Origin of the sequence: Streptomyces sp. URMC 124, from assembly GCF_051386455.1 — a bacterium.
Lineage (GTDB): Bacteria > Actinomycetota > Actinomycetes > Streptomycetales > Streptomycetaceae > Streptomyces.
Genome location: NZ_JBPQTS010000019.1, coordinates 1 through 55,939 on the forward strand (window position 1 = coordinate 1; position 55,939 = coordinate 55,939).

Annotated in this window: 51 protein-coding genes and 1 pseudogene (1 of these 52 cut by a window edge); 27 read left to right on the top strand and 25 right to left on the bottom strand. The window is 73.1% G+C overall.

The features are described from left to right. Positions 1-135: 135 nt before the first annotated feature. Entirely contained in the window at positions 136-1,047 is a 912-nt protein-coding gene (locus ACSNOG_RS06080; protein ID WP_436751493.1) for a LysR family transcriptional regulator, read from the top strand. A gap of 17 nt (positions 1,048-1,064) precedes the next feature. Here the strand turns inward: ACSNOG_RS06080 and ACSNOG_RS06085 are convergent, their stop codons facing one another. After that, the gene (locus ACSNOG_RS06085; RefSeq protein ID WP_436751494.1) at positions 1,065-1,535 is read right to left on the bottom strand and encodes a pyridoxamine 5'-phosphate oxidase family protein; all 471 of its coding nucleotides are present in this window, start codon (positions 1,533-1,535) and stop codon (positions 1,065-1,067) included. 139 nt (positions 1,536-1,674) lie between these two features. Between ACSNOG_RS06085 and ACSNOG_RS06090 the strand changes: the two genes are divergently transcribed. Next, positions 1,675-2,319, top strand: coding sequence for a cysteine hydrolase (locus tag ACSNOG_RS06090; RefSeq protein WP_436751495.1), 645 nt, complete (start codon positions 1,675-1,677; stop codon positions 2,317-2,319). 9 nt (positions 2,320-2,328) lie between these two features. Here the strand turns inward: ACSNOG_RS06090 and ACSNOG_RS06095 are convergent, their stop codons facing one another. Further along, positions 2,329-2,844 carry a Rieske (2Fe-2S) protein gene (locus ACSNOG_RS06095; RefSeq protein ID WP_436751496.1) on the bottom strand — a complete coding sequence of 172 codons (516 nt, stop codon included), beginning with the start codon at positions 2,842-2,844 and terminating at the stop codon, positions 2,329-2,331. A gap of 95 nt (positions 2,845-2,939) precedes the next feature. Here ACSNOG_RS06095 and ACSNOG_RS06100 point away from each other — a divergent pair, with 95 nt between their 5' ends. From ACSNOG_RS06100 to ACSNOG_RS06120, 5 genes are all read left to right on the top strand, one after another. Beyond that, positions 2,940-3,764 carry a HipA family kinase gene (locus ACSNOG_RS06100; RefSeq protein WP_436751497.1) on the top strand — a complete coding sequence of 275 codons (825 nt, stop codon included), beginning with the start codon at positions 2,940-2,942 and terminating at the stop codon, positions 3,762-3,764. Then, the gene (locus tag ACSNOG_RS06105; RefSeq protein WP_436751498.1) at positions 3,761-4,156 is read left to right on the top strand and encodes a DUF3037 domain-containing protein; all 396 of its coding nucleotides are present in this window, start codon (positions 3,761-3,763) and stop codon (positions 4,154-4,156) included. Before ACSNOG_RS06100 ends, ACSNOG_RS06105 begins: the two co-directional genes overlap by 4 nt. Positions 4,157-4,295: 139 nt before the next feature. Beyond that, positions 4,296-5,057 (top strand): 3-oxoacyl-ACP reductase FabG, encoded by a 762-nt coding sequence (gene fabG / locus ACSNOG_RS06110; protein WP_436751499.1) that lies wholly within the window; start codon positions 4,296-4,298, stop codon positions 5,055-5,057. A gap of 14 nt (positions 5,058-5,071) precedes the next feature. After that, positions 5,072-5,857, top strand: a complete 786-nt coding sequence (locus ACSNOG_RS06115; protein ID WP_436751500.1) for an SDR family oxidoreductase — start codon at positions 5,072-5,074, stop codon at positions 5,855-5,857. A gap of 99 nt (positions 5,858-5,956) precedes the next feature. Beyond that, the gene (locus tag ACSNOG_RS06120) at positions 5,957-6,655 is read left to right on the top strand and encodes a uracil-DNA glycosylase (RefSeq protein ID WP_436751501.1); all 699 of its coding nucleotides are present in this window, start codon (positions 5,957-5,959) and stop codon (positions 6,653-6,655) included. 290 nt (positions 6,656-6,945) lie between these two features. On the opposite strand, the gene ACSNOG_RS06125 is transcribed toward ACSNOG_RS06120, so the two are convergent. Together ACSNOG_RS06125 and ACSNOG_RS06130 are read right to left on the bottom strand one after the other, a co-directional pair. Further along, positions 6,946-7,437, bottom strand: a complete 492-nt coding sequence (locus tag ACSNOG_RS06125; protein WP_436751502.1) for a hypothetical protein — start codon at positions 7,435-7,437, stop codon at positions 6,946-6,948. A 78-nt stretch (positions 7,438-7,515) separates the two neighbouring features. Further along, positions 7,516-8,025 (bottom strand): DinB family protein, encoded by a 510-nt coding sequence (locus ACSNOG_RS06130; protein ID WP_436751503.1) that lies wholly within the window; start codon positions 8,023-8,025, stop codon positions 7,516-7,518. Positions 8,026-8,207: 182 nt separating this feature from the next. Between ACSNOG_RS06130 and ACSNOG_RS06135 the strand changes: the two genes are divergently transcribed. Beyond that, entirely contained in the window at positions 8,208-9,113 is a 906-nt protein-coding gene (locus ACSNOG_RS06135; protein WP_436751504.1) for a Gfo/Idh/MocA family protein, read from the top strand. On the opposite strand, the gene lnt is transcribed toward ACSNOG_RS06135, so the two are convergent. Beyond that, a complete protein-coding gene (gene lnt, locus ACSNOG_RS06140; RefSeq protein WP_436751505.1) occupies positions 9,085-10,653 on the bottom strand; it encodes an apolipoprotein N-acyltransferase in 1,569 nt (522 codons plus the stop codon). The genes ACSNOG_RS06135 and lnt overlap by 29 nt on opposite strands. A 538-nt stretch (positions 10,654-11,191) precedes the next feature. On the opposite strand from lnt, the pseudogene ACSNOG_RS06145 reads away from it, so the two are divergent. Next, positions 11,192-11,800: pseudogene (locus ACSNOG_RS06145) on the top strand (terpene synthase family protein); the annotation flags it as partial. A gap of 263 nt (positions 11,801-12,063) precedes the next feature. Here the strand turns inward: ACSNOG_RS06145 and ACSNOG_RS06150 are convergent. The 5 genes from ACSNOG_RS06150 to ACSNOG_RS06170 are packed head-to-tail and all read right to left on the bottom strand — an operon-like array spanning position 12,064 to position 16,416. Beyond that, entirely contained in the window at positions 12,064-13,512 is a 1,449-nt protein-coding gene (locus tag ACSNOG_RS06150) for a cytochrome P450 (protein WP_436751506.1), read from the bottom strand. Then, positions 13,509-14,147 (bottom strand): GTP-binding protein, encoded by a 639-nt coding sequence (locus tag ACSNOG_RS06155; protein WP_436751507.1) that lies wholly within the window; start codon positions 14,145-14,147, stop codon positions 13,509-13,511. The genes ACSNOG_RS06150 and ACSNOG_RS06155 overlap by 4 nt, the downstream gene beginning before the upstream one ends. Then, on the bottom strand, positions 14,128-14,493 hold the full coding sequence (locus tag ACSNOG_RS06160; protein ID WP_436751508.1) for a DUF742 domain-containing protein: 366 nt from the start codon (positions 14,491-14,493) through the stop codon (positions 14,128-14,130). Before ACSNOG_RS06160 ends, ACSNOG_RS06155 begins: the two co-directional genes overlap by 20 nt. Beyond that, positions 14,490-14,876, bottom strand: coding sequence for a roadblock/LC7 domain-containing protein (locus tag ACSNOG_RS06165; protein WP_206329087.1), 387 nt, complete (start codon positions 14,874-14,876; stop codon positions 14,490-14,492). Before ACSNOG_RS06165 ends, ACSNOG_RS06160 begins: the two co-directional genes overlap by 4 nt. Before the next feature lie 25 nt (positions 14,877-14,901). Continuing rightward, entirely contained in the window at positions 14,902-16,416 is a 1,515-nt protein-coding gene (locus tag ACSNOG_RS06170) for a sensor histidine kinase (protein WP_436751509.1), read from the bottom strand. Positions 16,417-16,844: 428 nt separating this feature from the next. On the opposite strand from ACSNOG_RS06170, the gene ACSNOG_RS06175 reads away from it, so the two are divergent. Beyond that, positions 16,845-19,559: an ATP-binding protein gene (locus ACSNOG_RS06175; RefSeq protein ID WP_436751510.1), complete on the top strand. Its 2,715-nt coding sequence runs from the start codon at positions 16,845-16,847 to the stop codon at positions 19,557-19,559. Between the two features lie 17 nt (positions 19,560-19,576). Here ACSNOG_RS06175 and ACSNOG_RS06180 read toward each other — a convergent pair whose 3' ends face one another. Then, positions 19,577-20,617, bottom strand: a complete 1,041-nt coding sequence (locus ACSNOG_RS06180; protein WP_436751511.1) for a Ku protein — start codon at positions 20,615-20,617, stop codon at positions 19,577-19,579. A 41-nt stretch (positions 20,618-20,658) separates the two neighbouring features. Between ACSNOG_RS06180 and ligD (ACSNOG_RS06185) the strand changes: the two genes are divergently transcribed. Next, positions 20,659-21,564: a non-homologous end-joining DNA ligase gene (gene ligD, locus ACSNOG_RS06185; RefSeq protein ID WP_436751512.1), complete on the top strand. Its 906-nt coding sequence runs from the start codon at positions 20,659-20,661 to the stop codon at positions 21,562-21,564. Positions 21,565-21,580: 16 nt separating this feature from the next. Here the strand turns inward: ligD (ACSNOG_RS06185) and ligD (ACSNOG_RS06190) are convergent, their stop codons facing one another. Both ligD (ACSNOG_RS06190) and ACSNOG_RS06195 read right to left on the bottom strand, forming a co-directional pair. Next, entirely contained in the window at positions 21,581-22,555 is a 975-nt protein-coding gene (gene ligD / locus ACSNOG_RS06190) for a non-homologous end-joining DNA ligase (protein WP_436751513.1), read from the bottom strand. A 9-nt stretch (positions 22,556-22,564) separates the two neighbouring features. Continuing rightward, positions 22,565-23,581 (bottom strand): PHP domain-containing protein, encoded by a 1,017-nt coding sequence (locus ACSNOG_RS06195; protein ID WP_436751514.1) that lies wholly within the window; start codon positions 23,579-23,581, stop codon positions 22,565-22,567. 127 nt (positions 23,582-23,708) lie between these two features. On the opposite strand from ACSNOG_RS06195, the gene ACSNOG_RS06200 reads away from it, so the two are divergent. Continuing rightward, on the top strand, positions 23,709-25,115 hold the full coding sequence (locus ACSNOG_RS06200) for an FAD-dependent oxidoreductase (protein WP_436751515.1): 1,407 nt from the start codon (positions 23,709-23,711) through the stop codon (positions 25,113-25,115). Positions 25,116-25,167: 52 nt separating this feature from the next. Here ACSNOG_RS06200 and ACSNOG_RS06205 read toward each other — a convergent pair whose 3' ends face one another. Continuing rightward, positions 25,168-26,598 (bottom strand): lipase maturation factor family protein, encoded by a 1,431-nt coding sequence (locus ACSNOG_RS06205; RefSeq protein ID WP_436751516.1) that lies wholly within the window; start codon positions 26,596-26,598, stop codon positions 25,168-25,170. A 70-nt stretch (positions 26,599-26,668) separates the two neighbouring features. Here ACSNOG_RS06205 and ACSNOG_RS06210 point away from each other — a divergent pair, with 70 nt between their 5' ends. The 5 genes from ACSNOG_RS06210 (at position 26,669) to meaB (ending at position 35,108) form a co-directional block, all read left to right on the top strand. Further along, positions 26,669-28,780 (top strand): SpoIIE family protein phosphatase, encoded by a 2,112-nt coding sequence (locus ACSNOG_RS06210; RefSeq protein ID WP_436751517.1) that lies wholly within the window; start codon positions 26,669-26,671, stop codon positions 28,778-28,780. Positions 28,781-28,886: 106 nt separating this feature from the next. Continuing rightward, entirely contained in the window at positions 28,887-29,912 is a 1,026-nt protein-coding gene (locus ACSNOG_RS06215) for a CinY protein (RefSeq protein ID WP_436751518.1), read from the top strand. A gap of 99 nt (positions 29,913-30,011) precedes the next feature. Continuing rightward, a complete protein-coding gene (mutA, locus tag ACSNOG_RS06220) occupies positions 30,012-31,901 on the top strand; it encodes a methylmalonyl-CoA mutase small subunit (RefSeq protein ID WP_436751519.1) in 1,890 nt (629 codons plus the stop codon). Next, entirely contained in the window at positions 31,901-34,105 is a 2,205-nt protein-coding gene (gene scpA / locus ACSNOG_RS06225; protein ID WP_436751520.1) for a methylmalonyl-CoA mutase, read from the top strand. Before mutA ends, scpA begins: the two co-directional genes overlap by 1 nt. A gap of 13 nt (positions 34,106-34,118) precedes the next feature. Continuing rightward, entirely contained in the window at positions 34,119-35,108 is a 990-nt protein-coding gene (gene meaB, locus ACSNOG_RS06230; RefSeq protein WP_436751521.1) for a methylmalonyl Co-A mutase-associated GTPase MeaB, read from the top strand. Between the two features lie 29 nt (positions 35,109-35,137). Here meaB and ACSNOG_RS06235 read toward each other — a convergent pair whose 3' ends face one another. Beyond that, positions 35,138-35,875 (bottom strand): SDR family oxidoreductase, encoded by a 738-nt coding sequence (locus ACSNOG_RS06235; RefSeq protein WP_436751522.1) that lies wholly within the window; start codon positions 35,873-35,875, stop codon positions 35,138-35,140. A 132-nt stretch (positions 35,876-36,007) separates the two neighbouring features. Between ACSNOG_RS06235 and ACSNOG_RS06240 the strand changes: the two genes are divergently transcribed. Beyond that, entirely contained in the window at positions 36,008-36,820 is an 813-nt protein-coding gene (locus ACSNOG_RS06240; protein WP_436751523.1) for a helix-turn-helix transcriptional regulator, read from the top strand. A gap of 104 nt (positions 36,821-36,924) precedes the next feature. Beyond that, positions 36,925-38,241, top strand: coding sequence for a CAP domain-containing protein (locus ACSNOG_RS06245; RefSeq protein ID WP_436751524.1), 1,317 nt, complete (start codon positions 36,925-36,927; stop codon positions 38,239-38,241). Between the two features lie 12 nt (positions 38,242-38,253). Here ACSNOG_RS06245 and ACSNOG_RS06250 read toward each other — a convergent pair whose 3' ends face one another. The 7 genes from ACSNOG_RS06250 to ACSNOG_RS06280 form a co-directional block, all read right to left on the bottom strand. After that, positions 38,254-39,300 (bottom strand): enoyl-CoA hydratase/isomerase family protein, encoded by a 1,047-nt coding sequence (locus ACSNOG_RS06250; RefSeq protein WP_436751525.1) that lies wholly within the window; start codon positions 39,298-39,300, stop codon positions 38,254-38,256. Positions 39,301-39,368: 68 nt separating this feature from the next. After that, entirely contained in the window at positions 39,369-39,791 is a 423-nt protein-coding gene (locus tag ACSNOG_RS06255) for a type II toxin-antitoxin system VapC family toxin (RefSeq protein ID WP_436751526.1), read from the bottom strand. A 722-nt stretch (positions 39,792-40,513) separates the two neighbouring features. Further along, complete coding sequence (locus ACSNOG_RS06260; RefSeq protein ID WP_436751527.1) at positions 40,514-41,041, bottom strand: hypothetical protein; 528 nt, start codon at positions 41,039-41,041, stop codon at positions 40,514-40,516. 144 nt (positions 41,042-41,185) lie between these two features. Beyond that, positions 41,186-41,776: a hypothetical protein gene (locus tag ACSNOG_RS06265; protein WP_436751528.1), complete on the bottom strand. Its 591-nt coding sequence runs from the start codon at positions 41,774-41,776 to the stop codon at positions 41,186-41,188. Positions 41,777-41,958: 182 nt separating this feature from the next. After that, entirely contained in the window at positions 41,959-42,831 is an 873-nt protein-coding gene (locus tag ACSNOG_RS06270; RefSeq protein WP_436751529.1) for an undecaprenyl-diphosphate phosphatase, read from the bottom strand. A 236-nt stretch (positions 42,832-43,067) separates the two neighbouring features. Further along, positions 43,068-43,388: a nuclear transport factor 2 family protein gene (locus ACSNOG_RS06275; protein ID WP_436751530.1), complete on the bottom strand. Its 321-nt coding sequence runs from the start codon at positions 43,386-43,388 to the stop codon at positions 43,068-43,070. A gap of 143 nt (positions 43,389-43,531) precedes the next feature. Next, on the bottom strand, positions 43,532-44,239 hold the full coding sequence (locus tag ACSNOG_RS06280; RefSeq protein ID WP_436751531.1) for a TVP38/TMEM64 family protein: 708 nt from the start codon (positions 44,237-44,239) through the stop codon (positions 43,532-43,534). A 169-nt stretch (positions 44,240-44,408) separates the two neighbouring features. On the opposite strand from ACSNOG_RS06280, the gene ACSNOG_RS06285 reads away from it, so the two are divergent. Beyond that, a complete protein-coding gene (locus ACSNOG_RS06285; protein ID WP_436751532.1) occupies positions 44,409-45,572 on the top strand; it encodes a GTP-binding protein in 1,164 nt (387 codons plus the stop codon). A gap of 15 nt (positions 45,573-45,587) precedes the next feature. Continuing rightward, the gene (locus tag ACSNOG_RS06290; protein WP_436751533.1) at positions 45,588-46,433 is read left to right on the top strand and encodes a spermidine synthase; all 846 of its coding nucleotides are present in this window, start codon (positions 45,588-45,590) and stop codon (positions 46,431-46,433) included. A gap of 63 nt (positions 46,434-46,496) precedes the next feature. Here the strand turns inward: ACSNOG_RS06290 and ACSNOG_RS06295 are convergent, their stop codons facing one another. Further along, a complete protein-coding gene (locus ACSNOG_RS06295) occupies positions 46,497-47,567 on the bottom strand; it encodes a hypothetical protein (RefSeq protein WP_436751534.1) in 1,071 nt (356 codons plus the stop codon). 81 nt (positions 47,568-47,648) lie between these two features. On the opposite strand from ACSNOG_RS06295, the gene ACSNOG_RS06300 reads away from it, so the two are divergent. After that, positions 47,649-48,104, top strand: a complete 456-nt coding sequence (locus ACSNOG_RS06300) for a DUF4442 domain-containing protein (RefSeq protein WP_436751535.1) — start codon at positions 47,649-47,651, stop codon at positions 48,102-48,104. Between the two features lie 113 nt (positions 48,105-48,217). Continuing rightward, entirely contained in the window at positions 48,218-48,877 is a 660-nt protein-coding gene (locus ACSNOG_RS06305) for a DedA family protein (RefSeq protein ID WP_436751536.1), read from the top strand. A gap of 145 nt (positions 48,878-49,022) precedes the next feature. On the opposite strand, the gene ACSNOG_RS06310 is transcribed toward ACSNOG_RS06305, so the two are convergent. After that, the gene (locus tag ACSNOG_RS06310; protein WP_436751537.1) at positions 49,023-49,910 is read right to left on the bottom strand and encodes an NAD(P)-dependent oxidoreductase; all 888 of its coding nucleotides are present in this window, start codon (positions 49,908-49,910) and stop codon (positions 49,023-49,025) included. 51 nt (positions 49,911-49,961) lie between these two features. Here ACSNOG_RS06310 and ACSNOG_RS06315 point away from each other — a divergent pair, with 51 nt between their 5' ends. Next, positions 49,962-50,312 carry a winged helix-turn-helix transcriptional regulator gene (locus ACSNOG_RS06315; protein ID WP_436751538.1) on the top strand — a complete coding sequence of 117 codons (351 nt, stop codon included), beginning with the start codon at positions 49,962-49,964 and terminating at the stop codon, positions 50,310-50,312. Positions 50,313-50,491: 179 nt separating this feature from the next. Here ACSNOG_RS06315 and ACSNOG_RS06320 read toward each other — a convergent pair whose 3' ends face one another. Then, positions 50,492-50,713, bottom strand: a complete 222-nt coding sequence (locus tag ACSNOG_RS06320; protein ID WP_436751539.1) for a response regulator transcription factor — start codon at positions 50,711-50,713, stop codon at positions 50,492-50,494. A 288-nt stretch (positions 50,714-51,001) separates the two neighbouring features. On the opposite strand from ACSNOG_RS06320, the gene ACSNOG_RS06325 reads away from it, so the two are divergent. The 3 genes from ACSNOG_RS06325 to ACSNOG_RS06335 all read left to right on the top strand — a co-directional run. Next, entirely contained in the window at positions 51,002-52,381 is a 1,380-nt protein-coding gene (locus tag ACSNOG_RS06325) for an MFS transporter (RefSeq protein ID WP_436751540.1), read from the top strand. Beyond that, positions 52,378-55,869, top strand: a complete 3,492-nt coding sequence (locus ACSNOG_RS06330; protein WP_436751541.1) for a type I polyketide synthase — start codon at positions 52,378-52,380, stop codon at positions 55,867-55,869. The genes ACSNOG_RS06325 and ACSNOG_RS06330 overlap by 4 nt, the downstream gene beginning before the upstream one ends. Before the next feature lie 47 nt (positions 55,870-55,916). Further along, positions 55,917-55,939 carry part of the coding region annotated (locus ACSNOG_RS06335; protein WP_436751542.1) for a MupA/Atu3671 family FMN-dependent luciferase-like monooxygenase on the top strand (this coding region is incomplete at its 3' end). The annotated region continues 3,123 nt past the right edge of the window, so 23 of the 3,146 annotated nt are shown.

Sequence of the window (55,939 nt, forward strand, 5' to 3'; positions counted from 1 at the left end):
GGCGGAGGGGGCTGAGGGGGCCGGGGAACCGGAGGAGCCGGAGCTTGCAGTGGTGCGCATGACCATAAGAATGGCCGCCGATCCATCTTTAGAACAAGTAAATATAAGTGCAGGCCATCGCGTAGAGTTGCTTATATGTTGAACCTGGAGCGTCTGCGCACCCTCAATGCCGTCGCCCGTCACGGCTCCGTCAGTGCCGCGGCGGACGGGCTGCACGTGACGACGTCCGCGGTGTCGCAGCAGCTCGCCAAGCTGGAGCGGGAGACCGGCCAGCAGCTGCTCGCCAAGCACGGCCGCGGCGTGCGGCTCACCGACGCCGGCCGGCTGCTCGCCGACCACGCCTCACGGATCCTCTCGCAGGTGGAGCTCGCCCAGGCCGACCTGGAGGCGCAGCGCGGGCAGGCCGTCGGCGAGCTGCTCCTCGGCGCCTTCCCCACGGCCGCCCGCGGCCTCTTCCCGGCCGCCCTCGCCGGGCTGCGCGGCGCCCACCCCCAGCTGCGGGCCCGGCTGGAGGAGATGGAGCCCGAGGAGGCCGTGCCCCGGGTGGTCCGCGGCGACATCGACGTCGCGGTCGTCCTCGACTGGTACAACAAGCCGCTGCCCATGCCGGACGGGCTGGCCAAGGCCCCGATCCTCGACGACATCGCCGACGTGGCGATGCCGGTGGACCACCCGCTGGCCGGCCGGGAGCTGGTCGACCTGGAGGAGTTCGCGGACGACGACTGGGTCTCCTGGCCCCGTGGCGAGTTCTGCCACGACTGGCTGATGCTCACCCTGCGCGGGAAGGGCATCGAGCCCCGCATCTCCCACATGGCCGAGGAGCACCACACCCAGCTCGCCCTGATCGCCGCCGGGCTGGGCGTCGCCGTCGCCCCGCGGCTCGGGCGTGGTCCGGTCCCGGAAGGCGTGCGTGTGGTGCCGGTGCGGCACACCGTGCGCCGCCACGTCTACGCGATCTGGCGCGCGGACGCCGACCGGCGGCCCTCCATCCGCGCCGCGGTCGAGGCGCTGCGGACGGCGGGGGAGGAGATGGCGGGCTCCGCCTAGCCGCCCACGACCTGCCGCTAGCGGCCCGGCAGCTTGCGGAAGTCCCAGGACACGATCGCCTCGGGGGTCAACCGGAGCCAGGCGTGGCGCCCGTCGTGCGGCATCGCGGGCAGGCCGCCGAAGTACTTGGCGGCGAACAGCGCCTCCGGCGCGGCGAGCTCCGGGCAGGGCTCGCCCGTGCGCGGGGCCTCGCCGACGAAGGCGGCCGTGCCCGACAGTTCCGCCCCGCGCAGCTCCCCGTACTCCCGCCCGTCGTCCACGAGCACCGCGATCCGTGCGTCGCGCCGCAGCTCCGCCCACCGGCGGCTGCGGACGATCGAGTACAGCCACACCGCGGATCCGTCCCAGACGAACCACAGCGCGCTGAGGTGCGGACGCCCGTCCCGCCCGACCGTGGCCACCCGGCAGGTGCGCTGCCCGGCGAGGAACGCGTCCAGCTCCGGCCGCGTCATCATGATCCGGCGGCCCCGCCGCTGGGTGGTGACCATCCCCGCGCCCTCCCCGCACACCTCTGCCTGACTATGCGTCAGAAAGTGTGGGGCCCTTTCCCCGCCGGCGCAATGCCCGCTACCCTCACGCGGCCCGGCCCTCACCGCCGGACACCGGCCCCAGGAGGGAGCGACCGGCATGGCGCCGCCGGACCCGTCCGCCGAGCGGCTCGACCCCGCGACGACCGTGCTGCTCACCGTCGAGTGCCAGCGCGGCGTCGTCGGCCCCGAGAGCGCCCTGCCCGAGCTCGCCGCCGCCGCCCGCGCCTCCGGCGCCCTCGTGAACGTCGCCCGCCTGGTCGCGGGCGCGCACGACGCGGGCGTCCAGGTCGTGCACGCCATCGCCGAACGCCGCCCCGACGGCCGCGGCGCCAGCCGCAACGCCCGCCTGTTCCGCGCGGCCGAGCGGCTGCCCGTGCAGCAGCTGACCGGCACCCGCGCGGTCCGCGTCGCCGACCCGATCCCGGTCGGCGACGCGGACCTCGTCGTCCGGCGGCTGCACGGACTCTCGCCCCTGGCGGGCACGGGCGTGGACGCCCTCCTGCGCAACCTCGGCTGCCGCACCCTCGTCGTCACCGGCGTCTCGGCCAACGTGGCCGTCCCCAACACCGTCTTCGACGCCGTCAACCTCGGCTACACGGCCGTCGTCCCCGCCGACGCCATCGCCGGTGTGCCCGCCGACTACACCGCCGCCATGGTCAGCCACACCCTGGCGCTCGTCGCCACCATCACCACGACCGAGTCCCTCCTGCGCGGCTGGCGGAGCACGCCCCGCAGCGACTGAGGCCCGGCCTCACCCCAGGTGCAGCGAGCCGTCCCGCACCGAGACCTGCTCCTCGGGGAGCGGCCGCTGCGCCGGACCGGCCTGCACGCTCCCGTCCGCGATGCGGAACCTGCTGTTGTGGCACGGGCAGTTGATGGTGCCCCCGGAGACCTCCTTGACCACGCACCCCTGGTGGGTGCAGACCGCCGAGAAGGCCTTGAACTCGCCCTTCGCCGGCTGGGTCACCACGACCTTCCTGTCCGGGAAGACCTTGCCGCCGCCCTCCGGGATGTCCGCGGCCTTCGCGAGCTCGCCCTCGGCCTCCCCCTTCCCGTCCCCGCCCTTACCGCTGTCGTCCCCTCCGCCGCACGCGGCGAGGACGGTGACGAGACCGGCGGCTCCGGCCGCCGCGACGACGCCGCGGCGGGTCGAGCCGCGCGCGGCGCGGGTCGCGGCCGGTCCCGAGACCCCGGAGGGCCCGGAAGGTCCGTCGGTCTCGGTGGAAGCCGCCAATCCGGTGGAAGCGGCCCGTGACGTGTGGTTCATGTTCGCTCCTCTGAACGTGCAGGTTCGGGGAGTCGTACGGAGCCGGCGCCGCCCGCGTTCAAAGGGCGGCCGAAGACCCGCAGTAGCCTGGGGCAATGCTCCCCGAAGTCACAGCCACCCGATACGTCACGCCCTTGCGTGAGGGCGGCTCGCTCCCCGGCATCGTCGAGGCCGACGATCTCGGTACGTACGTCATGAAATTCACCGGCGCGGGACAGGGCCGCAAGACGCTGGTCGCCGAGGTGATCTGCGGGCAGCTCGGCCGCGCCCTCGGCCTGCGCGTCCCGGACCTGGCCCGCATCCAGCTCGACCCGGTCATCGGCCGGGGCGAGCCGGACCAGGAGGTGCAAGGGCTGCTCAAGGCCAGCGGCGGGCTCAACCTCGCCATGGACTTCCTGCCCGGCGCGCTCGGCTTCGACCCGCTCGCCTTCGAGGTCGCGGCGGCCGAGGCCGGCCGCGTGATCTGGTTCGACGCCCTCATCAACAACGTCGACCGCTCCTGGCGCAACCCCAACCTGCTCGTGTGGCACGGCGAGCTGTGGCTCATCGACCACGGCGCCACCATGATCTGGCACCACAACTGGCCGGGCGCCGCCGCGGCCGCCGGCAAGGCCTACGACGCCTCCGACCACGTCCTCGCCACCTTCGGCCCCGACCTCGCCGCGGCCGCGGCCGGGCTCGCGCCGCTCGTCACCGAGGAACTGCTGACCGAGGTCGCCGCCGACGTGCCCGACGAGTGGCTCGCGGACGAGCCGGGCTTCGACGGCCCCGACGCGGTGCGCCGGGCCTACGTCGAAGTGCTGCTGGAGCGGGCACGGAGCATCGGCGACCGGATCACGGTCGGGGAACGCAGCAAGGACAAGCCCTCGCAGGCGCCGGAGTGGGTGCGTGTCAGGCTCGACGGAAGGGCCGGGAAGTGACCGGGCGCCACAACGGACGCGAAGTTTTCGAGTACGCGCTGCTGCGGGTCGTCCCGCGCGTGGAGCGTGGTGAGCAGATCAACGCCGGCGTCGTCGTCTACTGCCAGGCCAAGGGCTACGTCGCCGCCCGCGTCCATCTGGACGAGGCGCGGCTGCTGGCCCTCGACCCCACGGCGGACGTGGCCGGCGTGCGGGCCGCGCTGTGTGCCGTCGAGGGCGTCTGCCTGGGCGGGGAGCGCGCCGGGCAGGCCGCCGGGGACGACCCGGGCCGCCGCTTCCGCTGGCTGATCGCCCCCCGCAGCACGGTCGTGCAGCCCGGCCCCGTGCACACGGGTCTGACGGCGGATCCTGAGAGCGAGCCCGAGCGGCTGCTGGACCTGCTGGTGAGGTGAGGGGCAAGGGCGGGCCGGAAGGCGTTGACAGCGGGTGGCGGGGCTTCTAGCGTCTGATCCGCCGAAGCTACTAAGCGGTTGCTCACCTGCCCGGCCGGCGCCGGGCGGGGGGCCGCCTTCGAGGTGAGGAGATCCCCGTATGCCCAAGCCCGAGCAGCGCGTGGCCGTCGTCACGGGCGCGGCCCGCGGCATCGGTGCCGCGACCGCCGTACGCCTGGCCCGCGAGGGCCGTGCGGTCGCCGTCCTCGACCTCGACGAGGAGGCCTGCGCGGGCACCGTCGAGCAGATCACCGCGGCGGGCGGCCGGGCCCTCGCCGTCGGCTGCGACGTCTCCGACGCCGACCGGGTGGACGCCGCCGTCACCCGGATCGCCGCCGAGCTGGGCGCGCCGCTCATCCTCGTCAACAACGCGGGCGTGACCCGTGACAACCTGCTGTTCAAGATGAGCGAGAGCGACTGGGACACCGTCATGAGCGTGCACCTGCGGGGCGCGTTCCTGATGTCGCGCGCCTGCCAGAAGCACATGGTGGACGCGGGCTTCGGCCGCATAGTCAACCTCTCCAGCAGCTCCGCCCTCGGCAACCGCGGCCAGGCCAACTACGCCGCCGCCAAGGCCGGCGTGCAGGGGCTGACCAAGTCGCTCGCCAAGGAGCTGGGCAAGTTCGGCATCACCGCCAACTCCGTCGCCCCCGGCTTCATCGCCACCGACATGACGGCCGCCACCGCGGCCCGCCTCGGGATGGGCTTCGAGGACTTCAAGGCCGCCGCGGCGACCCAGATCCCGGTGGCGCGCGTGGGCGAGCCCGAGGACATCGCCAACGCCGTCGCCTTCTTCACCGGCGAGGAGGCGGGCTTCGTCTCCGGACAGGTCCTGTACGTGGCCGGCGGACCGCTCAACTGACAGGAAGCACCGAGATGACCGCACAGCAGCAGGAGCAGCAGGAGCAGGCCGGGCGGCAGGACACGGGCAAGGTCGCCCTCGTCACGGGCGCGAGCCGCGGCATCGGCTACGGCATCGCGCAGGCGCTCGTCGCCCGCGGCGACCGCGTCGTGATCACCGGGCGCAACGAGGACACCCTCAAGCAGGCCGTCGAGTCCCTCGGCGCCGGCCGGGCGATCGGCATCGCGGGCAAGGCCCACGACGAGGCCCACCAGGCCGCCGCCGTGCGGCACGCCATGGAGGAGTTCGGCCGCGTCGACTATCTGGTCAACAACGCCGGGACGAATCCGGTGTTCGGTCCCATGGCCGAGCTCGACCTGGGTGTCGCCCGCAAGGTCTTCGAGACCAATGTGATCTCCGCGCTGGGCTTCGCGCAGCAGACGTGGCGGGCGTGGCAGAAGGACAACGGCGGTGCGATCGTGAACATCGCGTCGGTCGCCGGGATCTCCGCCTCCCCCTTCGTCGGGGCGTACGGCATGAGCAAGGCCGCGATGGTCAACCTCACGCTGCAGCTCGCGCACGAATTCGCCCCGGCGGTGCGGGTCAACTCCATCGCACCGGCCGTCGTCAAGACGAAGTTCGCGGCCGCCCTGTACGAGGGGCGCGAGGAGGAGGTCGTGGCCTCGTACCCGCTCGGGCGCCTCGGCGTCCCCGAGGACATCGGGGGAGCGGCCGCGTTCCTGCTCTCGGACGCGGCCGGGTGGATCACCGGGCAGACCCTCGTGGTGGACGGCGGCATCTTCCTCAACGCGGGGTTCTGAGGCCGGGCGGCACCGGGGCCGGGGGCGGGCGTCGGCCGTTGTCAGTGGTCGCCGGTAAGTTCTCACCCGAGAACGGAACGAACCCCGGAGGTTGTTGACGTGACCGTCACCGACGTGCTGCCCCAGTCCTGGCACGGTGTCCTCGCCGAGGAGCTGGACAAGCCCTACTTCAAGGAGCTCACCGACTTCGTGGAGGAGGAGCGCACGAAGGCACCGGTGTACCCGCCGCGCGGGGAGGTCTTCGCAGCCCTGGAGGCCACTCCGTACGAGAAGGTCAAGGTCCTCATCCTCGGCCAGGACCCCTACCACGGCGCGGGCCAGGGCCACGGCCTGTGCTTCTCGGTCCGCCCCGGGGTGAAGACCCCGCCCTCCCTGCGCAACATCTACAAGGAGATGCGCGAGGAGCTCGGCTACGACGTCCCGGACAACGGCTATCTCCAGCCGTGGGCCGAGCAGGGCGTCCTGCTGCTCAACGCCGTGCTGACGGTCCGCGGCGGGGAGCCCAATTCCCACAAGGGCAAGGGCTGGGAGAAGTTCACCGACGCGGTCATCCGCGCCGTGGCCTCCCGTCCCGACCCGGCCGTCTTCGTCCTCTGGGGCAACTACGCCCAGAAGAAGCTGCCGCTGATCGACGAGAGCCGGCACGTCGTGGTCAAGGGCGCCCACCCCTCGCCGCTGTCGGCGAAGAAGTTCTTCGGCAGCCGCCCCTTCGGCCAGATCAACGAGGCGGTCGCCGCCCAGGGCCACGAGCCGATCGACTGGCGCATCCCGGACCTGGCGTCCGTGCCGGCCCTCTGACCCGGTCCCGGCCGGGGGCCGCGGGCGGGGTTCCCCGCCCGTAGGCCCCGGCTCCGTGCCCCGGGCTCCGTGCCCCGGGCTCCGTGCCCCGGGCTCCGTGCCCCTGTGTTCGTGTCCCGGGCTCCGTGCCCCGTGCTCCGTGCCCCGTGCTCCGTGCCCCTGTGTTCGTGCCCCGGGCTCCGGCCGCCGCGGTGGCGCGTCAGTGCCCGTAGACCGAGTCGCAGATCCGTGAGGCGTCGCCTCCCTGCTGCCAGCGGCCGTGCTCCCTGCCCAGCGCGCAGACGTTGTTGTTACGGGCACGGGGTGCGGGCGCGGGTGCCGGTGGTGGCGCCTGCGGGCCGGTCCGGTGAGGCCCAGGTGCGGCCGGCTCTGCGGGGCGGGTGCGAGAGCCGGGGCGAGCCGGAGGAGCGCGACGGCTCCGCTCCGTCGTCGGACGGTCCCGGGGCATCGCCGAAGTCGAAGGGGTCCGCTGGATCGGATCCGCCGCGGTGGTCGCGGCCGCCGGAGCGGCCGGAGGGGGTGAGCGCGCCCTCGGGCCCCGAGGCGCCGCCGACCGTGGCGGCTCTCGGGTCCTGCCCGGGGGCCGTGGGGGTGCGCGCCCCGTCGGGCCCGGTGGTGATCAGGTCCTCGCGGGCGGGGCCGGGCAGCAGCTCGCCCGTCCGGGAGTGGCCCGGCGGGTGGGGCGGGGAGTGGGAGGCGGGCGGCTGGGAGACGGACACACACCCGGCGGCCGCCAGCGCCACCGCCGCCGCCATGACCGTCACTGCAGGCAGTCGATGCACTCGCTCAACTCTGCTGTGCGGCCGTCCGCATTGGGAATTACCCGCACGGGTGACGCGCGATCATGCGTCCGGCCGCGCTCAGGACCCGGTCGCTCCGTCGATCCGCTCGCGGATGAGGTCGGCGTGGCCGTTGTGGCGCGCGTACTCCTCGATCATGTGGATGTAGATCCACCGCAGGTCGAACTCCTTGTTGCGGTGCGGGGCGAAGCCGCGGTCATCCAGCGAGCGTCCGCGCGCCGCCTCCCGGGCCGCGGCGATCTCCGCCTGCCAGGTGGCGTAGGCCTCCTCCCAGCTGTCCGCCTCCGTGACCTCGATGTCCCGGTCCGGCTCCTCGTCGGTGTAGTAGATCGGCCCGGCCTCCTCGCGGGCCAGGCACCGGCGGAACCAGTGGCGCTCGACCTCGGCCATGTGCCGGACGAGACCCATGAGGGACAACCCGGACGGCGGCGCGGAGGCCTCGCGCAGCTGCGCCTCGTCCAGGCCCTCGCACTTCATGGCCAGCGTGGCGCGGTGGAAGTCGAGCCAGCTCTCCAGGCTGGTGCGCTCGTCGGCGATGGTGGGGGGCTTGAGACGCTCGGAAGTAGTCATGGCGGCCATCCTCGCGCCCGCGATCAGCCCCGCGCCAGGGGTTTTCCCCGGCCCGCACACCCCTGCTTCCGCCGCCACCCCCTGCTTCTGCAGCCGCCGACCGGCGCCCTTCCGTACGGCCGTATGCTTCCCAAACGAAGGTACGCAACAGGTACGCATCAGGTACCCACCAGGGAGGCACTGTGAAGGTCGGCTGCATCGGGCTCGGGGACATCGCACAGAAGGCGTACCTTCCGGTGCTCGCCGCACTGCCCGGCCTCGACCTGCACCTCCACACCCGCACCTCCGCCACCCTCGCGCGCGTCGCCGAGGCCCACCGCATCCCGGCGGACCGGTGCCACACCGACCTCGACTCGCTCCTCGCGGCGGGCCTCGACGCGGCCTTCGTCCACGCGGCGACCGCGGCCCACCCCGAGCTCGTCACCCGCCTCCTCGAAGCGGGCGTGCCGGTCTACGTCGACAAGCCCCTCGCCTACGACCTCCCCACCAGCGAGCGGCTCGTCCGCCTCGCCCGGGAGCGGGGCGTCAGCCTGATGGTCGGCTTCAACCGCCGCTACGCGCCGTCCTACGCCCAGTGCCTGGACCACCCGCGCGACCTGATCCTGATGCAGAAGAACCGCATCGGGCTGGCGGAGGACCCGCGCACGCTCGTCCTCGACGACTTCATCCACGTCGTCGACACCCTGCGCTTCCTCGCTCCGGGACCCGTCGACCACGTGGACGTGCGCGCCCGGATCCGCGACGGCCTCATGCACCACGTCGTCCTCCAGCTCTCCGGCGACGGCTTCACGGCCATCGGCTCGATGAACCGGATGAGCGGCTCCACCGAGGAGGTCCTGGAGGTCTCCGGGCAGGACACCAAGCGGCAGGTCGTCAACCTCGCCGAGGTGATCGACCACAAGGGGCAGCCCAGCGTCCGCAGGCGCGGCGACTGGGTGCCCGTCTCCCGGCAGCGCGGTATCGAGCAGACCGTCCTCGCCTTCCTCGACGCGGTGCGGGCGGGCAAGCTGCTGGACGCCGAGGACGCGCTGGCCACGCACGCCCTGTGCGAGCGCATCGTCAACGACGCCCTGGAGCAGGCTTCCTGACCTTCTGCCGGGCCAGGCGGACGCCCTCGGCGGCGCACGTGCACAGGACCACCGCCGCGGACACGAGGACCACCCAGTCCCCGTACCGGACGTAGGGGCTCGTGCCGCCGGCCAGCGGCACCTCGCGGACGACGGCCTCGCTGCGGTCGGTGCCGAGCGGAGCGCCGACCGTCCGGCCCCGCGGCCCGGCGACCGTGCTCACCCCCGTCAGGGTCGCGTGCACCACCGGGCGCCAGGTTTCCGCCGCCCTGACCGCGGCGAGCGAGGCGTGCTGCCACGGGGCCCAGCTGCGCTGGAAGGTGGAGGTGGAGGACTGCGCGACGATCACTTGGGCGCCGTCGCGGGCCAGTTGCCGGCTCATGTCGGGGAAGGCCGACTCGAAGCACACCAGCGGGCCGATGCGCAGGCCTTCGGGTGCGGAGGGGGAGGCGGGCAGCCGCATCACCACCGGGTGCTCGCCCCGCATGCGGTCCTCGCCGGCCGCCTTGCCCACGGAGGTGGCCCAGCCGAGCAGCGACCGCGCGGGCACGTACTCCCCGAACGGCACGAGCCGCATCTTGTCGTAGCGGTCCCCGGTCGGCCCGTCGGGCCCGACGAGCACGGAGCTCTTGAAGATGCCGGGCCGGTCCGAGCGGCGCGCGTCGACGTTGACGAGCAGGTCCGCCCCCACCGTGCGGGAGAGCGCCGTGAGCCGGTTGCGGAGAGCGGGGTACCGGGCGAGGTCGCCGCCGATGCCGCTCTCGCCCCACACGACGAGGTCCACGTGCTGCCCGGCCAGCTTCCTCGTGAGCTCTTCCTGGCGGTCGAAGCGGCGCTGGACGCTGCCCGTCCCGTCGACGACGCCCGGCTGCACGAGGGCGATCCGGACGGTGCCCGCGGAGCGCGGCGAAGGGGCCCACAGCCACACTCCGGCGACGGCCGCTGCGCACGCCACCAGGCCGACTAGTCCGGTGATACGCGCGCGAGAAGCCCAAATAGCCGTGGAAACGGCGGTGTTGAGGGCCACGAGGAGGAAAGTAACCAGCCAGATCCCGCCCGTGGAAGCGAGCTTGAGAGCGGGTTGCACCTGCCACTGACTCGCCCCGAACAGACCCCACGGACCGCCCAAATACTCCCATGAACGGGCAAGTTCGACCATCAACCAGCCGGAAGGGATGACGAGAAGGGCCGCGGCGGCTCGCGCGGGCCCCGGGGAACCGCCCAGCAGTCGCTTGACCAGCATGCCCCACGGCGCCCACAGCAGTCCCAGCAGCGCGGCCAGCACCAGGATGAAGACGTGCAGGCTCGGCAGCAGCCAGTGGTGCACCGCGAGCAGGAATCCGCCACCGCCGAGCCAGCCGTCGAGCGCCGCCCGCCGCGCGCCGGGTGCCGTGCGGATCAGGGACAGCCAGGGCACGAGGGCGACGTAGGCCAGCCACCACAGCGAAGGGGTGGGAAAGGTGAGGGCGGGCAGCGCTCCCGCGGCCACCGCCGCGGCCGCCCGCGGCCAGGGCCGGTTCAGCGGCCGGGCGTACGGGCCGTCCGGCGGTTGGGTCGTCATCGCGTGCCTCCTGGGCCCGAGCGGTCACCGGCGCCGTAGATCGTCGATCATCCGTCCGTGTGACGCACGAGCGGGATCCGGCCAACCCTTAGGTTTTCGAACAGCAGAGGATCGTGAGGAAAAAACTCTGACATCAAGGTGCAATAATCCACCGCCGCCACTCATCAGAAAAGCTCCTTTGGCCTGGTTCAGTCAGAAACGATCCGAAGTGAGCCTTGCATCCCGCGCTGGAAAGGTGTGACCGGGTATGCGCCGCGGGTTATCCCCGGTCCACCCTGGGCAGGTACCGCGCAAAAGCGGACAGGAACGCTGCGAGTCGGCCTGGGGAGGCGCCGTGACGGGCGTGCGAGATCGCATATCAGTACAGCCCTTGGAGATGGTGCCCTTCTACTGCCCGATACCGCCTGCGGTGCACCCATGCGTCCGGGAGCTCGACCGGATCTCGGTCGACTGGATGCTCCAGCGGCAGCTGGACACCTCAGCCCACCAGCAGCAGCGCCTCGCCCGGTGCGACTTCGGCGGGCTCACGGCCCGGACCATGCCCTACGGCCAGTCCGGACCGCTCACCGTCGTCGCCAAGCTCCACGCCGTGCTCTTCTCCCTGGACGACGCCCTGTGCGACGAGTCGACCGCCACCGCCCACGGGCTGGCGCACACGACCTCGCGCATCATGCGCGTCCTGGAAGCGCCGACGCCGGAGTGGCCGGATGACACGCCCCACGCCGCGGCACTGCGGGCCGTCCGCCTGGAGCTGGCCGGGCACGCGACACCGCGCCAGCTGCGCCACTGGACCGAGGGCATGCGCACCTACCTCTCCGGCCTGGTGTGGGAGGCCGCCTGCCGCCGCGACCGGGCGCTGCCGTCCGTGAACGACTACGCCGCGATGTGGATGCGCGCCATCGGCATGGCGCCCTCCACGGCCCTGATGGACATCGCAGGAGGATACGAACTCGACGACCGTGACCTGGACCGGCCCGAGGTCCGCGCCCTCACCGAGATGACCTGGACGCTCGTCGCCTGGGACAACGACTTCTACTCACGGAACAAGGAGATCCAGCGTGCCGGTGACAACCTCAACCTGATCGACGTCCTCGCCCAGGAACGGGGCTGGGAGCCCGCCCGCGCCCAGGAAGAGGCCATGGCGATGCGCGACCGCGTCATGACGCTCTTCCTGCGCTTACGCGAGCAGATCTGGCCCCGGGCCGGGGTGGAACTGCGCTGCTACCTGGTGGCCCTGGGCCACTTCGTCCGCGGGCACCTGGACTGGGCCTCGGCCTGCGCCCGGTACCAGGACCCCTACGGGACCGGTGCCGACGTGCAGTGGTGGAAGCCGTTCCCGTCGGACGACAGCCCCGACCCGCTGCCCGTCCCCGCCATCGCCTGGTGGTGGGACCTGCTCGACGCCGGCTGCTACCGGCGCAGCAGCAGCCGCCGCAGCGACCGCCACCACGAGCGCCCCGGACCGGACTCCTCCGGGCCGGCGGCCCGGACCGGCGGCGCCGGGATGGCCGGCTGCTCGGCGCGCTCCGGCTGAGCGGGCGCGGGCGGTTCCGGCGCGGGTGCCAGCGTCTCCTCCGGAGGCAGCGGCGCCCGCGCCGTGAACCGCACCGGCAGCCCGGTCAGGTGACGGGACATCAGGGTGGAGCGGTAGCTCAGCTCCGACTCCTCCACCGCGAGCGTGAGGTCGGGCAGGCGCAGCAGCAGGGCGTCGATGCCCGTGTCCGCGATGGCCCGGCCCACGTCCTGGCCCGGGCACTCGTGCTGGCCCCCGCTGAACGCCAGGTGCGAGCGGTTGCCGTGGACGGGCACGTCGGGGTCGGGGCGGATCACCGTGTCCATGTTGGCCGCGGCCAGCCCGAGGATCAGGGCGTCCCCCTGCTTGATCTGCTGTCCCGCCAGCTCGGTGTCCTGCGTCGCCCACCGGCCCAGGATCGAGATGAACGGCGGCTCGTCCCACAGGACCTGCTCGACCGCGTCCGGCAGCGTCATGTGGCCGCCGGCCAGGGAGGCCTGGAAGCGGTGGTCGGTGAGCACCATCTTCAGGGTGTTGGCGATGAGGTTCGCCGTGGTCTCGAAGGCCGCGATCAGCACCAGCCGCAGATGCTGCTGCACCTCGTCGTCCGTGAGCCCGGCCGGGTGCTCCAGCAGCCAGCTGGTGAAGTCGGCGCCCGGCTCGGCGTGCTTGCGCGCCACCAGCCTGCGCAGCGTCTCCTGGACGTACTCATTGCTCGCGATCGCCGTCTCGGTGCCCTTGATCATGTCCCGGGCGGCGTTGACCAGCTGGGGGCTGTACGCCTCCGGCATGCCCAGCAGCTGCGTCATCGCCATCATCGGCAGCTGCTCGGCGAACTCGTGCACCAGATCGGCCCGGCCCGAGGTGCAGAAGCGGTCGACGAGCTGGTTCGCGGACTGCGTGACGTGGCGGCGGATACCGCGCTTGTCGAAGCGGGCGATGCTGTCGTTGACGGCGCCGCGCCAGCGCTCGTGCTGCTGGCCGTCGGCGAAGACGCAGATGGGCTGCCAGGTGGTGATCGGCGCGAGCGGGTGGGTGGGGGCCACGCGGCCCTCGCGCGCCTCGATCCACAGCCGGGAGTCGCGCGAGAAGCGGGAAGGAGTGCGCGCCACGTCGAGGGCCTCGCGGTAGCCGAGCACGATCCAGGCCGGGACGTCGTCGTGCAGCAGGACGGGCGCCACTTGGCCGTGCTTCTGGCGCAGCCGCTCGTACAGCCCCATCGGGTCGGCCTCGGCCTCCGGGCCGTACAGCCGGGTGATCCCGCCGGGGCCGGTCGCGTGGGCCGGGCACTGCGGGGGAGGCCCGGCCGGGGAGGTGGTGCGGGGGCGTTCGGAAGGGAGGGTCACTGGTGCTCCGTGGAGGCGGTGGTGAGCGTGTACAGGTAGCGCATGAGGGTGAGCAGGGTGTCGCGGCAGGAGGCGCGGTCCCGGGCGTCGCAGTCGACCATGGGCACCGAGTCGTCGAGGTCCATGGCCGAGCGGAGCTGCTCCATCGGATATCTGGGGGCCTGGGGGAAGCGGTTGACGCCGACGACGAACGGCACGCCCTTCTCCTCCAGGCGGCCGATCACGTCGTAACTGACGTCCATGCGGCGGGTGTCGAGGAGGACGACCGCGCCGAGGGCGCCCTCGAACAGGCCGTTCCACAGGAACCAGAAGCGCTCCTGGCCCGGCGTGCCGAACAGGTACAGCACCAGCTGCTCGTTGATGCTGATCCGGCCGAAGTCCATGGCCACGGTCGTCTCGGTCTTGTGCTCGATTCCCGCGATGTCGTCCACGCCGACACCGGCCTGGGTCATCGTCTCCTCGGTGGTCAGCGGCCGGATCTCGCTCACCGAGCCCACCAGGGTCGTCTTGCCGACCCCGAACCCGCCGACGATGACCACCTTGACGGCCGCGGTGGCCGAGGCCGGCAGGACGTCCTCGCTGCGCGGCCCCGCATAGGTCTCCAGCCCGGGGGAGTCAGAGCTTCTGTAGTCCATTCATCACCGCCTCCAGAAGTTGTACGTCGGGAAGGGCCGCCGCCGGGACCGGCGGCCGGGCCTCCACGTGCCGCCCCGCCACCAGTTCCGTGAGCAGCAGGGTCAGCGTGCTGACCGGGAGCTCCAGATAGGCCGATATCTCGGCGACGGAGAGGGGGTAGGCACACATCCTGACGATGGCGGCGTGCTCGGGCTGCAGCCCGGGGTCGGCCTCGGACCGGGACACGATCAGCGTCACCAGGTCGAGCTCCGTCTTCCGCTCCGCGCGGGCCTCGCCTCCGGTGAGGATGTAGAGCCGGTCCGGGCTGCCGGGCGCGGTCGGGTCGCCGGGTACTTCCGTGCTCATGTCACCGACCCGCCGACCCGCGGCGGACTGGTGAGATGCGAACCGATGCGGGCCACCAGATCCCGCATCCGCATGCCCATCAGCTCGGCGTCCACGTCGTCGTCGGCCAGGACGGCGAGGAAGGCCCCGGCCCCGGCGGCCATCAGATAGAAGAAACCGCCGTCGACCTCGATCACGACCAGGCGCATCTGCCCGTCCCCGTGCGGGAATTCACCGGCGATCGCGGTGGAGAGGCTCTGCAGGCCGGCACAGGCGGCGGCGAGGCGGTCCGCGGCGTCCGGGTCCGTGCCGTGCTGAGCCATGCGCAGGCCGTCCGAGGACAGCACGATCACGTGGCGGGTCTGCGGAACACTGGTTGCCAGGTCCTTGAGCATCCAGTCCATGTTGAACCGCGGCTGCGTCACTTGGCTACTCTTCCTTGTCTGACGGGATATCACTGTTCGGCCGGCCGGGATCCGGCTCCAGGGACTCCCCGTTGATGCCGCGGTTGAAGGCGGCCAGCCACATTCCGGGCTGCTTGGGGGCCTCCTCCGGAGCGGCCGGCGCGGCGGGCGGGGCCGGCGACCGGTCCCGCCGCTCGGCCGCGCCCCGGCCGAACGGGAGCGGCGCGGGGCCCCGGCGGCGCCGCCGCTGCGGCAGCCCGCTGTCCCCGAGCGGTGGCGGGATGGGGTGCTCCATCATCGGCGGAGCCGTCTGCGGAGCGGGCGGGGGGATCTTCTGGCCCGGGCGGCGCTTGGACTTGAAGGGCGGGAGCTTGGGCGCGCGGGCGATGTCGCCGCCGGGGTGCTTGCTGGCGGTGATCAGGTCCATGGGGATGACCAGCACGGCCCGGACGCCTCCGTAGGCGGAGGGCCGCAGCGACACCAGGAAGTTGTACGTGCGGGCGAGCCGGCTGACGACCGCGAGGCCCAGCCGCGGCGCCTCGCCGAGGTCGTCGAGGTCGAGGGCGCCCTCGCGGGAGAGGACGCGGTCGGTGCGGCGGCGCGCCTCGTCGGTGAGGCCGACGCCGGCGTCCTCGATCTCGACGGCGATGCCGGACTGGATGTCCACGGCGGTCAGGTGCACCCGGGTCTGCGGGGGCGAGTAGCGGGTGGCGTTGTCCAGCAGCTCGGCCAGGGCGTGGATCACCGGCTCGACGCCGGCGCCGACGACGGCGACGTCGGCCACCGAGTGCAGGTCGACCCGCCGGTACTCCAGGATCCGCGACATGGCGCCGCGCAGCACGTTGTAAAGAGGGATCTCGTTCTTCCACTGGCGGCCGGGGCGGGAGCCGCCGAGCACGGCGATGCTGTCGGCGAGGCGGCCCGTCAGGGCGTTGCCGTGGTCGAGGTGGAGCAGGTCGCCGAAGACGTCCGGGTCGTTGCCGTGCTTGTGCTCCATCTCCCGGATGTCGTAGGCCTGCTGGTGGACGATGGCCTGCATGCGGCGGGCGATGTTGACGAAGGCGCGCTGCGCGGAGTCGCGCAGCCCTTCCTCCGCCTGCACGGCCTCGATGACGGACTTCAGCACCGACCGGTGGGCGGTCGCGTAGCCGGGCTCGAGGTCGTGGACGGGCAGCGTGTGGCGCAGCACGACCTCGGTGGGGGCGCCGCGCTGCAGCAGGTGGATGGCCCGGGGCAGCAGCTCCTTGGCCAGCCGCCGGGTCTCCGCCTCGTGCTGGTCGAGCTGATACCGCAGACCGGCCTCCTGCTCGGCGCAGCGCCGCCGCAGTGCCGTGATGACCCGTCCCCGCCGGGCGGCCTCGGAGCTTGCCAGCGCCACCGCGACCGTGGCGGAGGCTCCGCACCAGGCCACCGGTACGCGGGCGTCGGGAGCGACGGCGAGGACCGCCGTACCCGTGCACACGGCCAGGACCAGGGGGGAGATCAGCCATATCAGAGCGGAGACGGGCCGCCGTTGAACTGACGAGCCAGTACCAACCATCGGGATCCTCGGAACTCTTAAGAAGGCGTAGGGCCCGGCGCGCGGCAATCCCGGGTGTCTCCCGCGGAGAACGGCGCCGGCGCAGCACTTGTGCGCACCGTGAAGTAGTCGCCACGACCCGCTGCGCGACATGGAGCGTAGCCGGTCGCGCGGGGCTCCGGCGCGAAGTTGTCATATTCGCAGATCGGCCTGACGCAGGAATTCGAAAGGCTCCATAATGGCCTCGCGCTTCGAATTCCGAATGGGTTTCCGAATCGTATGAATGTATGTTCGGGCTCGGGTGGGGCATGCTGCTCGTGGTGCGGAACGGGCTCCGGGGGCGGGCGGGGGAGGGTCACGCTCCCGAGTGGTCCGTCTGCCGAACCCTGCCCCTGGCCTCACGGACGGGGCTAGGCTCGCTCCACCACATCTTCCGGGGAGACATCGCCATGTCAGGGCATCAGCGTGAACAGAACGCATCCGCCGCCCTGTTCGAGCGGGAGCTCGAGCTGCAAGCCGCTGAGCAGGCGGTGCAAAGGCTGTGCGGGGCGGCGGCCGAAGGGCGGTCCCGGCTCGGCGGGCTGCTGCTCTACAGCGGTGAAGCGGGCCTGGGGAAAACGGCGTTGCTCACCGAGACGCGCCGGATGGCCATGGAGGCGGGCAAGTGCACCGTCCTCTTCGCGCGCGGCAGCGAGTCCGCGCAGCCGGTCCCCTTCCACGTCGTGCGCCAGTTGCTCCAGCCCGTCCTGGCGCCGATGAGCGACACCGACCGCAAGGAGCTGCTCGGCGGCTGGTACGAGATCGCCGGCCCCGCGCTGGGCATCGCCCCGCCGATCGGCCCGCAGGACCCGCAGGGCGTGCGCGACGGCATCGACTGGCTCGTCACCCAACTCGCCACCCGGCAGGAGCCGGTGGTTCTGATGATCGACGACGCCCACTGGGCCGATGCCGAATCGCTCACGTGGCTGGCCTTCTTCGCCGTGCGCCTGCAGGAGACGCCGCTGCTGGCCGTCATCTCCTACCGCCCCGAGGAACTCCCGGAGAACGCACCGGGGTTCAAGGACCTCGTCACCGGTCGCAGCTCGCGCCCGGTGGAGCTGCGCGCCCTGACTCCCGAAGCGGTCCACCGGCTGGTGCACGACTCCTTCCCGGACGAGGCCGACGCCCCGTTCTGCCGCGAGGTCTGGGCGGTCACCGGCGGCAATCCGTACGAGACGGTCGAGTTGGTCGCCAAGGCACAGGACCGTGGCCTGAAGCCGGTCGAGGAGTCCGCCTCCCTCCTGCGCGACCTCGGTGCCACGGCCCGCGGCAGCGGCCTGGTGTCCCGCCTGGAGCGGCTGGGGACCGCCGTGACCCGTTTCGCCTGGGCCTCGGCCGTGCTCGGCACCGAGATCCAGCCGTCCCTGGCGGCGAACCTCGCGGGCATGGGCCCGGCCCAGGCCGCCGAGTGCGCGGACAAGCTGCGGCACGCGCGCATCCTCACCGGCGCGATCGACCTGGAATTCGTCCACCCGCTGATCGCCACCGCGATCTACGCCTCGATCCCGCCGGCCACCCGCACGGCGATGCACGGACAGGCCGCCTGGTCCGTCACGGAAGCCGGGCTGGGTGCCGCCGCGGCGTCCCGGCACCTGCTGGAGGTCCATCCCGACCACGACTCCGAGCTGGTCGAGCAGTTGCGCGCGGCGGCCCGTGAGCACCTGGCGGTCGGTGCCCCGGATGCGGCCCGCCGCTGTCTGGAGCGCGCCCTGCAGGAGCCGCCGCCCGAGGAGGAGCGGGCCGGGGTGCTGTACGAGCTGGGCTGCTCGGCGCTGCTCACCTCGCCGTCGACCACGGTCAACCACCTCAAGACGGCGCTGTCCCTGCCGCACCTCACCGAGGAGCTGCGCGTCGACGCCACGTACCGCCTCTCCCAGGCCTACGCGCACAACAGCCAGCTGCGCGAGGCGGCCGAGGTCGTGCGGGAGCAGGCCGAGCGCACGCCGCCCGGTGCAGGAAGGATGCGCCTGCAGGCCGCGCACTATCTGTGGCAGGGCATCCAGGTGGAGGAGCAGGACTCCCAGGGCCGTTCGCGCCGCATCGCGGAGCTCGCCGAGCGCATCCGCGGCCGTGACAACACCGAGCGGACCCTGCTCGCGCTGCGCGGCTTCGACGGCATGATCCGCGGCGAGGACGCGGTGCAGGTGGTCGAGCACATCGAGCGCGCCCTCGTGGACGGCCGGCTCGCCGACGGCATGGGGTGGACCAACACGGAGTGGGGCTTCGAGGTCCCCAGCATCATCGGGATCACCTTCGCCTACACCGACCGGCTCGACCACGCCGAGGAGCTCTTCAAGGACGCGGTGCGGGCCTTCGAGATCTCCGGCTGGAGCGGCGGCCACCTCGCCTTCGCGCACGACTTCCTCGGGCTGGTCTACCGCCGCCGCGGGGAGCTGGACGAGGCCGAGGCGCTGCTGCGCGAGGGACTGCGGCTGGGCAAGCGCCTCGGTCCCGGCCTGCCGATCCACTGGGACGGCGCCTGCCTGCTGATCGACACCCTGCTCGCGCGCGGCCGGGTCGACGAGGCCCGGGCCTTCGCCGAGGAGAACGGTTTCCGGGCGCCGTACACGCCCGCCATCGTGCTGCCCGACGCCGCGTGCCTGGCCGGACGGCTGCTGCTAGCCCAGGGGCGTACGAAGGAGGCGGTCACGGAGCTGGAGGCCGCCGGGCAAAGGCTCGAGGACCGCGGCCGGAACAACACGGTGTGGGCCCCGTGGGCGCTCGACCTGGCCGTCGCGGTCAAGGACGAGGACCCCGAGCGCGCCCGCGCCCTGGCCGACAAGGCCGTCCGTAACGCCGCGCGTTTCGGTACGGACACCGCCATCGGTGATGCCCTGCGGCGGGCCGCCCTGGTCGCCGAGCCGGACGAGGCGCTGGTGAAGCTCGGTCAGGCCGTGGTGCACCTGCGCCGCTCGCCGTGCAAGTACGAGTTCGCGGCGGCGCTGGTGGCCCATGGTTCGGCGCTGCTGCGGGCCGACCGGCTGCCGGAAGCGACGGAGCGGCTGCGCGAGGGGCTGGAAGTGGCCGAGCAGTGCGCGGCGGACGGGCTCGTGGCGACCGCCCGGGCCGACCTCGCTTCGGCGGTGTGCGAGGGGGCCGAGCCGGCGGGCGACGCAGTGCGCTGAGCGCGGCGGGCTCCGGCTCAGGAAGCGCGGCGGCCGGTCTTCCGGGCCGCCGTCTTCTTGGTCGTCTTGGCCGTGGTGCTTTTGGCCGTGGTGCTCTTGGCGGTGGCGCTCTTGGCCGTGGTGCTCTTGGACGTGGATGCGGCGGTCTTCTTGCCCTTGGCGGTGGAGGAGTCCGCCGCGGTCTTCTTGGCGGCCGTGCGTTTTTGCGGTGCGGCGGATTTCTTTGCGGTGCTGCGCGTCGATTTCCCGGCGGTGGCCTCCTTCTTGGGGCCTTTTTCCGCCTTCTCCTCCGTCTTTCCGGCCGCATTGTCGATGGACGCCTGGAGCGCGGCCATCAGGTCGATGACGTTGTCCGGTGCGGGTGCCGTCTCCTTCTTGGGGACCGGCCGGTCGGACAGGTGGGCGTTGATCAGTTCGCCCAGGGCGATCTCGTACTCGTCCTCCAGCTCCTCGAAGTCGAACTCCTCGGAGAGGGTGTCCATCAGGCTCGTGGCCATCTTCAGCTCCTGCGGGCGCACGGTGACCGAGGAGGGCGGTGCGAGGTCGCCGCTGTCGCGGACCTCGTCCGGCCAGTACATGGTGTGCAGGGTCAGCAGGTCGCCGTGGACGCGCAGGAGGGCCAGGGACTCGCGGGTGCGCAGTGCGATCTTGGTGACGGCCACCCGTTCGGTCTGCTTGAGGGTCTCGCGCAGCAGGACGTAGGGCTTGTTGGCCGCCGCGCTCTCGGGCGCCAGGTAGTAGCCGTTGGAGAGCTGGAGGGGGTCGATCCGGTCGGCGTCGACGAAGGCGAGCACGTCGATGAGCTTCTTGCTGGGCAGCGGCAGGCCGGCCAGCTCGTCCTGGGTGACGACGGCGGTGTGTCCCTCGTCGTCCTGGAAGCCCTTGGCGACGTGTTCGTAGTCGACCTGTTCGCCGCAGACCTCGCACGTGCGCTTGAGGTGGATCCGGCCGCCGTCCTTGTCGTGGACCTGGTGCAGCCGGAGGCCGTGTTCCTGGGTGGCGGCGTACAGCCGTACGGGTACGGACACCAGTCCGAAGCCGATCGCACCTTTCCACATGGTCCGCATAGTTTTATCCCTCCACGGGGAATTCCTACCTTATGTCTGTCTCCCCGGAGCGGCAGGCGGTGGAGATCGAGGGCCACCGGCTGGCCCTGACCCACCTCGACCGGGTGCTCTTCCCCGCATCCGGCCACACCAAGGCACAGGTGCTGCAGTACTACGCGCGCATCGCCCCGGTGATGGTGGCGCACACGGCCGACCGGCCCGCCTCCTTCGTCCGCGCGCCGGAGGGGCCGGGCGGGCAGAGCTGGGTCGCCAAGAACCCGCCCGGCGGGAAGCCCGGGTGGGTGCCGGTGGTGCCGGTCGAGCACCGCGACGGCGTCACCGAGCAGGTCGTCATCGGCACCACGGCCGCCCTGGTCGCGATGGCCAACCTCGGCGCGTACGAGGTGCACGTCCCGCAGTGGACGGCGACCGCCGGGCCGGACGGCCACGACCGGCTCGTGCTGGACCTGGACCCCGGCCCGGGCACCGACCTCGTCGTCTGCTGCCGGATCGCCCAGCGGCTGCGCCAGCTCCTGGACGACGACGGGCTGACCGCCCACGCGGTCGTCTCCGGCTCCAAGGGCCTGCACCTGTACGCGCCGGTCCACGCCGCGTCCGGCCGGGACACCGGCGGCTACGCCAAGGCGCTGGCCACCCGCATGATGGGCGAGCACCCCGGCCTCGTCGTGGTGTCCATGGCGCGCGTCGAACGCCGGGGGAAGGTCCTCATCGACTGGTCGCAGAACGCGAGCGCCAAGACCACCGCCGCGCCCTACACCGTGCGGCTGCGGGAGGGCGCTCCCGGGGTGGCGGCCCCCGTCACCTGGGACGAGGTCGCTTCCTGCCGGGACCCGGAGGAGCTCGCGTTCACCCCCGAGCAGGTGCTGGACCGGATGGAGGAGTACGGGGATCTGCTGGCCCCGCTCACCGGCGACGCCACGCGCGCGCACCTCCCGTGACGGTGACGTCCCGCGGTCAGCCCAGCCGGGTCAGATCGGGGCGCAGCCGGTGCCAGACGGGGTGCCGCAGGCGTCCGGACGCCGTCCAGCCGGAGAAGACGACCTCGGCGACGAGCCGGGGCTCGACCCAGTGCGCGCCGGGCACGTCGACGGGGCCGGCGAACGGCGGGTCGGGGCGGGCGAGCACGGACAGGTAGCGGGCCAGGTCGCGGCGCTCGCGTTCCGAGAGGCCCGAGCCGACGGATCCCGCGTAGCGCAGGCCCTCCGGCTCCTCCACGCCGACCAGGACCGCGCCGGGCAGCCCCGAGAGGGCGCCGCGGCCCTGGGCCCAGCCGCCGATGATCACGTCGAGCGTGACGACGTGCTTGGTCTTGCGCCATTCGGATGACCGGATGCCCGGGGTGTAGAGGGACGTCAGCTTCTTCGCGACCACGCCCTCGAACCCGGCTTCGAGGGTGGTCTCCCAGGCCTGCTGCCCGTGGCCCTCCACCGCGGCGGGCACCGACCAGGCGGGACCCGCGAGGCCCAGGCCCTCCAGCACGGCGCGCCGCTCCCGGTAGGTCAGGCCCAGCAGGGACCGTCCGTCGAGGTGCATGACGTCGAAGAGCATGAGGCGGCCGGGGTACTCCGCGGCCAGGCGCTCCGCCCGCTGCCGGTCGGTGACGCCCATGCGGCGCTGGAGCAGCCCGAAGTCGGGGCGGCCTGCCGCGTCCAGGACGACGACCTCGCCGTCGAGGACCGCCGGCCGGCCGGGCAGCTGCTCTCCCAGCTCCTGCAGTTCGGGGTAGGTGACGGTGGCGTCGTTGCCGGCGCGGGTGACGGGCCGGACGGTGCCGTCGCCGGGCAGGCTCACGACCAGGCGGATCCCGTCCCACTTGACCTCGAAGGCCCACGCCGCCTCCTCGGCCGCCGGCGGAAGGGGCGCGGAGGTGGCCAGCATCGGCCGGATGGCGGGCGGCGGCGCCGGGGCGTGCCGGGCGGTGGGGGCCATCGCCGCCGCCTAGCCCTTGCTCCGCGCCCACTCCAGCAGCCGGGGCGCCGTCCACGTCGTGATGATCCGCTCGGCGGGCACCCCGCACTCCTCGGCGCGGGCGCAGCCGTGGATCTGCCAGTCGAGCTGGCCGGGGGCGTGCGCGTCGCTGTCGAGGGAGAACAGCACGCCCGCGTCCAGCGCCTGGCGGATCAGCCTGCGGGGCGGGTCCAGCCGCTCGGGGCGGCAGTTGATCTCCACGGCGGTGCCGAAGCGTGCGCAGGCGGCGAAGACCATCGCCGCGTCGAAGGCGGACTCGGGCCGTCCCCGGCCGGCCAGGATCCGCCCGGTGCAGTGGCCGAGGACGTCGACCAGGGGGTTGGCCACGGCGCCGACGAGCCGGCGGGTCATGGCGGTCGCGTCCATGCGCAGCTTGGAGTGCACGGAGGCGACGACGATGTCGAGCTCGTCGAGCAGGCCGGGCTCCTGGTCGAGCGCGCCGTCGTCGAGGATGTCGCACTCGATGCCCCGCAGCAGCCGGAAGCCGTCGCCGAGGCGCTCGTTCACCTCGGCGACCACGTCGAGCTGGGCCCGCAGCCGTTCCGCCGTCAGGCCCCGGGCGATGGTCAGGCGGGGGGAGTGGTCGGTCAGCACCGCCCACTCGTGCCCGACGTCGCGCGCCGCCCGGGCCATGGCCTCGATGGGGCTCCCGCCGTCGGACCAGTCCGAGTGCATGTGGCAGTCGCCGCGCAGGGCCGCGCGCAGGGTCTCGCCGCCCTCGGCCAGCGGCTTCGCGGCCTCCTCCTCGAGCTTGGCCAGGTAGCCGGGTACGCGTCCGGCGACGGCCTCGGCCACCACGCCGGCGGTCTTGGGGCCGATGCCCTTCTCGGTGGTGAGCGTGCCGGCGGCCGCCCGGCGCGGCACCTCCTCCTCCGGCAGCCCGGCGATGACCTCGGAGGCCGTGCGGAACGCCTTGACGCGGTAGGTGGGCGCGGCCGCGCGCTCCAGCAGGAAGGCGATGCGGTCCAGCGCCTCCACCGGGTCCATCGGCCTCACCGCCTCCTTCGCCTCTCGTCCTACGGTGCGCGATCCGCGCGGAGTGCGCATGCCGCGCGGGCGCGCCCCCGGGTGAACCGGTGAGTAGGCGCGGTGCGCCGTGGGGAGGGTGGGGGGCATGACGAAGAACAGGGGCCGTGCGGTGGTCCTCGGTGCGGGCATGGCCGGGATGCTGGCCGCGGCCGGGCTCGCCCGGCACGCCGGCGAGGTCGTGATCGTGGAGCGGGACCGGCTGCCCGGGGGGATGGAGCCGCGCAAGGGCCTGCCGCAGGCGCGCCACGCGCACCTGATGATGTCCGGCGGCGCCCGGGCGGTGGAGTCCCTGCTGCCCGGCGCGATCGAGGGGTGGGTGCGTGCGGGGGCCCGCCGGATCCCGCTGGGGACCGGGCTGGTCGCGATGGGCCCGCAGGGCTGGTACCCGCGCTGGCCGGGCACGCAGTTCCTGATGGCCTGCACGCGCGATTTGCTGGACATGGTCGTCCGCGAGCAGGTACTGGCCCTGCCCGGCGTCACCCTGCGGGAGGAGACGGACGCCCTCGCGCTGCTCGGCACCGCGCAGCGGGTCACCGGCGTGAAGGTCCGCACGGCCGGCAGTCACTCCGCGGAGGCCCTGGAGGCCGATCTGGTGGTCGACGCCTCCGGGCGCGGCTCGCAGGCGGCGCGCCGCCTCACCGAGCTCGGGCTGCACCCCGCGCACGAGGAGACCGTCGACACCGGCATGGTCTACGTGACCCGGATCTTCCGGGCGCCCGCGGGCAGCGAGCGCTTCCCCGTCGTCAGCGTCCAGGCCGATCCGCGTGGCCGGCAGCCGGGCCAGGGCGCGACGATGGTCCCGGTCGAGGGCGGCCGCTGGCTGCTCACGGCCTGCGGCACGCGCGGGGGCGAGCCGACGCGGGAGGCCGGGGAGTTCGAGCCGTTCGTGCGCAGTCTGCGCCATCCGCTGATCGCCGACCTGATCGCGGACCTGGAGCCGCTGACGGACGTCCATCTCACCCGCAGCACCGTCAACCGCCGCCGCTACTTCGAGCGGATGCCCGCCTGGCCGGAGGGCTTCGCGGTGGTGGGCGACGCCGTCGCCACCTTCAACCCTGTCTACGGGCAGGGCATGTCCGTGGCCGCCCACAGCGCGGTCGCGATCCGCGGCATCCTGGCGGACCAGGGCCTGGGGTCGCCCGGCCTGGCACGGCGCATCCAGCGCGCGGTCGGCCGGGCTGCGGGCAGCCCGTGGGACCTGGCCACGGGCGAGGACATCAACTATCCGGGCGCGATCGGCGAGCAGCCGCCCGCTGCTGCGCGGCTGCTGCGCGGCTACGTCCAGCGCCTGATGCGCACCGCCACGGTGAACCCCGTCGTGATGCGCTCCCTCTTCGACGTGATGACGCTGTCCGCGCCGATGTCGGCCCTGGTCAAGCCGCCCGTCGTCCTCGGCGTGCTGCGCGGTCCGGGCCGCGAGATCCGCAACGAGCCGTCGATCACGGCCGCGGAACTGGCGGTGTGCGGGCTGGGGCCGCGGGGCGGTTCGTGACGCGCGCGGGGTGCTGTGGTCCCGTATTCCGCCGGGCCGCCCTCGCCGCAGGCTAATCGCGTCGCAGCGCGACCGGCGGCAGGAATTCCCCCCGTAGCGTCCGGTGCCACCAGGCGCCGGACTCCCGGCGTTCCTCGCGGGTGGTGAAGCGGTAGAGGTAGAGCCGTGCCCGTACGTGGGTGGGCGGGGCGTCGGGGAAGGGGTTGTGCCGCAGGAGGCGCAGCGTGGCGCGGTCGCCGGTCAGCAGGCGTTCGACGAACGGGCCGAACCACGGCTCGGCGTAGGCGGGGGAGATCCCGGCGAACCACATCATCCAGTCGAGCCGCAGGTGGTAGGGGGCGTACTGGCGGGACAGCCGCCGCGGGTCGCCGGGTTTGCCCTTGAAGCCGTACTCCTTCCACACCGTGTCCGGTCCGACCCGCTCCTCGTCGGTGCCCTCGACGACCACCTCGTAGCGCCTGCGGTTGATGCTGCCGAACGCGCCGTAGGTGTTGACCAGGTGGAAGGCGTTGAAGGACATGTTCATCCGCTGTTGCCGCGAGAGCATGTTGCGCACCGGCCACCAGCTGAGGACGGCCACGAGCGCGGTCGCGGCGATGACGAGGACCTCGTACCAGCCCGGGGGAGGGGGTGCCGGGGAGTGCGCCGGGAGGCCGAGGAGATTGGCGGCCGCGGCGCCGTCGAGCGCGGAGACGGCCAGGACGATGGTCAGCCAGTTGAGCCACGCGAAGTTGCCGGAGGCAACGAGCCAGAGCTGGGTGCAGATGATCACGGCGGCGGCCACGCTCGCGACGGGCTGAGGGGCGAACAGCGCGAGGGGTACGACGAGCTGGGCGACGTGGTTGGCGGCCGTCTCCACACGGTGCAGCGGCCGTGGCAGGCGGTGGAAGAACCAGCTCAGCGGGCCGGGCATGGGCTGGGTCTCGTGGTGGTAGTACAGGCAGGTCAGGTCCCGCCAGCAGGGGTCGCCGCGCATTTTGATCAGCCCCGCGCCGAATTCGACGCGGAAGACCAGCCAGCGCATCAGCCACAGCACGAGGACCGGCGGGTCCGTGCGGGCGTTGCCCAGGAACACGGCGAGGAACCCTGCCTCCAGCAGCAGCGACTCCCACCCGAAGCCGTACCAGGTCTGGCCCACGTTGACGATCGACAGGTACATCACCCACAGGGCGGCCCACATGGCCATCGCCGCCCACAGCGGCACCTCGTCCGCCGCGCCCGCCGCCACCGCCGCCGCCAGGGCGGCGCCCGCCCAGGCCCAGGCCGCGAAGAAGCGGTCCGAGTAGTGCAGCTGGAAGACGCCCGGGGCCCTGCCGAAGGGCACGTGGCGCACGAAGCGCGGCACGGGCAGCATGCCCCGTTCTCCGATGAGGGCGCGGAACTGGAGGGCCGCCGCAAGGAAGGCCACGAGGTAGACGCCGGCGAGCGCGCGCTGCAGGACCAGCCTGCTCAGCCAGTACCCGGAGACCGTGAACCACTCCATGGCGTATCCGTACCACTCCGGAGTGCGCAGTCACATCGAAGAAACGGGCAAAAGGTGTCAGAGTAGCTCTATGGTTGATCGGGGAGCGACGCCTGCCGCCGCACCGGCGGGTTCCGTGCCGGACGACTGGCCCGCTCGCCCGGAGCTCACCCTCGCCCTCAACCGCATGGGCGGCTTCGACTGGGACCTCGATACGGGCGTGCTCCACATGGACGCCTCCGCCCTGGAACTCTTCGACCTGACCCCCGAGGAGTTCACCGGCCGCCTGTCGGGCCTGTCCGGCAAGGTGCTCGCGGCCGACGCGGCCGACCTCGACGCCCAGGTCACCCGCGCCCTGAAGGAGGGCCGCGAGACCTACAGCGCCTACTACCGCATCCGCGCCCCCGACGGCTCCCTGCACTGGACGTACACCCAGGGCCGGATCCGGCGCGACGGGGAGGGCCATCCGCACCGCATCATCGGCATCGTGCGCGACGCCGCCGAGGAGCTCGGCCACTCCATCGGCAGACGCGACGAGAACCGCCTCTCGCACACCACCATCGTGGAGACGCTCACCGCGGCCCTCGCCCACGCGCGCACCGTCCAGGACGTCGTCGACTTCTTCCGCGACGACCGCGCCGTCCAGCACCTCGGCTCCGACCTGCTGGTCCTCGGCATCGTCGAGGCGGGCCGGATCCACATGGTCGCGGAGGGCCCCGGGGAGCACTACATCCCCGGCACCCGCTGGACCCGCATCGACGACAACTTCCCCATGAGCGAGGTCATCCGCACGATGGCCCCCCGCTTCATCGAGTCCCGCGGGGAGTTCGCCTCCGCCTACCCCTGGCTGTGGGAGCGCATCGAGGAGGTCGGCATCTCCTCCGCCGCCTATCTCCCGCTCATCGCCCAGGCCCGCCCCGTCGGGGCCATCGGGCTGCTCTACCGGGAGACCCGCGGCTTCACCCAGCAGGAGCGCAACCTGCTGATCGCCCTCTCCAGCAGCCTCTCGCAGGCCATCGCGCGCGCCATGCTCTACGACCAGGAGCACGACCTCGCCGAGGGCCTGCAGCAGTCCATGCTGCCGCGCCGCATCCCCGAGGTCCCCGGAGCGCAGATCGCCGTCCGCTACCGCTCGGCCCGCATGGGCCGCGACATCGGCGGCGACTGGTACGACGTGATCCCGCTGCCCGGCGGGCGGGTCGGCGCCGTCATCGGCGACGTCCAGGGGCACGACACCCAGGCCGCCGCCGTCATGGGCCAGCTGCGCATCGTCCTGCGGGCGTACGCCACGGAGGGCCACGCCCCGGCGACCGTGATGGCCCGCGCCTCCTCCTTCCTCCACGAGCTCGACACGGACCGCTTCGCCACCTGCACCTATGCCGAGGCCGACCTGTCCACCGGCGTCGTCCAGCTGGTGCGCGCGGGCCACATCGACCCCGTGCTGAGACACACCGACGGCACCTGCCGGCGCCTGCCCGTCTCCGGGGGGCTGCCGCTGGGGCTCTCGGCCGAGTTCGGCCGGCTCGACTACCCCGTGACGACGGTGGAGATCGACCCCGGCGAGACCCTGCTGATGTTCACCGACGGCCTCGTCGAGCAGCCGGGCTCCGACCTCGACGAAGGCATGCAGTGGCTGTGCGCGTTCGTCCGCGACGGCCCCTACGAGCTCCACCAGCTGGCCGACCGGCTGTGCGAGGTGATCGGCGACCGCGTCGGCGAGGACGACATGGCCGTCCTGCTGCTGCGCCGCCAGGGTGCCGCCACCCAGGGCGGCGGCCGGCTCCAGCAGCACATCGCCCCGGCCGACCCCGAGGCCCTCTCCGCGGCCCGCCACATGATCCGGGCGGCGGTACGGGCCTGGGGCGCGCGCGAGCGCTCCGACGAGATCGAGCTGGTCGCCGACGAGCTGGTGACCAATGCGCTGCTGCACACCGACGGAGCGGCCGTGGTGACCATCCGCATCATCACCGGCCCCGAGCGGCGGGTGCGCGTCGACGTCGAGGACCGGTCCAGCACGCTGCCGCGCCGCCGCGAGCCGGGGGAGTCGGGGGTCTCGGGGCGGGGCCTGCTGCTGGTCGACCGGCTCGCCGACGTGTGGGGGGTCGAGTCCCGCGGCTCGGGGAAGTCCGTGTGGTGCGAGTTCGTGGTCCCGGGGCGGCACGACGGTGGCCGTACGGTGGGCGGATCACCGGAATCGGGTTGATGCGCACACCGCCTGACAGAGCGTCCGATCGTTGCCCCAGTCACTCAGAGTTGCGCATTTCGCGCCGATCCCGGTCAACTGTGCTCTCCACTCCCAAGATCATGAAATGGGTTCCGAGAGCATGCGAAGACTCACCCCCTTCGTCTTCCTCGGCGCGACCGCCCTGGCCGCACCGATGCTGATGACCGTTCAGGCGCCGCCCGCCCGCGCGTTCGGCACCGTCAACACCCTCGGCCAGCACGCCGAACACGAGCGCATCACGCGCGCGGCCCTGGCCTGCCCGCCCGGCACCCCCTCCGACGGCAGCTGCTTCGAGCCCCGCTCCCTCGACCAGATGGCCGGCCACTCGGGCACCTTCGGCGCCGTCGGGGCCCCCGACACCGACGAGATCGTCAGTCCGGCCGCCCACTGCGACAACGCCGACTACCTCGCGCAGAGCGGCTACGCCCGCACCCGCGACCAGGCCACCAAGGAGCTCCTCGCCTGCGTCGCCCGCCTGCAGACCCGCTTCGCCGAAGGCGTCACCGCCGCGGGCTCCACGCTCGACGCCGACGGCAGCGTCGCCTCCCGCGAGACCGACCTCGCCAAGGACTGCACCTTCACCCTCGGCGTGCCCGGCCGCAACAAGTGCGAGGCGTTCGAGGGCCTCGGCCGCGCCCTCCACGGCGTCCAGGACTTCTACTCGCACAGCAACTGGACCGACAAGGCCGACCCCGGCCGGCCCACCGGCAAGGACAACCCGCCCGGGCTGAACCTCCCCGCGCCGTCCCCGCTGTTCGCCCTCGCGGGCGGGCAGCTCCCGCAGCACTCGGCCGTCCCCGCCGAGCTCACCACCGGCTGCTACTCCCTGGTGCCCCTCGGCTGCTCCGGCCGCGTGCAGCACGGCGACCTCAACAAGGACAAGGGCCTGATCGACGCCGCCACCGGCGCCACCAGCGCCCCCGGCACCGCGCGCGGCAAGACCGGCGGCAACTTCGACCGGGCCGTCCAGGGCGCCGTCGCCGACACCCGCCGCCAGTGGGCCGACTTCCGCAGCGCCCTCGTCACCCGCTACGGCAAGGAGCGCGGGGAGCGCGTCGCGTGCGTGCTGACCCACGACGACGCCGTGCGCGCCTGCGCCCCCCGGGGCTGAGGCGGGGCAGCTGGGAACCGGGGAGCCGCCGGCGAAGAGGCCAAGGTCACAGCGGTTGCCACTGCTGCAGGGCGGCCCGGCTCCCCTAGCCTTCCCCCCATGACGGTCCTGCCTGACGAAGGCTTCCCCCTGGCCGCCGAGTTCCCGGACCCCACCCGCGAGCAGTGGCAGCGCCTGGTGGAGGGTGTACTGCGCAAAGCGGGCGCGGCTGACGCATCCGGCCCGGCAGCCGAGGCGGCACTCGCCACCGAACTCCAGGACGGGCTCGTAACCGGCCCGCTCTACACCGCCGACGACGCCCCCGCGGCGCCCGGCTACCCCGGCTTCGCCCCGTTCGTCCGCGGCGGACGGGCCGAAGGGACGGCCGCGACCGGCTGGGACGTGCGCCAGCGCCACGCCCACCCGGACCCCCGGCGGGCCAACGAAGCGGTGCTCGCCGACCTGGAGAACGGCGTCACCTCCCTCTGGCTCACCACCGGTCCCGCCGGCATCCCCGTCGACGGCCTCGCCACCGCCCTCGACGGCGTCTACCTCGACCTCGCCCCCGTCGTCCTCGACGCGGGCGCGGACTTCGAGGCGGCCGCCCGGGAACTGCTGCGCCTGTACGACGAGCGCGGCATCGCCCCCCGGGCCGCCCTCGGCAACCTCGGCGCCGACCCCCTCGGCACCCTGGCCCGCACCGGCACCGGCGCCGACCCCGGGGCGCCCCTGGCCGCCGCGGCCTCCCTCGCCGCCCTGTGCACCGACGGCCGGCCCGGCCTGCGCGCCCTGACCGTCGACGCCCTGCCCTACCACGAGGCCGGCGGGTCCGCCGCCCAGGAACTCGGCTGCTCGCTGGCCACCGGCGTCGCCTACCTGCGTGCGCTCACCGCCGCCGGGCTCAGCGTCGACCAGGCCTGCGCCCAGCTGGAGTTCCGCTACGCGGCCACCGCCGACCAGTTCCTCACCATCGCCAAACTGCGCGCCGCCCGCCGCCTGTGGGCCCGCGTCGCCGAGGTCAGCGGCGCCGTCACCGCGGCCGCCGCCCAGCGCCAGCACGCGGTCACCTCCACGGTGATGATGACCCGCCGCGACCCGTGGGTGAACATGCTGCGCACCACCGTCGCCTGCCTCGGCGCGGGCGTGGGCGGCGCCGACGCCGTCACCGTCCTGCCCTTCGACGAGGCCATCGGCCTGCCCGACGCCTTCGCCCGCCGCATCGCCCGCAACACCTCCTCGGTGCTGCTGGAGGAGTCCCACCTGGCCCGGGTCATCGACCCCGCCGGCGGCTCCTGGTACGTCGAGAGCCTCACCGACGAGCTCGCGCACGCCGCCTGGGCCTGGTTCCAGGAGCTGGAGCGCGCCGGCGGCCAGGCCGCGGCGCTGCGCTCCGGCCTGGTGGCCGAGCGGCTCGCCGCGACGTGGGAGCGCCGCTCCACCGACCTCGCGACGCGGCGCGAACCGGTCACCGGCGTCAGCGAGTTCCCCTTCCTCGGCGAGCAGCCGGTGGAGCGCGAGCCCGTGCCCGCAGCCCCCGGCGGCGGCCTGCCGCGGGTCCGGCGCGACGAGGCCTACGAGGCCCTGCGGGCCCGCTCCGACGCCCACCTCGCCGCGACCGGCGCCCGCCCCCGCGTCTTCCTGGCCGCGCTCGGCCCGGCCGCCGCGCACACCGGCCGGGCCACGTTCGCCGCCAACCTCTTCCAGGCCGGCGGCATCGAGCCCGTGCACGACCCCGCCACGGTCGGCGCGGACTCCGTCGCCGAGGCGTTCGCGCGCAGCGGCGCCGCCGTGGCCTGCCTGTGCTCCAGCGACAAGCTCTACGCCGAGCAGGCCGAAGCCGTCGCCGCCGCCCTCAAGGCAGCGGGCGCCGGGCGGGTCCTGCTCGCCGGCAAGCCCGGCGGCGAGCAGCGGGAGGCGTATCTGCGGGCCGGGGTCGACGAGTTCGTCTTCGCCGGCGGTGACGCGGTCGCCGTCCTCTCCTCCGTCCTCGACCGCATGGGAGTGGCGTGATGCGCATCCCCGACTTCTCCGGAATCGACCTGGGACCGGCGGACGCCGGCCGGGCGGCCGATCCCGGCCAGTGGCGCGCGGCCCTGAAGGAGGCCACCGGCAAGAGCGCCGAGGACCTGGTCTGGGAGACCCCCGAGGGCATCGGCGTCAAGCCGCTGTACACCGCCGACGACCTGCACGGCCTGGACTTCCTCGGCACGTACCCGGGCATCGCGCCCTACCTGCGCGGCCCGTACCCGACGATGTACGTCAACCAGCCCTGGACCATCCGGCAGTACGCCGGGTTCTCCACCGCCGAGGAGTCCAACGCCTTCTACCGGCGCAACCTGGCGGCCGGTCAGAAGGGCCTGTCCGTCGCCTTCGACCTGCCGACCCACCGCGGCTACGACAGCGACCACCCGCGCGTCACCGGCGACGTCGGCATGGCGGGCGTCGCCATCGACTCGATCTACGACATGCGCCAGCTCTTCGACGGCATCCCGCTCGACAAGATGAGCGTGTCGATGACGATGAACGGCGCCGTGCTGCCCGTCCTCGCGCTCTACATCGTCGCCGCGGAGGAACAGGGCGTACCGCCCGAGAAGCTGGCCGGGACCATCCAGAACGACATCCTCAAGGAGTTCATGGTCCGCAACACCTACATCTATCCGCCCCGGCCCTCGATGCGGATCATCTCCGACATCTTCGCGTACACCTCGCAGAAGATGCCGCGCTACAACTCGATCTCCATCTCCGGCTACCACATCCAGGAGGCCGGGGCCACGGCCGACCTGGAGCTCGCCTACACCCTCGCCGACGGGGTGGAGTACCTCAAGGCGGGCATCGGGGCGGGCCTGGACGTGGACGCGTTCGCGCCCCGGCTCTCCTTCTTCTGGGCGATCGGCATGAACTTCTTCATGGAGATCGCCAAGCTGCGCGCCGCCCGCCTGCTGTGGGCACGCCTCGTCAAGCGCTTCGAGCCGCAGAACGCCAAGTCGCTGTCGCTGCGCACCCATTCGCAGACGTCGGGCTGGTCGCTGACCGCCCAGGACGTCTTCAACAACGTGGCCCGCACCTGCGTGGAGGCCATGGCCGCGACCCAGGGGCACACCCAGTCGCTGCACACCAACGCCCTGGACGAGGCGCTCGCCCTGCCCACCGACTTCTCCGCCCGCATCGCCCGCAACACCCAGCTGCTGCTGCAGCAGGAGTCCGGGACCTGCCGGGTCATCGACCCGTGGGGCGGCAGCGCCTACGTCGAGCGGCTCACCCACGACCTCGCGCGGCGCGCCTGGCAGCACATCGAGGAGGTCGAGGCCGCGGGCGGCATGGCCCAGGCCATCGACGCGGGCATCCCCAAACTGCGCGTCGAGGAGGCCGCGGCCCGCACCCAGGCCCGCATCGACTCCGGGCGGCAGCCGGTCATCGGCGTCAACAAGTACCGGGTCGACAGCGACGAGCAGATCGAGGTCCTCAAGGTCGACAACTCCTCCGTGCGCGCCCAGCAGATCGAGAAGCTGCGGCGGCTGCGCGCCGAGCGCGACGAGACGGCCTGCCAGGACGCCCTGCACGCGCTGACCCGCGCCGCCGAGGCCGGCTCCGGCCCGGGCCTCGAAGGCAACCTCCTGGCCCTCGCCGTGGACGCCGCCCGCGCCAAGGCCACCGTCGGTGAGATCTCCGACGCACTCGAGAAGGTCTACGGACGGCACGCCGGGCAGATCCGTACGATCTCCGGTGTGTACCGCGAAGAGGCAGGCCCGTCGTCCGGCGTGGAGCGCACCCGCGCCCTGGTCGAGGCGTTCGAGCAGGAGGACGGCCGCCGCCCGCGCATCCTCGTCGCCAAGATGGGCCAGGACGGCCACGACCGCGGCCAGAAGGTCATCGCCACCGCCTTCGCCGACCTCGGCTTCGACGTCGACGTCGGCCCGCTCTTCCAGACGCCCGAGGAGGTCGCCCGGCAGGCCGTCGAGGCCGACGTGCACATCGTCGGCGTCTCCTCGCTCGCGGCCGGCCACCTCACGCTCGTCCCGGCGCTGCGCGAACAACTGGCGGAGCAGGGGCGCGAGGACATCATGATCGTCGTCGGTGGCGTCATCCCGCCCCAGGACGTCCCCACGCTGCTGGAGATGGGCGCCGCCGCGGTCTTCCCGCCCGGCACGGTCATCCCGGACGCCGCCCACGACCTGCTGAAGACCCTCGCAGGGGTCCTCGGCCACGAACTGTGAGGCTGTTGTCCCGATGGCACGGACGATCGACATCGACGCCTACGTCAAAGGCGTGCTCGACGGCAAGCGGGCGGTCGTCGCCCGCGCCATCACCCTCGTCGAGTCCACCCGGGCCGAACACCGGGCGCTCGCCCAGCGGATGCTGACCGAGCTGCTCCCGCACGCGGGGGCGGCCCGGCGGATCGGCATCACGGGCGTGCCGGGCGTCGGCAAGTCCACCTTCATCGACGCCTTCGGCACGATGCTGACCGGCTTCGGCCACCGGGTCGCCGTCCTCGCCGTCGACCCGTCCTCCAGCCGCACCGGCGGCAGCATCCTGGGCGACAAGACCCGCATGGAGCGCCTCGCCGTCGACCCCGCCGCCTTCGTACGGCCCTCGCCCACGGCCGGCACCCTCGGCGGCGTGGCCCGGGCCACCCGCGAGACCATCGTGGTCATGGAGGCCGCCGGCTACGACGTCGTGCTGGTGGAGACCGTCGGCGTCGGCCAGTCCGAGACCGCCGTCGCCGACATGGTCGACAGCTTCCTCATGCTCACCCTCGCCCGCACCGGCGACCAGCTCCAGGGCATCAAGAAGGGCGTCCTCGAACTGGCCGACATCGTCGCCGTCAACAAGGCCGACGGCCCCCACGAGCGCGACGCCAAGGCCGCCGCCCGCGAACTGGCAGGGGCGCTGCGCCTGCTGCAGCCCCCGGACGCCGCCTGGAACCCGCCCGTCCTGACCTGCAGTGCCCGCGAGAGCACCGGCCTGGATGTCCTCTGGGACCGCCTGGAGCAGCACCGGCGCGTCCAGGAGAGCACGGGGGCGCTGGCCTCGCGCCGCCGCGAGCAGCAGGTCGACTGGGTCTGGACGATGGTCCGCGAACAGCTCCTGAACGAGCTGCGCGACCACCCCGCGGTCCGGAAGGCCGGCCCGGGCATCGAACAGCAGGTGCGCGAGGGCGCGCTGCCGGCGAGCCTGGCGGCGGAGCGACTGCTGGAAGCCTTCCGTAGGGGGAACTGAGCGAGCGCGGCCGCTGTGGTGAGCCCGGGTCAGCTCTGCGCGGTGGGCCGGACGACGATCTCGTTCACGTCGACGTCCGCGGGCTGCTCGACGGCGAACGCGACGGCCCGGGCGACGGCCGCGGGCGGGATCGCGATCCGGTCCCGCATCTGTGTGATGCGCGCCCTGACGTCCCGGTTCGTCGACGCCTCGGCGAAGCCGGTGGCGACCACCCCGGGCGAGACGGTGGTCACCCGCACGGAGTCGCCGGCTTCCTGGCGCAGGCCTTCGCAGAGGGCGCGGACCGCGACCTTCGTTCCGGCGTAGACCGCCATGGCCGGCACGACGCGGAACGCGGCCGTGGAGGCGGTGGTGACGAAGTGACCGCTGCCCTGCGCCCGGAAGACCGGCAGGGCGGCGGCTATTCCGTGCAGCACTCCCTTGACGTTGACGTCGACCATCCGGTCCCACTCGTCCACGCGCAGGTCGTCGAGGGGCGAGATGGTGCCCACCCCGGCATTGCCGACCAGCACGTCGAGCCGGCCGAACCGCCGCACGGCCAGGGCGACCAGCGCGTGCAGGTCCTCCCGCCGGGTCACGTCCGTGCGGAGGTGCACGGCCGTGCCGCCCGCCTCCTCGATCCGCGCCGCCAGATCCGCGAGGCGCTCGGACCGGCGCGCTCCGAGCACGACTCGTGCGCCCCGCTCGGCGAGCAGCAGTGCGGTCGCCTCGCCGATGCCGCTGCCGGCTCCCGTGATCGCCACGACCTTGCCGTCGATTCCCGACATGGTGCCCTCTTCCTTCTTCTCTTTTTCTTCGTCGTCTTCTTCGTCCGTGAACCCCTGCTCGCCTTCAGTCTGCGGGCGCCTCAGCCTGGTATACAGAGCCTGTTTATTCTGGAACCAGGGATGCCATCCACCATGCAGAGACCGCTGGACCAACGCCGTGAGCTGGGAGCCTTCCTGCGCAGTCGCAGGGAGCGGATCACCCCCGACCAGGTCGGGCTGCCGCACTCCGGGCGACGCCGTACCCCGGGGCTCCGGCGGGAGGAACTCGCGCTGCTCGCGGGCATCAGCGCCACTTGGTACACGTATCTGGAGCAGGGCCGGGACATCCGGGCCTCGGACCAGGTGCTCGGCGCCCTCGCCTCGGTGCTCCGGCTCGACCGGCACGAGCGCGATCACCTCTTCCGGCTCGCCGGTCACGAGCCCGCGGCCGGGGACGGGGACGGAGGCGAGGAGACCGAGCCGCTCGCTGCCGAGGCGGCGGTCGTCCCGCTGTTGCTCCAGCCGCACCCGGCGTACGTCATCGGCGGCACCTACGACGTGCTCAGCTGCAACCAGGCGGCCGAAGAACTGTTTCCGAACCTCGTCGCGGCGGGGGACCGGCCGGCGAACCTCGCCCGCTGGGTGTTCCTCGACCCCGCGGCCCGGGACGTACTGGTCGACTGGGAGCCCGAAGCGCGCGGCCTGCTCGCCCGGCTGCGGACACTGGCCGGGCGCCACCCCGGCGACCCGCGCTACACCCGGCTGACCGACGAGTTGACGGCGGGCAGCGCGGAAGCGCGCGCTTGGTGGCCGCAGTACGACGTGCAGCCCCGGCGCGGCGGACGCAAACGGCTGCGGTGCCCGGGACGCGGGGTGGTCGACTTCGGCTATGCCGCGTTTCACGTGGCCGGACAGCCGGAACAGACGCTGGTGATCTACACCGACGCGCGGGCAGCGGCTGACTGAGCATCAGCGGCCGGGGGGCGGGCCGGCTCCCCGGGAACCTCCCCGACGCACCGCACGTTTTCCACCGCACCGGCCGAAAGTCGGCCGTGTCCGGAGGAGCCGCGATGAACGACCTGGTCGCCGGAGGCAATGCCACGCTGCCCGACGGCGCGCTCTCGATGCGCGTGCCCGGCCCCTTCGACCTGTCGGTGATCGTCACCGGCGCGGCGGGAAAAGTGGCCGGGGACGGGGACTTCGTCTTCTACAACCAGCCGTCCGCGCCCGGGGCCCGGCTCGCCGGGGACACCGTCACCGTCGACCCGCGGGGGCTGCGCGCGGGCGCCGCGCGCGTCACGGTCGTGGTGAGCCCGGCGGACCCCGGCACGCCGCTCGGCTCGCTGCCCCTGCCCGTGCTGACGGTCGCCGGCGGCGGGGGCACCGTCCTGGCCCGGTTCGCCCCGCCGCGCCCCGGGCACGAGACCGTCCTGCTGCTCGCGGAGCTCTACCGGCGCGGCCCGGGCTGGAAGATACGGGCCCTGGGCCAGGGGTACGCGGACGGGCTGGCGGGCGTGGCGCGGGACTTCGGGGTGGAGGTGGCGGACGAGGGGAGCGAGGCCGACGGGGCGTACGCGGGTCACGGAGGTTACGACGGGCATGAGCCGGACGGGACGGCTGACGCCTTCGCCGCCCTGGTGAACGCCGAGCGGGCCGCCGCCGGGGTGCCGCCCGTTGCCGCGGACCACCGGCTGGCCGCCGCGGCCCGGGCCCACGCCGCGGACATGGCCCGGCGCGGCCGCCTCTCCGGCGAGAGCCCGGACGGGACGTCGCTCCACCACCGCATCGCCGCCACGGGCTACCACTGCCTGACCGTCACCGAGCATCTCGTCTCGGGCCCGCGCACCCCGGCGGAGTTCGTGGCCTATTGCCTGGGCGGGAGCGAGCGTGCGCTGCCGTTCCGGGATCCGGCCGTCGCCCACGTCGGCCTCGGCCGGGCAGCGGCACCGTCGGGGGAGATGTACTGGACCGCCGTGTGGGCCGCGCCGATGACCGCCGCCGGGCTCGCCCGGCTGGCCGCGGAGGTCACCGTCCTCACCAACGCCGAGCGCGCCGCGGCCGGCCTGCGCCCGCTGGCCGCCGATCCCCGGCTGGCCGCCGCCGCGCAGGCGCACAGCGACGACATGGTCGCCCGCGACTTCTACGCCCACACCTCACCGGAGGGGAGCGAGCCCTGGGACCGGGCGCGGGCGGCCGGGTGCCCGCACCCGGGCATCGGTGAGAACATCGCCTGCGGCCAGCGCAGTGCGGCCGAGGTCGTCCGGGGCTGGATGAACAGCCCCGGACACCGTGCCAACATCCTCAAGCCGGACTTCGCGCACATCGGCGTCGGCTACGCGACGGGCAGCAAGGCCGGCACGTACTGGACGCAGCTGTTCGGTACGTAAGCCGGGGCCGGGTCAGACGAGCCCGAGCCCGCCGTCGGCCACCGGCGCGAAGTGCCGCTCCACGTCCGCGTCCGAGACGCCCTCCAGCCGCGAAGGCGTCCACCGCGGCGTGCGGTCCTTGTCCACGACCTGCGCGCGGATGCCCTCCAGCAGGTCGGGGTCGGCCAGCGAGGCGCTTATGACGCGGTATTCCTGCTCCAGCACGTCGCCGAGGCCGGGCAGGCGGCGGGCGCGGCGCAGCGCGCTCAGCGTGACCTTCAGCGCCGTGGGCGACTTGCCGCGGATCGCCTCCGCCGCTTTTCCGGCCTCCGCGACGCCGCTCGCGGTGAGCCGGTCGAGGATCTCCTCGACGGTGTTGGCGGCGTAGCAGTGGTCGATCCAGTCCTGCTGCGCGGCCAGCTCCCCGGAGGGGGCCGGGGCGGCGAACTCCCGTACGGCCTCGGCAGCTTCGGATACGGCCAGGGCCGCGGTGAACTCCTCCAGCCGGGCCGCCGGGACGAAGTGGTCGGCGAAGCCCGCGCGCACGGCGTCGCCCGCGCCCATGCGCGAGGTCGTCAGCGCGAGGTGCGTGCCCAGCTCGCCCGGGGCCCGGGAGAGCAGGTACGTGCCGCCGACGTCGGGCGCGAAGCCGATGGCCGTCTCCGGCATCGCCACCGCGGACCGCTCGGTGACGACCCGTACGCTCCCATGGGCCGACAGGCCGACCCCGCCGCCCATCACCAGGCCGTCCATGAGCGCGACGTACGGTTTGGGGTAGCCGGCGATCCGGGCGTTGAGGCGGTACTCGTCGCGCCAGAATTGCCTGGAGGCCGTGCCGCCTCCGGCGCGGACCTCGTCGTGGACGGCCCGGACGTCGCCGCCCGCGCACAGGCCGCGCTCGCCCGCGCCGTCGAGCACCACCGTGGTCACGGAGTCGTCGTGCTCCCACGCGTCCAGGGCGGTGCGGATGCTGCGGACCATGGCGTGGGTGAGCGCGTTGATGGTGCGAGGCCGGTTGAGGGTGATGCGGCCCGCGCGCCCGTCCCGGCGCAGGAGTACGGCGTCGTCGATGGTGGTCATCGTGCCCCTTTCACTGGGTGGTGGAGCGGGGGTCGTGGCCGTGCGGCGCGCGGCGGGGGAGTGCTCCGTCAGGAGCGGCCGGATGCGGGGGCGGTGCCCGCCGCGTCGGTGATGCCCCGGATCGGGCAGCGCGGGCCGGTGGCGCGCAGCAGCCGCAGGTCGGCGGTCACGAGCGTCGCCCCCAGCTCCTCGGCGACGGCCACGTAGGCGGCGTCGTCCGGCGTGAGGTTGTCCTTCAGCTGCCACATCCGCCCCAGCAAGGGTTCGACGGCGACCTTCTGCAGCGTCAGCCCGGGCAGCTGTCCGGCTACTTCGGCCACGCGCTCGGCGGTCACCTGCCCCGCGAGGTACAACCCGCGCAGCGACTGCATCACTTCCACCAGGATGTGCTCGGGGGCGGCCCACTCGGCGTCCGCCGCGAGCGCGGCGCGGGCGCTCTCGCCCCGCGGTCCGTCGTCGGCGAGCGCCAGAACGAGTGCGGAGGCGTCCACGACGATCAAAGTGACTCCCAGCGTGTGACTGATGTGACGGTTGCGACTAACGCCGCGCCCGCCACCCTAGCCGCGCGGACGGGGGCGGGGGGTCGGCGGGTGAACGCCGACGACGGGCCGGTGTGCTGCCGCGGCCCGGGTACCGGCGCCGGGGACCCGGGCGGGGGTAGCCGGACGGCGGGGCGTACCGCGCAGACCCGTACAGGGTGGGCCCGCCGGTCGACGGTGCCGGGGACAGGCCCCGATCGTGCCGCGCGCCGGGACGGCCGACGGGGCGGCCGCGCCGGTTGCGCAACGTCGTGCTGTGCCCGTGCGTACGGGCAGCAGGTTGGTCGCGTACGGATGCAGGCCGTACGCGCTGGGCTGCCGTGTGCGTCCAGGGGACCCTACGGGCAGTAAGCCTCCGGGTCGTGCAGTGTCGCGGGGCGCCGGGGCGCGAGCGGGGTGTTCGGGCCGAGGGCCGGGCCGGGACGGCCGGGGCAGCCGGCCGGCGGGGCCGCGGCCGGCAGCAGGCGGGGCAAGTGCCTGTGGCGTCGGCCGGTGTCTTCCGGCGCCGTACCCCGGGCTGCGGTCCGCGACGCCGTGGTGGTGCGCGGCCGGCGGGGCGTGCCGCTCGGGACGTGCCGTCCAGGACGGCGTGACGGGGCGCATCATGCGGTGCCTGGGCGGGCCGTCCGGACGGGGTGGCGCCGGCGGGCGACGCGCGGAGAAACGGTGGTTTCTCAGGGCACCGGGCCCGTCCAGTGGGCCGTTGCGAGATCCTGGCCGAAGCCGGGGCGTACGGCGACGTCCACGTGGCCGAGTCCCGTTTGCGGGATGTCGAAGGCAAGCGTCGCCTTGCCCGAGCCCTTGGGCTCCAGGGTTCCGGTGAACGGCGTGCCGACGCCGCTCGCGCTGTCGAAGATCTGCGCCGCCCGGTCGGCCTTGTCGCCGGACTCGACGGTCACCAGGATGCCCGCCGTGTCGAGGGGATCCTTGGAGCCGTTGGTGACGCTGACCGTGAACTTCACCGGCTGGTTCCCCGCAGAGTGCCCCAGGGCGGTGCCGGACGGGGTGAACCGTTGCGGCTTCCCGACCGTCACCTTCAGGCCGCTGCGGTACGCGTAGGTGTCGCCGAAGGCGGCCACCCGCGCCGAGGGGGAGGCGGAGGGGCCGCCGGACAGCGTGATCGTCTGCCCTCCGCCGGCCTCGCCGGAGCCTTCGCAGGCCACGCCCGCCATTGCCACGGCGGCCGCCGCAGCGAAGGCCACGGCTGTTCTCCCCGCGCTGAGCCGGACCGCGCCCCGAGGCCGAACGTGCGCCGCCCGGGGCGGCAGTCTCGTGCCCATGTGCACCAGCGTGCGCCGCGGGGCGGCGCCGCGCATCCGGAGGGCGGGGGAAGCGGGCCCCGGCGGTCAGCCGGCGAGGACCTTCTTGACCTGGGCGGTCTGCGGGCCGGAGTCCTGCGCCGGGATCGTCCAGCGGAAGGTCTTGCCCTCGCCGTCGGTGTAGGAGAGCGTGCCGCCGCGCTGGGCGTTGCTGATGTCGAAGGTGCGCGCCCGCACCTGCGTGACGCCGGACCGTATGGGGCCGCCGGAGTCGAAGCCCTTCAGGAAGATGTTCGCCTCGTTGTTGGAGACCTGGCCGTCGGCGGCCGTCCACTGCCAGCCGCCCTTCTCGGTCGGGGTGGTCTCCGCGGCGGCGACGTCCGTCATAGGGCGTTCCTGCACCGTGACGATCGCGAACAGGCCGCGCGCGGGCTTGTCGGTCGCGGTCTTGGTCGCGTACACGACGCTCGTCGGCATGATGTCGAGCTTGCCGCCGCCGCCCGCGCCCACGGTCTCCGTGCCCTTGCCCATCGGCAGGGGCTCGCCCACGGGGCCTTCGGCCGCGGCAGATGGCGACGAGCCGGTTGACTTCACGGTCTCGGCCTTCGTCTCGCCGCTGCAGGCGGCGAGGGACAGGGCGGCGGCGAGGCAGAAGGCGGTGACGGCTGTGGTGCGCATACATCCCCCGGAGGTGCGGGTTACTTGAGGTACGAACGGACCGGGGAACCGTACCCTCGGTAACAAGAGCAAACGCGCCGTCTGCATCAATCGTGACCGGGTCGCTACCTTCCCGGTATTGCGGAGGGGAAGCTTCGTCCTACTAAGGCGCCCCGAAAAGGGATGAGCCGGACGCTGGTTCCTCAGCCGAGGTTCTCCCCGGCGTGCGGACTCAGCACACCCGCCGCCACCAGCGCGAACAACAGCAGCCCGAGCGCGATGCGGTAGACGACAAAAGGTATGAAGCTCCTGGTGGAGATGAAGCGCATGAACCAGGCGATCACGGCATAACCCACCACGAAGGCAACGAGCGTAGCGAAGATCGTCGGCCCCCAGGCGGTGTGCCCCTCGCCCGCGTCCTTGAGCTCGAAGACGCCGGAGGCGAGCACCGCCGGGACGGCGAGCAGGAAGGAGTAGCGCGCGGCCGCCTCCCGGGTGTAGCCGATGAGCAGGCCGCCGCTGATCGTCGCGCCCGACCGGGACACGCCGGGCACGAGCGCCATCGCCTGGCACAAGCCGAACACCATGCCGTCCCGGACCGTCAGGTCCGCCAGCTCCTTGCGCCGTTTCGCGGCCCGGTGCCGCCCGCCGCTCTCGTCGCGCGCCGCCCGCCGGTCCGCGTACCCGAGCACCACCCCCATCACGACGAGCGTGGTGGCGATGAGCCGCAGGTCGCGGAACGGGCCTTCGATGGCGTCCTTGAGCACCAGCCCGAGCACCCCGATGGGGATCGAGCCGACGATGACCAGCCACCCCGTGCGGGCATCGGGGTCGCGCCGCGCCCGCCGGTCGTACAGCGACCGGAACCACGCGCCGACGATCCGCGCGATGTCCTTGCGGAAGTAGATGAGCACGGCGGCCTCGGTGCCGATCTGAGTGACCGCGGTGAACGCCGCCCCCGGATCCTGCCAGTCCGCGAACGCGGCCGTCAGCCGCAGGTGGGCGCTGGAGGAGACCGGGAGGAACTCGGTCAGTCCCTGGACGAGCCCGAGGACGAACGATTCGAACCAAGACATGTGGGCCTGTGCCATCCAAGTCGTCGCGGCCGGGCCGGCACTGCGGCACCGGCCGCCCGATCATCCACAGGATGGGAGGCGTGCTGACGTCGCCCGGGTGAACTGCTCCTTAACCCGGGGCTGCGGGAGGCGAAGGGGCGCGGACGAGGCGTCAGGCTACTTGTCACGCCGTGCGTCAGACCGCGAGTCAGGCGGGCGAGCCGGACCAGGCGTCAGACCAGGCGTCAGACCACGCGTCAGGCCTGCCCCGTCTCGAACCGGGTGACCTTTCCGCCGTCGACGGTGAACTGCCACCTGGTGCGCATTTCGCCCCACGTGTCATTGCGGTAGCGGGCGACGAGGGCCAGGCCGCCGTCGCTCTCGGACTCGACGTCCATGTGGCCGTTGGACGTGAAGATCTCGCGGTCGGCCCACTGGGTGAGGTTCCGGTCGGTGCCGTCGTCGGCCATCGTCGCGCCCGGCGCGAGGGACTCGTGGAAGGCGGTGCGGTCGCCCGCGTTGAGGGCGCTCACCAGCGTCCGTACGGCGGGTTCGGAGAGCTGTTCGACGGGAATCACGGGACGGGCTCCTTTCCGGGGTGTCCAGGACAGGACAGCACCCCGGCGGCACCCGCGCGCGCCGGTCCGCCCGGATGGCGGAGGACGGGACGGACGGGATCCACGCCACGACCGCGGTACGAGACCCGCGCCCCGGCGCGACGCTACGACCGGGACAGCCGCCGCGACAGGCCCTTCTTGCGCCACGCCACGATCACCGCCGCCAGACCGGTCACGGCGATGAACGCCGTCGCGCCGAGGAAGGCGGGCGACGTCGGCGCCGTCGCGTGGCTGCCCGCGATCACGTAGGCGGCCGTGGCCGGCGCGCTGCCGAGGGCGGTCGCCAGCAGGAACGGGGTCCAGCGCATGCGGGAGACGGCCGCGCAGTAGTTCGCGGCGGCGAAGGGCACGCCCGGGAAGAGCCGGATCGCCATCATCGACCTGAAGGCGTGCCGGCTCAGCTGCCGGTCCGCGGCCTTCAGCCACCGGCCGCGCAGCAGCGGCCGCAGCGCTTCCTGGCCCAGCAGACGGCCCAGCCCGAAGGACGCGGCCGAGCCCAGCACCGTGCCCACCACGGCGGAGGCCGTTCCGACGGGGGCGCCGAAGAGCGCGCCGGCCGCGATGTTCAGGATCGGGCGCGGCACGAAGGCCGCGGTGCACAGACCGTACGCCGCGGAGAACAGCACCACGGCCGCGCCGCCCGACAGCTGAGGCCAGCCCTCGGCGAGCATCCGCTCCGGGCGCAGCGCGAGCACCGCGGCCGCGGCGGCGGCCAGCAGCACCACGAGCAGACCCAGGCGGAGCCACGAGGAGAGCCGGGCACGCGGAGGGAGCTCGGCGGGGCCGGGGGAGGGCGTGGCGGGTTCGGGCATCGCTGGAGCCTAACCGACAGGGATATAAAGCGGTCGTCATCACGGAAAGACGGGGCGGTGACGGAACACTCCTTCCCCTTACGTTCACTCGAACGCCCCGCGTGCGTCGTGCGCCGGTGGCGCGGAAAACCGTTCGACGCCCCGCACCCGGTGCGCGAGCATCAAGCGCATGCACCGGCCAACGTCCGGCCATCCGCGCCACAAACCGCACGTCAACATCGCCACCCTCGGCCCCGCCCGCCACGGCAGGACGACGCTCACCGCCGCCGTCATCCACGTCCTCGGCGCCCGCGCCCGGGCCCTCTCCCTCCAGCAGCCTTCCGGGCCCGACCGGGCGGCTGCCTGCGTCCACGTCGTCTACGAGACCGGCACCCGCCACTACGCCCACACCGACCCGCCCGGCGACCCGCGCTTCGCCAAGAACCTGCTCGCCGGGACGGCAAGGCTCGACGGCGCCGTCCTCGTCGTCTCCGCCGTCGACGGGCCCGCGTCGGCGCAGCTCCCCCGGCACCTGCTGCTCGCCCGCCGGGCGGGCGTGCGCCACCTCGTCGTCGCCCTCACCAAGGCGGACGCGGCCGCGCCAGAGCTGGCGGACCTGCTGGAGCAGGAGGTGCGCGCCCTGCTCACCGCCCACGGCTACGACGGCGAGCACACCGCGGTCGTCCGCGTCTCGGCCCTGCGCGCGCTGCAGGGCGACGCGCGCTGGGCCGCCACGATCGAGGCGCTCCTCGACGCCGTGGACACGTACGTGCCGACGCCCCTGCGCTATACGGACGCGCCTTTCCTGCTGTCCGTCGAGAGGGTCCTCACCCTGCCCGCGCGCGGTACGGCCGTCACCGGCGTCATCGAGCGCGGCACGGTCCGGCTGCGCGACCGCGTCCAGCTCCTGGGGGCCGACGGTCCCAGCGACACGCACGTCACCGGGCTGGAGTCCTTCGGCCGCCCGCTGGCGACCGCGCAGGCGGGCGACCGCGTGTCCCTGCTGCTGCGCGGCTTCCACCGCGAGCACGCCCGCCGGGGCGACATCGTCGCCGCGCCCGGCAGCGTCGTGCCGCGGCGCCGCTTCACCGCGGACGTGTGCCTGCTGCGGGCGGAGGAGGGTGGCCGGCACACGCCTCTGTTCTCGGGCTACCGGCCGCAGTTCCACCTCCGCACGGCCGACGTGACCGGCACCGTGATCCTCGGCGGACCCGGCGTCGCGCTGCCCGGCGAGAGCGTCACCATGGCGGTCGTCCTCGACCGGGACGTGCCCCTGGAGACCGGCCTCGCCTTCGTCATCCGCGAAGGAGGCCGCACCGTCGGCACCGGAACGGTCTCCCCCGCCGTGCCGTGAACGCACAATAGGGGAGTGGAAGAACCGATACCCGTCACGCGGGACGTGGACTGGGGCACCGCCAAGCTGATGCCCGACGTGGACCGGCAGCGGGCCTGGCTGCTCACGGTGAACGGAGCGCCGCAGTCGTACGTCGATCTGGACGACCCGACGCACCTGGAGTTCGAGTACGCCCAGCGGATCGCCCACGTCCTCGACGCCGCCGCCGAGCCGCACCGCGCCCTGGACGTGCTGCACCTCGGGGGCGGGGCGCTCACGCTGCCGCGGTACGTCGCCGCCACGCGCCCGGGCTCGCGGCAGCGCGTGGTCGAGGCCGACCGCGGCCTGCTCGCGCTGGTCGCCGAGCACTTGCCGCTGCGGCCGGGCTCGGGCGTCGAGGTGATCGCCGGTGACGCGCGCAGCGAGCTGGAGGCCTGCGCGGACGCCTCGGCCGACGTGCTCGTCGCCGACGTCTTCGGCGGCTCCCGGGTCCCGGCCCACCTCACCTCGCTCGCCTACGCGCACGCCGCCGCCCGGGTGCTGCGGCCGCAGGGCCGTTACGCGGCGAACCTCGCCGACGGCGCGCCCTTCGACTTCCTGCGCTCACAGGTGGCGACCTTCCGGGCCGTCTTCGCCCACGTCTGCCTGATCGCGGAGCCGTCGATGCTGCGCGGCCGGCGCTTCGGCAACGCGGTCCTCGTCGCCTCGCACGGCGAGCTGCCCGTCGCCGCGCTCGCGCGCCGCGCCGCGGGGGACGCCTTCCCGGCCCGGGTCGAGCACGGGGACGCGCTGGAGCGGTTCGCTGCCGGCGCGCGGCCGGTGGACGACGCGGACGCCGTGGGGTCCCCCGAGCCGCCGGGCGGGGCGTTCAGCGTGGGCTGACGCGCCGGGCCCGGCGGGGTGGCGGAGACGGGGGTCGCCGCAGCGCAGGAGACCGGCCGGAGATCAGGAGCTCTTCAGGGGCCTGAGGGAGCTCATGATCTTCTTGATGGTGTCGTCGGGGATCTCGTCGTCGGTGCCCGTGGCGCTGTAGAAGCACCAGGTGGCCAGGTCGCCGTTGACGTCCTTGTACGTCACCGTCACGGACTTGGCGCTGGTGGCGCAGTGGTGCTTCTCCGAGATCCCCGTGACCGTCGCCGAGGCCGAGGTGCCGGTCAGGCCGTGGTCGCTCTTGAACTCCTTGCCCTTGGAGTAGCTGAACTTCCCGGACTTCTTCTGGTCGAAGCCCCAGTACAGCCAGTTCAGCGCCTCGTTCTCGGCGGCGTCGGCCTCGCTCTTGGCGCCCTGGGCGCCCTTGGTCCCGGCGGCGACCGGGACGGCGTCCTTCTCGCACCGGTCCTCGGCGAAGCGGGCGACTCCGGACATGTTGATGCCGCCGCCCTTGGGCGGGAAGGACTTGTCGCCGTCCTTGGTGAAGCCGAAGCTCGTCCCCGGAGGGAGGACCTTCCACTCCTGCGGCACGTCGTAGGCGACGTGCCGCTTGCTGTTGGTGACGACCTTCCAACCGTCGATCACGGGCTTGACCTCGACGTTCGCCCGCGGGTTGTCGGCCGGGTCCTCACTCGCGCCCTGCGAGGGGGACGGCGCCGCCGACGACGCGGACGCCGAGGGCGCGGTCGTCGGGTCGCTCTTCGCCACGTTCTCCTTGTCGTCGTCCTTCAGGACCACGACACCGGTGATCACGGCGGCGGCCACGACGGCGACCGCCGCGGTGATCGCGATCACCGCGGTGCGCTTGCGGTTGTCCCGCGGCGGCTCGGGGGCCCCGGGCGGGGCCGGGGTGTGCCACTGCTGTCCCCCGGGCGGGGTGGGCGGCGGCGGGCCCCCGGGCTGCTGCTGGTACGGATTCGGCTGCTGCGGACCGGGCTGCTGGGCGCCCGGCTGCTGGTACGGATTGGGCTGCGGGTAGCCCGGCTGGGCGCCGGACGGCGGCCCCGGCGGCGGCACCGGCGTCTTGTACGGATTCGAATCCTGCGGGTTCTGCTCGCCCCCGGGCGGCTGCTGTCCTGGCCACATGGCCGATAACCATAGAGGCAGAAGATGACCTCGGTGAGGGCGCCCCTTCCCGCCGTTGCTACCGACTGGTAACTTGCGGGCATGTCTGAGACCACCCAGCCGTCGATCGGCGACATGCTCCTGGCCACCGTGCCCATGGCCAAGACGCTCAACCTCGTCTTCGAGGAAGCGGGTGCCGAGCGCGCCGTCGTCCGGCTCCCCGACCAGCCCGACTACCACAACCACGTCGGGGGCCCGCACGCCGGCGCCATGTTCACCCTGGCCGAGTCCGCGAGCGGCGCGATCGTCCTGGCCGCCTTCGGCGACCAGCTCTCGCGCGCCGTGCCCCTGGCCGTCCGCGCCGAGATCGGCTACAAGAAGCTCGCCATGGGCCCCGTCACCGCCACCGCCGAGCTCGGCCGCCCGGCCGCCGACGTCGTCGCCGAGCTGGACGCCGGCGGCCGGCCGGAATTCCCCGTCCACGTCGCGATCACCCGCGAGGACGGCGATGTGACCGGCGAAATGACGGTCGTCTGGACGCTGCGGCCGAACAAGTAACCGTTCCGCCGCAACCCGCGGGGCCCTGAGGGAGTCCTCTCCTCCAGTAGGCTTCCCGGCGTGCGCCCCGTGGCGCACGCCGGGAAGAGATCGTCAACCGGGAGGAACCGGCGTTGCACATCCAGGAGTGGCTCGAAACGGTACCGGCGGTCGCCGTCTACCTCTTGGTGGGCGGGGTCATCGGGCTGGAGAGCCTGGGTATTCCGCTTCCCGGTGAGATCGTCCTCGTCAGCGCCACGCTGCTGGCCGCCACCCAGGACCACATCAACCCGTATGTGCTCGGCGCGTGCGCCATCGCGGGCGCGATCATCGGTGACTCCATCGGCTACCTGATCGGCCGCAAGGGCGGCAAGCCCCTGCTGGAGTGGCTCGGCCGGAAGTTCCCCAAGCACTTCGGCCCGCACCACGTGGCCACCGCCGAGCGGTCCTTCCAGAAGTGGGGCATGTGGGCGGTCTTCGTCGGCCGCTTCATCGCCCTGCTGCGGATCTTCGCGGGCCCGCTCGCGGGCGTGCTGAAGATGCCGTACTGGAAGTTCCTGATCGCCAACGTGCTCGGCGGCATCGTCTGGGCCGGCGGCACCGTCGCCGTGATCTACTCCGTCGGCAAGGTGGCCGAGGAGTGGCTGAAGAAGTTCTCCTGGCTCGGCCTGCTCGCAGCCGTGCTCTTCGGCCTCGGCTCGCTGGTCGTCATGCGGATCAAGGCCAAGAAGGCGGAGGCCGCCCGCGCCGCCGAGCCGGCCGCCGAGCCGGAGCCGGTCCGCGCCGCCGACTGATCGCAGAACGGTTCCCTTGAGCCGCCGCGGCGAGTTGATCAAGCCGCGAACGGTTCACACAGACGCTCGGCCGGGGTTTCCCGGCCGAGCGTCTTGCGTGGGCGGCGAGGCGGGCGGCGGGTGAGTTCGCCTGCCTGCCGCTTCCTCAGCGGCGACCCAGTACCTCGGCGATGCGGATGAACCCGTCCGTGCCGTGGCCCAGGCCGATGACGCGGCGGGCCATCCCCTCTGCCGCGCGCATCACGCCCGCGTCGATGCCATGCGCTTCGGAGGCCTGCACGATGTGGGCCATGGACGAGGCCGCCGAAGTGATCGGGTTGTCCTCGCCGGAGAAGTCGCCGCTGTCCACGCCCTCCGCGGTCTGCTCGAAGAGCGGCGGGAGGATCGCGCCGATGCCCTTCGCGAACGGCGCCAGCTCCTGCGCGGTGACACCCTCGGCCTTGGCCACCGCCAGAGCGTGGGCATAGCCCGCCATGGCAGTCCAGAAGATGTCCAGCAGCGCGATGTCGTAGGCGGCCGCCCGGCCGATCTCCTCGCCGAGGTGAGTGTGGGTGCCGCCCAGCGCCTCGAGGACGGGCAGATGCTTGCGGTAGAGCTCCTCGGGGCCGCTGTGGATGAAGACCGCGACAGGCGTACCGATGGTCGTGTTCGGCGTCATGATGGCGCCGTCCAGGTAGGAGATGCCGTGCCCGGCCGCCCAGGCCGCCGTGTCGCGGGCCCGGGCCGGGGTGTCGGCGGTCAGGTTCACCACCGTGCGGCCCTTGAGCGCGTCGGTAACCGCCTCGCGCCGCAGAACGGCGTCCACGGCGTCGTAGTTCACCACGCAGACCACGGTCAGCCCGCTCGCGGCGACCGCCTCTTCGGCGGATCGGGCGCCGACTGCGCCTCGCTCGACCAGATCGCGGTCCCTGCCCGGCGTCCGGTTCCAGACCGTCGTGTGCAGACCGGCATCCAGGAACGCTCCGGCCAAAGCCCGGCCCATCGGGCCGAGACCCAGCACGGTGACGGCAGACTGTCGGGGGTGTGAAGACATGTTTGATCAACCTCTGTGCAAGTATCGGGAAAAGTGGTGAAAGGGGCTTACGTGACGAGAAGTCGCGCCAGGGACACGAACGTCTGCGGAGTGACCGCCGCGATCGCCGTGATCGACGGCAAGTGGAAGACCGCTCTGCTGTGGCTGCTGGAATCCGGTCCGTGGCGCCCCGGGGAGCTGCGGCGCCGGCTGCCGGGCCTCAGTGAGAAGGTGCTGACTCAGGCGCTCCGCGAGATGGAGGCCGACGGACTGGTGCACCGGGTGGTGCATGACGAGCTGCCGCTGAAAACGGTGTACTCCCTCACGCCGTTCGGCCGCGAGCTCTCGGAGGTCCTGGGGCCCGTCTCGGACTGGGGCCACCGCCGCCTGGAGAAGCTCGTCCAGGAACAGTCGGCCTCCTGACGCATGGTCACTCCCGTCTCACTCGGGTGCGGCGCCCCTCGCGCCGTCGTGTGACCAGGTTCCGCTCTGCCTCCCCGCACCGACAAGTACCCACAAAAAAGTGGGTACTGAGGGTGTCGGGCGGCGGGCTCTTGACGCTGGGGCGTTGACGGGCGGCGGTGGTGGTGACCGGCGGTGGGTCAGCCCGCTTCCTGGCTGATGCTGAGGCGTACGAGATCCGCGAGCGTCGGCGCAGGGCGTTTGGCGCGGATGCGGCGGAGGTAGGTGCCGACGGTGTGGACGCTGATACCGAGTCGCCTGGCCGTCTGGTGGTAGGTGAGCCCCGCGCCGATGTGGGCCAGCACCTGCCGCTCGCGGGGCGACAGGTGCGGCGGTCGCGTCTGGACGCTGAGGCCGGGCATCGGTTCTCCATCGGGCAGGCGGAGCCGCGCGGCGTGGGTGGCCTGCGGCCGGCCGCGGGTGAAGGTTCTCCCCCGCGCGACGCTTTTGAATGGATCTAACCACGAACTCGGCTAAAAGCAAGCAAAAAATAGTGGCCAACCGGTCAATGGCCCCCTAATCGCAGGCAAGTCACCTGTCAAGTCCCCAACTTCCGTGGCTCCAGCCCCGCTTCGAACCGGGCGAGTGTGAAGACGTGCGCCGTCGACCGCGGTGCCGCCACAACCCGAGCGACCGGAGGGGGACCGCGCGTGGGGCACTTCCGTCTGCTCGTCGTCGGCAACGGCATCTCGGCGTACGGCAGCTACCTGAACATGGTGGCGCTGAACGTCTTCATCTACCACGTCACGGGCAGCGCGCTCACCGCCGGCCTCTTCATGGCCGTCCGCCTGGTGACCAACGTGCTCTCCGGCTTCATCAGCGGCCGCCTCGTCTCCGCCTGCGACCGTAAGCGGCTCATGGTGGGCGCCGACCTCACCCAGGCCCTGGCCCTGCTGGCCCTGCTGCTCGCCCCCGACGGCGCCCGGGTCGGGCTGCTCTTCGGCCTGGCGGTGATCACCGGGTTCTGCTCCACGCTCTCCCAGGTCGCCCTGCGCAGCAGCGTGCCGGAGATCGTCGGCGCCGAGCACCGGGCCCGCGCCAACGGCCTGCTCGTCACCGGCCGCTCACTGGCCATGATCGCGGGCTTCGCCTCGTCCGGCCTGGTCGTGGCCCAGCTCGGCTACTCCACGGCGTTCGCGCTGGACGCCGCCACCTTCGTGATCTCCGCGACGGTGCTGTTCCTGCTGCCCGTACGCACCCGGGCGGCGGCGGAGGCGGGCGCGGAGGCGGCGTCGGGATCGGCCGCGGAGCAGGAGGCGTCGTCCGGCGCCGCGGGCGGCTTCGCCCGGATGCTGCTGCGCACGGCACCCCTGCTCGCCGTGATGATCGCCGTCCGGGCCGTGGACGGGCTGGGCTCCTCGTCCCACAACGTGGCCCTGCCCATCTACTCGGACAGCCTCGACCCCGGCCACCCGGCCACGTTCATCAGCCAGTTCTGGGCCACCTGGGCCATCGGCAACATCGTCGCGCAGCAACTCTTCGGCCGGGTCACGAAGAAGACCGGCCGGACCCCGGGGGAGCGGGCGTTCGCGCTCGGGGCGTGCGTGATGTCGGCGGCGTTCATCGTGGTCTTCGCAGGCCTGCCCACCGTGCCGGCCATCATCGCCGCGCTGGTGGCCGGCATGGCCGACGGCTTCACGGAGATCGTGTACATCTCCCGGCTCCAGGCCGCCCCCGACGCCCAGCGCGGCCGGCTCTTCGGACTGTCGGCCTCCGCCGAGAACACCGGCTTCGGCCTCGGCATGATCGTCAGCGCGGCCCTGCTGGAGTCGTTCTCGCCGCTGCAGGTGGTGGCCGCGTTCCACGGCCTGGCGATCGCCTTGTGCGTCGTCCTGCTGGCCGTGCTCCTGAGGCGTGGCGGCAGGTTCACCCGTGGGGAGGCGGACGGGGCGGCGGGCGGCGAGGGCGTCCGGGCGGCGTCGGCGGACGTGTCGACGGACATGACGACGGACGGGTCGGTGGACGTGTCGGTGGACTTGACCAAGGACGTATCCGCGGACGCATCGACGGCGGAAGGCCGCAGCTCATGACATCCACGCACCACGAAGGCCCCGGCAGCGCCGGAGGCTACGGCGGCACCGTAGGCGCCGGCAGCGCCACGGGCACCGGCGACACCGGAAACGCCACAGGCACCGGTGGCGCCGGAGGCACCCGCGGCGCCGGCCAAGGCATCGCCGTCATCGGGCTGGCCTTCCGGTTACCGGGGGCGGAGACCCCCGAGGAGCTCTGGCGCGTCGTCCGCGACGGGACGGACTGCATCACCCGCTTCACCGACGAGGAGCTTGCCGCGGCCGGAGTGCCCGCCGAGCGCTACGAGGCGCCCGACTTCGTCGGAGCGTCCGGAATCCTGGACGACCTCACCGGCTTCGACGCCCAGCACTTCGGCATGAGCGCCCGCGAGGCCCAGCTCACCGATCCGCAGCAGCGCATGTTCCTCGAATGCGCCCAGCACGCCCTGGAGAACGCGGGGTACCCCGGAGAGCGCGACGGCACCCGGGTCGGCGTCTACGCCACCACGGGCTACCACCTGTACACGCTGGAGACCTACCTCCTCAACAACGTCCTGCCGAGCGTGCCCGCCGACAACTGGATGACGGGCATGCAGATCGTCACCGGCAGCGCCCCCGACTTCACGGCGACACGCGTCGCCTACCGGCTCGGCCTTACCGGACCCGCCGTCAACATCCAGACGGCCTGTTCCAGTTCGCTCGTGGCCGTACAGACCGCGGCGCAGGCGCTGCTCGCGGAGGACTGCGACATCGCCCTCGCCGGCGCGGCGGCCGTCCACGTTCCGCAGGTGCTGGGCTACCAGTACGTCAAGGGATCCATCCTCTCCAAGTCCGGCCGGCTGCGCGCCTTCGACGCGGGCGCGGACGGAACCGTCGGCGGTACGGGCGTCGTCGCCGTCGTCCTCAAGCGCCTCGACCGGGCCCTCGCCGACGGCGACACCGTCCACGGCGTCATCCGCGGCTGGGGCGTCACCAACGACGGGGCGGACAAGAAGGCGTACACCGCCCCCAGCGCGGGCGGCCAGTGCGCCGCCATCCGCCGCGCCCTGGAGCGGGCGGGCGTCGGCGCGGACACCATCGGCTACCTGGAGACGCACGGCACGGGCACCCTCAAGGGCGACCCGATCGAGTTCGACGGCGCGGCGGCCGCCTACCGCCAGGACACCGACCGGACCCACTACTGCGCCCTCGGCTCGACCAAGGCCAACATCGGTCACCTGGACGTGGCCTCCGGCCTGGCCGGGCTGATCAAGACGCTGCTCGTCCTGAAGCACGGCGTCGTCCCGCCGATGGCGAACTTCACCACGCCCAACCCGCTCCTCGCCCTGGACGGCAGCCCCTTCTACATCCCCGGCACCGCCATGCCCTGGCCGGAGGCGGACCACCCGCGCCGCGCGGGCCTGACCTCGCTCGGCATCGGCGGCACCAACGTCCACTTCGTCCTGGAGCAGGCTCCCGAGCCCGCGCCCCGTCCGGCCGCCGCCGCGGCCCCGCCGGACGTCCTCCTGGTCTCCGGCAGCAGCGAGGAGGCGCTGGCCGCCAACGCCCGCGCGTTCCGCGACGCGCTGAGGGAGCGCCCCGGGATCCCGCAGGCCGACTTGGTCACCACCGCCGCGGTGGGCCGTGACCACCGGCGCTTCCGGCTCGCTGCGCGGGGGGCCGACCCTGCTGCGCTCGCCGACGCCCTGGACGCATGGCTTGCCAGTACGGATACGGGCACGGGTACGGCCACTGTGACGACAGGGACGGCGCCGCGCGAGGGCGCATCCTCGGTGGCCTTCCTGTTCACGGGCCAGGCCAGCCCGTACCGGGGCATGGCCGCGGACTTGTACGCACGCTTCCCCGCCGTACGTGAGGTCCTCGACGCCTGCGAGCGCCACTACCGCGACCTCATGGGGGGCTCGCTGCTCGACGGGCTGCTCGGTGGTGCCGGGTCTGTGGGGGCGGATTCCCTCTGGCCCACCGACACCGCCCAGCCCGCCCTGTTCGCGCTGCAGTGCGCCCTGACGCGGCTGTGGCGGGAGTCCGGAGTCGCCCCCGCGACCGTCACCGGGCACAGCGTCGGCGAGTACGCGGCCCTCTGCGCCGCCGGGGCGCTGTCGCTGGAGGACGGCCTGCGGCTGACCGCCGAGCGCGGCCGGCTGATGCAGCGGCTCTGCGCGCCCGGTGCGATGGCGGCCGTACCGCTCACCCGCGAGGCGGCCCTCGCGCTGGCGGCCGAAGTCCCCGGCGCCGAGCTGTCCGTGGCCAACGGTGAGCGTTCGCACGTGCTCGCCGGGCCGGTGGCCGCCGTGGACGAGGTGTGCGCACTGCTGGAAGCGCGCGGTACGCCGGGCGAACGCCTGCCGGTCGACCGTGCCTTCCACACCGCCCTCATGGAACCGATGCTGGAGGACTTCCGGGCGGTGCTCGGCACGGTCGCCTTCCGGCCGACGCGGATCCCCTTCGTCAGCGGGCTCGACGGCACCGTCCGCCCGCCCGGCTGGACCCCGGACACCGCCTACTTCCTGCGGCACACCCGCGAGCCCGTGCGCTTCGACGAGGCGCTGCGCACGATCGGCGGCACGGAGCCCGCGGCCCTGGTCGAGATCGGCCCGCACACCACGCTCAGCGGCCTGGCGCGCCGGGCCCTGCCCGGGGTGCCCGCACTGCCGTCGCTGCGCCGCGGCACCGGCCTCGGCACGCTGTGGGGCGCCGCGGCGGGCCTGTACTGCGCGGGCGCGGACCTGGACTGGCAGCCGCTGCTCAGTGGCTGCGGCGGCCGCCGGATCCCGCTGCCGGGATACCGCTTCCAGCACAAGGACTACTGGACAGGGCCGGAGTTGACGGCCGTACGTACCGGAACACCAGCGACAGATGGAGCCACAGTGGTACAGCACGAGGCAGCGGTCGAGCGGGTCGTCCGAAGCATCATCGAGTCGACCGCCCGGCATCTCAGCCACGACCCGGACGCCATCACCGGCGACACCTCCTTCTTCGACCTCGGCGCCGACTCCCTGCAGATGATCAGCGTGCTGCGCGAACTGGAGCAGGCGCACCAGGTCAAGGTCTCGATGCGGGAGCTGTTCGAGGAGACGGGGACGCCGCGGCGGCTCGCGGAGCTCATCGCGGGGCGGATGCCGTCGGAGGCCCTGGGGGCGGCGGCCGCGCCCGCCGCGCCCGCTGTGGCGCCGGTAGCGCCGCCGGTTGCGCCGCCCGTGGCGGAGCAGCCTGTTGCTCCGCAGCCTCCTGTGCAGCAGTGGCCTGCGGTGCCCGCACCCGTCGTTCCGGCGACCCCCGTTGCCCCGGTGGCCCCGGCTATCCCTGCCGTCCCTGCCGTCCCCGCGCCGGAGCCCGCGGCTCCGCCCGCAGCCCCCGAATACGCCACCCGCCAGGAGCTGGAGGACCTCGCCCACAAACTGCAGCAGATATCGCAGATACAGCTGCAGATGATGTCCCAGCTCTCCCAGCTGCTGTCGCTGCAGACCGCCGCCGCGACCGCCCGCCTCAACGGCACGGTGGCCCGGTGACCGGCCTGGACGCCGCCTCCGCGGCCCTCGAACAGGACCTCGCCGCCATGACCGAGCTCTCGCGGCGCAT

What these genes read in the sequence shown, in the direction of transcription:
- ACSNOG_RS06090 (WP_436751495.1), top strand. Translation starts at nt 1,675, where the DNA reads ATGGCGCCGCCGGACCCGTCCGCCGAGCGGCTCGACCCCGCGACGACC.
- ACSNOG_RS06205 (WP_436751516.1), bottom strand. Translation starts at nt 26,598, where the DNA reads ATGGAGTGGTTCACGGTCTCCGGGTACTGGCTGAGCAGGCTGGTCCTG.
- ACSNOG_RS06215 (WP_436751518.1), top strand. Translation starts at nt 28,887, where the DNA reads ATGGGTTCCGAGAGCATGCGAAGACTCACCCCCTTCGTCTTCCTCGGC.
- ACSNOG_RS06245 (WP_436751524.1), top strand. Translation starts at nt 36,925, where the DNA reads ATGAACGACCTGGTCGCCGGAGGCAATGCCACGCTGCCCGACGGCGCG.
- ACSNOG_RS06240 (WP_436751523.1), top strand. Translation starts at nt 36,008, where the DNA reads ATGCAGAGACCGCTGGACCAACGCCGTGAGCTGGGAGCCTTCCTGCGC.
- ACSNOG_RS06080 (WP_436751493.1), top strand. Translation starts at nt 136, where the DNA reads ATGTTGAACCTGGAGCGTCTGCGCACCCTCAATGCCGTCGCCCGTCAC.
- ACSNOG_RS06095 (WP_436751496.1), bottom strand. Translation starts at nt 2,844, where the DNA reads ATGAACCACACGTCACGGGCCGCTTCCACCGGATTGGCGGCTTCCACC.
- ACSNOG_RS06115 (WP_436751500.1), top strand. Translation starts at nt 5,072, where the DNA reads ATGACCGCACAGCAGCAGGAGCAGCAGGAGCAGGCCGGGCGGCAGGAC.
- ACSNOG_RS06300 (WP_436751535.1), top strand. Translation starts at nt 47,649, where the DNA reads ATGTCTGAGACCACCCAGCCGTCGATCGGCGACATGCTCCTGGCCACC.
- ACSNOG_RS06165 (WP_206329087.1), bottom strand. Translation starts at nt 14,876, where the DNA reads ATGGACTGGATGCTCAAGGACCTGGCAACCAGTGTTCCGCAGACCCGC.
- ACSNOG_RS06265 (WP_436751528.1), bottom strand. Translation starts at nt 41,776, where the DNA reads ATGCGCACCACAGCCGTCACCGCCTTCTGCCTCGCCGCCGCCCTGTCC.
- ACSNOG_RS06200 (WP_436751515.1), top strand. Translation starts at nt 23,709, where the DNA reads ATGACGAAGAACAGGGGCCGTGCGGTGGTCCTCGGTGCGGGCATGGCC.
- lnt (WP_436751505.1), bottom strand. Translation starts at nt 10,653, where the DNA reads ATGACGACCCAACCGCCGGACGGCCCGTACGCCCGGCCGCTGAACCGG.
- ACSNOG_RS06270 (WP_436751529.1), bottom strand. Translation starts at nt 42,831, where the DNA reads ATGTCTTGGTTCGAATCGTTCGTCCTCGGGCTCGTCCAGGGACTGACC.
- ligD (WP_436751512.1), top strand. Translation starts at nt 20,659, where the DNA reads ATGTCTGTCTCCCCGGAGCGGCAGGCGGTGGAGATCGAGGGCCACCGG.
- ACSNOG_RS06195 (WP_436751514.1), bottom strand. Translation starts at nt 23,581, where the DNA reads ATGGACCCGGTGGAGGCGCTGGACCGCATCGCCTTCCTGCTGGAGCGC.
- ACSNOG_RS06310 (WP_436751537.1), bottom strand. Translation starts at nt 49,910, where the DNA reads ATGTCTTCACACCCCCGACAGTCTGCCGTCACCGTGCTGGGTCTCGGC.
- ACSNOG_RS06280 (WP_436751531.1), bottom strand. Translation starts at nt 44,239, where the DNA reads ATGCCCGAACCCGCCACGCCCTCCCCCGGCCCCGCCGAGCTCCCTCCG.
- ACSNOG_RS06250 (WP_436751525.1), bottom strand. Translation starts at nt 39,300, where the DNA reads ATGACCACCATCGACGACGCCGTACTCCTGCGCCGGGACGGGCGCGCG.
- ACSNOG_RS06330 (WP_436751541.1), top strand. Translation starts at nt 52,378, where the DNA reads ATGACATCCACGCACCACGAAGGCCCCGGCAGCGCCGGAGGCTACGGC.
- meaB (WP_436751521.1), top strand. Translation starts at nt 34,119, where the DNA reads ATGGCACGGACGATCGACATCGACGCCTACGTCAAAGGCGTGCTCGAC.
- ACSNOG_RS06155 (WP_436751507.1), bottom strand. Translation starts at nt 14,147, where the DNA reads ATGGACTACAGAAGCTCTGACTCCCCCGGGCTGGAGACCTATGCGGGG.
- mutA (WP_436751519.1), top strand. Translation starts at nt 30,012, where the DNA reads ATGACGGTCCTGCCTGACGAAGGCTTCCCCCTGGCCGCCGAGTTCCCG.
- ACSNOG_RS06285 (WP_436751532.1), top strand. Translation starts at nt 44,409, where the DNA reads ATGCACCGGCCAACGTCCGGCCATCCGCGCCACAAACCGCACGTCAAC.
- ACSNOG_RS06210 (WP_436751517.1), top strand. Translation starts at nt 26,669, where the DNA reads ATGGTTGATCGGGGAGCGACGCCTGCCGCCGCACCGGCGGGTTCCGTG.
- ACSNOG_RS06170 (WP_436751509.1), bottom strand. Translation starts at nt 16,416, where the DNA reads ATGGTTGGTACTGGCTCGTCAGTTCAACGGCGGCCCGTCTCCGCTCTG.
- scpA (WP_436751520.1), top strand. Translation starts at nt 31,901, where the DNA reads ATGCGCATCCCCGACTTCTCCGGAATCGACCTGGGACCGGCGGACGCC.
- ACSNOG_RS06130 (WP_436751503.1), bottom strand. Translation starts at nt 8,025, where the DNA reads ATGACTACTTCCGAGCGTCTCAAGCCCCCCACCATCGCCGACGAGCGC.
- ACSNOG_RS06085 (WP_436751494.1), bottom strand. Translation starts at nt 1,535, where the DNA reads ATGGTCACCACCCAGCGGCGGGGCCGCCGGATCATGATGACGCGGCCG.
- fabG (WP_436751499.1), top strand. Translation starts at nt 4,296, where the DNA reads ATGCCCAAGCCCGAGCAGCGCGTGGCCGTCGTCACGGGCGCGGCCCGC.
- ACSNOG_RS06295 (WP_436751534.1), bottom strand. Translation starts at nt 47,567, where the DNA reads ATGTGGCCAGGACAGCAGCCGCCCGGGGGCGAGCAGAACCCGCAGGAT.
- ACSNOG_RS06160 (WP_436751508.1), bottom strand. Translation starts at nt 14,493, where the DNA reads ATGAGCACGGAAGTACCCGGCGACCCGACCGCGCCCGGCAGCCCGGAC.
- ACSNOG_RS06100 (WP_436751497.1), top strand. Translation starts at nt 2,940, where the DNA reads ATGCTCCCCGAAGTCACAGCCACCCGATACGTCACGCCCTTGCGTGAG.
- ACSNOG_RS06235 (WP_436751522.1), bottom strand. Translation starts at nt 35,875, where the DNA reads ATGTCGGGAATCGACGGCAAGGTCGTGGCGATCACGGGAGCCGGCAGC.
- ACSNOG_RS06175 (WP_436751510.1), top strand. Translation starts at nt 16,845, where the DNA reads ATGTCAGGGCATCAGCGTGAACAGAACGCATCCGCCGCCCTGTTCGAG.
- ACSNOG_RS06320 (WP_436751539.1), bottom strand. Translation starts at nt 50,713, where the DNA reads ATGCCCGGCCTCAGCGTCCAGACGCGACCGCCGCACCTGTCGCCCCGC.
- ACSNOG_RS06180 (WP_436751511.1), bottom strand. Translation starts at nt 20,617, where the DNA reads ATGTGGAAAGGTGCGATCGGCTTCGGACTGGTGTCCGTACCCGTACGG.
- ligD (WP_436751513.1), bottom strand. Translation starts at nt 22,555, where the DNA reads ATGGCCCCCACCGCCCGGCACGCCCCGGCGCCGCCGCCCGCCATCCGG.